At 65.1% G+C, this 52,691-nt stretch carries 60 protein-coding genes (1 of these 60 running past the window's edge); 25 read left to right on the top strand and 35 right to left on the bottom strand.

Annotated features, from left to right (window positions below):
• Nucleotides 1–501: 501 nt before the first annotated feature.
• A complete protein-coding gene (locus ACT17R_RS15325) occupies nucleotides 502–1,689 on the bottom strand; it encodes a DNA cytosine methyltransferase (RefSeq protein WP_444809760.1) in 1,188 nt (395 codons plus the stop codon).
• Between the two features lie 290 nt (nucleotides 1,690–1,979).
• Here ACT17R_RS15325 and ACT17R_RS15330 point away from each other — a divergent pair, with 290 nt between their 5' ends.
• Genes ACT17R_RS15330 through ACT17R_RS15350 form a run of 5 tightly spaced genes read left to right on the top strand, consistent with a single transcriptional unit; the run spans nucleotide 1,980 to nucleotide 6,874 of the window.
• Nucleotides 1,980–3,215, top strand: coding sequence for a hypothetical protein (locus tag ACT17R_RS15330; protein ID WP_444809761.1), 1,236 nt, complete (start codon nucleotides 1,980–1,982; stop codon nucleotides 3,213–3,215).
• A 3-nt stretch (nucleotides 3,216–3,218) separates the two neighbouring features.
• Nucleotides 3,219–4,622: a DEAD/DEAH box helicase gene (locus ACT17R_RS15335; RefSeq protein WP_444809762.1), complete on the top strand. Its 1,404-nt coding sequence runs from the start codon at nucleotides 3,219–3,221 to the stop codon at nucleotides 4,620–4,622.
• A gap of 4 nt (nucleotides 4,623–4,626) precedes the next feature.
• Nucleotides 4,627–5,076 (top strand): very short patch repair endonuclease, encoded by a 450-nt coding sequence (locus ACT17R_RS15340; RefSeq protein WP_444809763.1) that lies wholly within the window; start codon nucleotides 4,627–4,629, stop codon nucleotides 5,074–5,076.
• A complete protein-coding gene (locus ACT17R_RS15345; RefSeq protein WP_444809764.1) occupies nucleotides 5,070–6,218 on the top strand; it encodes a ComEC/Rec2 family competence protein in 1,149 nt (382 codons plus the stop codon). Before ACT17R_RS15340 ends, ACT17R_RS15345 begins: the two co-directional genes overlap by 7 nt.
• Nucleotides 6,215–6,874: a hypothetical protein gene (locus tag ACT17R_RS15350; protein ID WP_444809765.1), complete on the top strand. Its 660-nt coding sequence runs from the start codon at nucleotides 6,215–6,217 to the stop codon at nucleotides 6,872–6,874. The genes ACT17R_RS15345 and ACT17R_RS15350 overlap by 4 nt, the downstream gene beginning before the upstream one ends.
• Nucleotides 6,875–6,901: 27 nt before the next feature.
• Here the strand turns inward: ACT17R_RS15350 and ACT17R_RS15355 are convergent, their stop codons facing one another.
• Both ACT17R_RS15355 and ACT17R_RS15360 read right to left on the bottom strand, forming a co-directional pair.
• Nucleotides 6,902–7,855 carry an HNH endonuclease gene (locus tag ACT17R_RS15355; protein WP_444809766.1) on the bottom strand — a complete coding sequence of 318 codons (954 nt, stop codon included), beginning with the start codon at nucleotides 7,853–7,855 and terminating at the stop codon, nucleotides 6,902–6,904.
• A gap of 78 nt (nucleotides 7,856–7,933) precedes the next feature.
• A complete protein-coding gene (locus ACT17R_RS15360) occupies nucleotides 7,934–8,083 on the bottom strand; it encodes a hypothetical protein (RefSeq protein ID WP_444809828.1) in 150 nt (49 codons plus the stop codon).
• Here ACT17R_RS15360 and ACT17R_RS15365 point away from each other — a divergent pair.
• Nucleotides 8,051–8,293 carry an IS1096 element passenger TnpR family protein gene (locus ACT17R_RS15365; RefSeq protein WP_444809826.1) on the top strand — a complete coding sequence of 81 codons (243 nt, stop codon included), beginning with the start codon at nucleotides 8,051–8,053 and terminating at the stop codon, nucleotides 8,291–8,293. The genes ACT17R_RS15360 and ACT17R_RS15365 overlap by 33 nt on opposite strands.
• Here ACT17R_RS15365 and ACT17R_RS15370 read toward each other — a convergent pair.
• The 5 genes from ACT17R_RS15370 to ACT17R_RS15390 all read right to left on the bottom strand — a co-directional run bounded on the left by ACT17R_RS15370 (nucleotide 8,239) and on the right by ACT17R_RS15390 (nucleotide 13,302).
• Nucleotides 8,239–8,910, bottom strand: a complete 672-nt coding sequence (locus ACT17R_RS15370; protein WP_444809767.1) for a hypothetical protein — start codon at nucleotides 8,908–8,910, stop codon at nucleotides 8,239–8,241. The two genes, ACT17R_RS15365 and ACT17R_RS15370, sit on opposite strands and share 55 nt — an antisense overlap.
• Before the next feature lie 175 nt (nucleotides 8,911–9,085).
• Entirely contained in the window at nucleotides 9,086–10,474 is a 1,389-nt protein-coding gene (locus tag ACT17R_RS15375; protein ID WP_444809768.1) for an RNA-binding domain-containing protein, read from the bottom strand.
• Entirely contained in the window at nucleotides 10,471–11,085 is a 615-nt protein-coding gene (locus tag ACT17R_RS15380; protein ID WP_444809769.1) for a DUF4062 domain-containing protein, read from the bottom strand. The genes ACT17R_RS15375 and ACT17R_RS15380 overlap by 4 nt, the downstream gene beginning before the upstream one ends.
• Before the next feature lie 460 nt (nucleotides 11,086–11,545).
• Complete coding sequence (locus tag ACT17R_RS15385; RefSeq protein WP_444809770.1) at nucleotides 11,546–12,382, bottom strand: NYN domain-containing protein; 837 nt, start codon at nucleotides 12,380–12,382, stop codon at nucleotides 11,546–11,548.
• The gene (locus ACT17R_RS15390) at nucleotides 12,379–13,302 is read right to left on the bottom strand and encodes a HEPN domain-containing protein (RefSeq protein WP_444809771.1); all 924 of its coding nucleotides are present in this window, start codon (nucleotides 13,300–13,302) and stop codon (nucleotides 12,379–12,381) included. Before ACT17R_RS15390 ends, ACT17R_RS15385 begins: the two co-directional genes overlap by 4 nt.
• Nucleotides 13,303–13,321: 19 nt before the next feature.
• Between ACT17R_RS15390 and ACT17R_RS15395 the strand changes: the two genes are divergently transcribed.
• Complete coding sequence (locus tag ACT17R_RS15395; RefSeq protein WP_202988400.1) at nucleotides 13,322–13,492, top strand: hypothetical protein; 171 nt, start codon at nucleotides 13,322–13,324, stop codon at nucleotides 13,490–13,492.
• Nucleotides 13,493–13,567: 75 nt separating this feature from the next.
• Here ACT17R_RS15395 and ACT17R_RS15400 read toward each other — a convergent pair whose 3' ends face one another.
• The gene (locus tag ACT17R_RS15400; RefSeq protein WP_444809772.1) at nucleotides 13,568–14,446 is read right to left on the bottom strand and encodes a sterol desaturase family protein; all 879 of its coding nucleotides are present in this window, start codon (nucleotides 14,444–14,446) and stop codon (nucleotides 13,568–13,570) included.
• 70 nt (nucleotides 14,447–14,516) lie between these two features.
• Here ACT17R_RS15400 and ACT17R_RS15405 point away from each other — a divergent pair, with 70 nt between their 5' ends.
• From ACT17R_RS15405 to phhA, 5 genes are read left to right on the top strand one after another with little or no spacing between them, the layout of a single operon-like run.
• Nucleotides 14,517–15,167, top strand: a complete 651-nt coding sequence (locus ACT17R_RS15405) for a Crp/Fnr family transcriptional regulator (RefSeq protein ID WP_082819832.1) — start codon at nucleotides 14,517–14,519, stop codon at nucleotides 15,165–15,167.
• A 7-nt stretch (nucleotides 15,168–15,174) separates the two neighbouring features.
• On the top strand, nucleotides 15,175–15,951 hold the full coding sequence (gene modA, locus ACT17R_RS15410; protein WP_444809827.1) for a molybdate ABC transporter substrate-binding protein: 777 nt from the start codon (nucleotides 15,175–15,177) through the stop codon (nucleotides 15,949–15,951).
• Nucleotides 15,951–16,646 (top strand): molybdate ABC transporter permease subunit, encoded by a 696-nt coding sequence (modB, locus tag ACT17R_RS15415; RefSeq protein WP_217373097.1) that lies wholly within the window; start codon nucleotides 15,951–15,953, stop codon nucleotides 16,644–16,646. The genes modA and modB overlap by 1 nt, the downstream gene beginning before the upstream one ends.
• The gene (locus tag ACT17R_RS15420; protein WP_444809773.1) at nucleotides 16,636–17,256 is read left to right on the top strand and encodes a molybdenum ABC transporter ATP-binding protein; all 621 of its coding nucleotides are present in this window, start codon (nucleotides 16,636–16,638) and stop codon (nucleotides 17,254–17,256) included. The genes modB and ACT17R_RS15420 overlap by 11 nt, the downstream gene beginning before the upstream one ends.
• A 38-nt stretch (nucleotides 17,257–17,294) precedes the next feature.
• On the top strand, nucleotides 17,295–18,164 hold the full coding sequence (gene phhA / locus ACT17R_RS15425; protein WP_217373099.1) for a phenylalanine 4-monooxygenase: 870 nt from the start codon (nucleotides 17,295–17,297) through the stop codon (nucleotides 18,162–18,164).
• Nucleotides 18,165–18,167: 3 nt separating this feature from the next.
• On the opposite strand, the gene ACT17R_RS15430 is transcribed toward phhA, so the two are convergent.
• The 5 genes from ACT17R_RS15430 to ACT17R_RS15450 form a co-directional block, all read right to left on the bottom strand.
• Nucleotides 18,168–19,139, bottom strand: a complete 972-nt coding sequence (locus ACT17R_RS15430) for a 50S ribosomal protein L11 methyltransferase (protein ID WP_444809774.1) — start codon at nucleotides 19,137–19,139, stop codon at nucleotides 18,168–18,170.
• The gene (bla, locus tag ACT17R_RS15435) at nucleotides 19,136–20,050 is read right to left on the bottom strand and encodes a subclass B3 metallo-beta-lactamase (protein ID WP_444809775.1); all 915 of its coding nucleotides are present in this window, start codon (nucleotides 20,048–20,050) and stop codon (nucleotides 19,136–19,138) included. Before bla ends, ACT17R_RS15430 begins: the two co-directional genes overlap by 4 nt.
• Nucleotides 20,040–20,747 carry an SDR family NAD(P)-dependent oxidoreductase gene (locus ACT17R_RS15440; RefSeq protein ID WP_062901055.1) on the bottom strand — a complete coding sequence of 236 codons (708 nt, stop codon included), beginning with the start codon at nucleotides 20,745–20,747 and terminating at the stop codon, nucleotides 20,040–20,042. The genes bla and ACT17R_RS15440 overlap by 11 nt, the downstream gene beginning before the upstream one ends.
• A gap of 51 nt (nucleotides 20,748–20,798) precedes the next feature.
• On the bottom strand, nucleotides 20,799–22,151 hold the full coding sequence (locus tag ACT17R_RS15445) for a methyl-accepting chemotaxis protein (RefSeq protein ID WP_062901054.1): 1,353 nt from the start codon (nucleotides 22,149–22,151) through the stop codon (nucleotides 20,799–20,801).
• Between the two features lie 128 nt (nucleotides 22,152–22,279).
• The gene (locus ACT17R_RS15450) at nucleotides 22,280–22,753 is read right to left on the bottom strand and encodes an Lrp/AsnC family transcriptional regulator (protein ID WP_003042965.1); all 474 of its coding nucleotides are present in this window, start codon (nucleotides 22,751–22,753) and stop codon (nucleotides 22,280–22,282) included.
• A gap of 158 nt (nucleotides 22,754–22,911) precedes the next feature.
• On the opposite strand from ACT17R_RS15450, the gene ald reads away from it, so the two are divergent.
• From ald to sdhA, 5 genes are all read left to right on the top strand, one after another.
• Entirely contained in the window at nucleotides 22,912–24,027 is a 1,116-nt protein-coding gene (gene ald / locus ACT17R_RS15455; RefSeq protein ID WP_062901053.1) for an alanine dehydrogenase, read from the top strand.
• 27 nt (nucleotides 24,028–24,054) lie between these two features.
• On the top strand, nucleotides 24,055–24,285 hold the full coding sequence (locus ACT17R_RS15460; RefSeq protein WP_186401180.1) for a hypothetical protein: 231 nt from the start codon (nucleotides 24,055–24,057) through the stop codon (nucleotides 24,283–24,285).
• Between the two features lie 146 nt (nucleotides 24,286–24,431).
• Entirely contained in the window at nucleotides 24,432–24,875 is a 444-nt protein-coding gene (sdhC, locus tag ACT17R_RS15465; protein WP_444809776.1) for a succinate dehydrogenase, cytochrome b556 subunit, read from the top strand.
• The gene (sdhD, locus tag ACT17R_RS15470; protein WP_003042951.1) at nucleotides 24,868–25,272 is read left to right on the top strand and encodes a succinate dehydrogenase, hydrophobic membrane anchor protein; all 405 of its coding nucleotides are present in this window, start codon (nucleotides 24,868–24,870) and stop codon (nucleotides 25,270–25,272) included. The genes sdhC and sdhD overlap by 8 nt, the downstream gene beginning before the upstream one ends.
• Before the next feature lies 1 nt (nucleotide 25,273).
• Entirely contained in the window at nucleotides 25,274–27,076 is a 1,803-nt protein-coding gene (gene sdhA / locus ACT17R_RS15475) for a succinate dehydrogenase flavoprotein subunit (protein WP_058811170.1), read from the top strand.
• A gap of 50 nt (nucleotides 27,077–27,126) precedes the next feature.
• Here the strand turns inward: sdhA and ACT17R_RS15480 are convergent, their stop codons facing one another.
• From ACT17R_RS15480 to leuC, 5 genes are all read right to left on the bottom strand, one after another.
• A complete protein-coding gene (locus tag ACT17R_RS15480; RefSeq protein ID WP_234181134.1) occupies nucleotides 27,127–27,420 on the bottom strand; it encodes a hypothetical protein in 294 nt (97 codons plus the stop codon).
• Nucleotides 27,421–27,505: 85 nt separating this feature from the next.
• Nucleotides 27,506–27,715, bottom strand: coding sequence for a DUF167 domain-containing protein (locus ACT17R_RS15485; protein WP_326490205.1), 210 nt, complete (start codon nucleotides 27,713–27,715; stop codon nucleotides 27,506–27,508).
• A gap of 68 nt (nucleotides 27,716–27,783) precedes the next feature.
• Nucleotides 27,784–28,779, bottom strand: a complete 996-nt coding sequence (locus tag ACT17R_RS15490) for an NADPH:quinone oxidoreductase family protein (protein ID WP_062903020.1) — start codon at nucleotides 28,777–28,779, stop codon at nucleotides 27,784–27,786.
• A gap of 27 nt (nucleotides 28,780–28,806) precedes the next feature.
• Entirely contained in the window at nucleotides 28,807–29,403 is a 597-nt protein-coding gene (gene leuD, locus ACT17R_RS15495; RefSeq protein WP_003042939.1) for a 3-isopropylmalate dehydratase small subunit, read from the bottom strand.
• Complete coding sequence (leuC, locus tag ACT17R_RS15500) at nucleotides 29,400–30,830, bottom strand: 3-isopropylmalate dehydratase large subunit (protein ID WP_444809777.1); 1,431 nt, start codon at nucleotides 30,828–30,830, stop codon at nucleotides 29,400–29,402. Before leuC ends, leuD begins: the two co-directional genes overlap by 4 nt.
• Nucleotides 30,831–30,965: 135 nt before the next feature.
• Between leuC and ACT17R_RS15505 the strand changes: the two genes are divergently transcribed.
• Nucleotides 30,966–31,484: a sterol desaturase family protein gene (locus tag ACT17R_RS15505; RefSeq protein WP_062901048.1), complete on the top strand. Its 519-nt coding sequence runs from the start codon at nucleotides 30,966–30,968 to the stop codon at nucleotides 31,482–31,484.
• Nucleotides 31,485–31,604: 120 nt separating this feature from the next.
• On the opposite strand, the gene ACT17R_RS15510 is transcribed toward ACT17R_RS15505, so the two are convergent.
• Genes ACT17R_RS15510 through ACT17R_RS15530 form a run of 5 tightly spaced genes read right to left on the bottom strand, consistent with a single transcriptional unit; the run spans nucleotide 31,605 to nucleotide 35,839 of the window.
• Nucleotides 31,605–32,285, bottom strand: coding sequence for a glutathione S-transferase family protein (locus ACT17R_RS15510; protein WP_444809778.1), 681 nt, complete (start codon nucleotides 32,283–32,285; stop codon nucleotides 31,605–31,607).
• A gap of 13 nt (nucleotides 32,286–32,298) precedes the next feature.
• A complete protein-coding gene (locus tag ACT17R_RS15515; protein ID WP_263588210.1) occupies nucleotides 32,299–33,579 on the bottom strand; it encodes a serine hydrolase domain-containing protein in 1,281 nt (426 codons plus the stop codon).
• 10 nt (nucleotides 33,580–33,589) lie between these two features.
• On the bottom strand, nucleotides 33,590–34,231 hold the full coding sequence (locus ACT17R_RS15520; RefSeq protein WP_003042921.1) for a CoA transferase subunit B: 642 nt from the start codon (nucleotides 34,229–34,231) through the stop codon (nucleotides 33,590–33,592).
• Nucleotide 34,232: 1 nt separating this feature from the next.
• Nucleotides 34,233–35,132: an HAD family acid phosphatase gene (locus ACT17R_RS15525; protein WP_444809779.1), complete on the bottom strand. Its 900-nt coding sequence runs from the start codon at nucleotides 35,130–35,132 to the stop codon at nucleotides 34,233–34,235.
• On the bottom strand, nucleotides 35,129–35,839 hold the full coding sequence (locus ACT17R_RS15530) for a CoA transferase subunit A (RefSeq protein WP_444809780.1): 711 nt from the start codon (nucleotides 35,837–35,839) through the stop codon (nucleotides 35,129–35,131). The genes ACT17R_RS15525 and ACT17R_RS15530 overlap by 4 nt, the downstream gene beginning before the upstream one ends.
• Nucleotides 35,840–35,952: 113 nt before the next feature.
• Here ACT17R_RS15530 and ACT17R_RS15535 point away from each other — a divergent pair, with 113 nt between their 5' ends.
• Together ACT17R_RS15535 and ACT17R_RS15540 are read left to right on the top strand one after the other, a co-directional pair.
• Nucleotides 35,953–36,846 (top strand): LysR family transcriptional regulator, encoded by an 894-nt coding sequence (locus ACT17R_RS15535; protein ID WP_062901043.1) that lies wholly within the window; start codon nucleotides 35,953–35,955, stop codon nucleotides 36,844–36,846.
• Nucleotides 36,847–36,944: 98 nt separating this feature from the next.
• Nucleotides 36,945–37,754 (top strand): universal stress protein, encoded by an 810-nt coding sequence (locus ACT17R_RS15540; RefSeq protein ID WP_444809781.1) that lies wholly within the window; start codon nucleotides 36,945–36,947, stop codon nucleotides 37,752–37,754.
• A 110-nt stretch (nucleotides 37,755–37,864) separates the two neighbouring features.
• Here the strand turns inward: ACT17R_RS15540 and ACT17R_RS15545 are convergent, their stop codons facing one another.
• A complete protein-coding gene (locus ACT17R_RS15545; protein WP_260833886.1) occupies nucleotides 37,865–38,515 on the bottom strand; it encodes an HAD-IA family hydrolase in 651 nt (216 codons plus the stop codon).
• A 118-nt stretch (nucleotides 38,516–38,633) separates the two neighbouring features.
• Between ACT17R_RS15545 and ACT17R_RS15550 the strand changes: the two genes are divergently transcribed.
• A complete protein-coding gene (locus tag ACT17R_RS15550) occupies nucleotides 38,634–39,380 on the top strand; it encodes an SDR family oxidoreductase (protein ID WP_444809782.1) in 747 nt (248 codons plus the stop codon).
• Nucleotides 39,381–39,415: 35 nt separating this feature from the next.
• Here ACT17R_RS15550 and ACT17R_RS15555 read toward each other — a convergent pair whose 3' ends face one another.
• From ACT17R_RS15555 to ACT17R_RS15565, 3 genes are read right to left on the bottom strand one after another with little or no spacing between them, the layout of a single operon-like run.
• Nucleotides 39,416–40,522, bottom strand: coding sequence for a DUF2855 family protein (locus tag ACT17R_RS15555; RefSeq protein ID WP_444809783.1), 1,107 nt, complete (start codon nucleotides 40,520–40,522; stop codon nucleotides 39,416–39,418).
• Between the two features lie 14 nt (nucleotides 40,523–40,536).
• A complete protein-coding gene (locus ACT17R_RS15560) occupies nucleotides 40,537–41,238 on the bottom strand; it encodes a VIT1/CCC1 transporter family protein (protein ID WP_062901039.1) in 702 nt (233 codons plus the stop codon).
• A 28-nt stretch (nucleotides 41,239–41,266) separates the two neighbouring features.
• Nucleotides 41,267–42,187 carry an SMP-30/gluconolactonase/LRE family protein gene (locus ACT17R_RS15565; RefSeq protein ID WP_287940728.1) on the bottom strand — a complete coding sequence of 307 codons (921 nt, stop codon included), beginning with the start codon at nucleotides 42,185–42,187 and terminating at the stop codon, nucleotides 41,267–41,269.
• A 46-nt stretch (nucleotides 42,188–42,233) separates the two neighbouring features.
• On the opposite strand from ACT17R_RS15565, the gene ACT17R_RS15570 reads away from it, so the two are divergent.
• The gene (locus ACT17R_RS15570; protein ID WP_062903018.1) at nucleotides 42,234–42,833 is read left to right on the top strand and encodes a TIGR02466 family protein; all 600 of its coding nucleotides are present in this window, start codon (nucleotides 42,234–42,236) and stop codon (nucleotides 42,831–42,833) included.
• Between the two features lie 76 nt (nucleotides 42,834–42,909).
• Nucleotides 42,910–44,343 (top strand): NAD-dependent succinate-semialdehyde dehydrogenase, encoded by a 1,434-nt coding sequence (locus tag ACT17R_RS15575; RefSeq protein WP_058811182.1) that lies wholly within the window; start codon nucleotides 42,910–42,912, stop codon nucleotides 44,341–44,343.
• Between the two features lie 112 nt (nucleotides 44,344–44,455).
• Here the strand turns inward: ACT17R_RS15575 and ACT17R_RS15580 are convergent, their stop codons facing one another.
• Nucleotides 44,456–45,223: an SDR family oxidoreductase gene (locus tag ACT17R_RS15580; RefSeq protein WP_234181117.1), complete on the bottom strand. Its 768-nt coding sequence runs from the start codon at nucleotides 45,221–45,223 to the stop codon at nucleotides 44,456–44,458.
• Nucleotides 45,220–45,591 carry a dihydroneopterin aldolase gene (locus tag ACT17R_RS15585; RefSeq protein WP_062901036.1) on the bottom strand — a complete coding sequence of 124 codons (372 nt, stop codon included), beginning with the start codon at nucleotides 45,589–45,591 and terminating at the stop codon, nucleotides 45,220–45,222. The genes ACT17R_RS15580 and ACT17R_RS15585 overlap by 4 nt, the downstream gene beginning before the upstream one ends.
• Before the next feature lie 108 nt (nucleotides 45,592–45,699).
• On the opposite strand from ACT17R_RS15585, the gene ACT17R_RS15590 reads away from it, so the two are divergent.
• On the top strand, nucleotides 45,700–46,185 hold the full coding sequence (locus ACT17R_RS15590; protein ID WP_444809784.1) for a GNAT family N-acetyltransferase: 486 nt from the start codon (nucleotides 45,700–45,702) through the stop codon (nucleotides 46,183–46,185).
• 29 nt (nucleotides 46,186–46,214) lie between these two features.
• Here ACT17R_RS15590 and ACT17R_RS15595 read toward each other — a convergent pair whose 3' ends face one another.
• The 5 genes from ACT17R_RS15595 to proB form a co-directional block, all read right to left on the bottom strand.
• Entirely contained in the window at nucleotides 46,215–47,357 is a 1,143-nt protein-coding gene (locus tag ACT17R_RS15595) for an MBL fold metallo-hydrolase (RefSeq protein ID WP_444809785.1), read from the bottom strand.
• A gap of 3 nt (nucleotides 47,358–47,360) precedes the next feature.
• Nucleotides 47,361–47,993, bottom strand: coding sequence for a DUF1013 domain-containing protein (locus ACT17R_RS15600; protein ID WP_040589884.1), 633 nt, complete (start codon nucleotides 47,991–47,993; stop codon nucleotides 47,361–47,363).
• A gap of 187 nt (nucleotides 47,994–48,180) precedes the next feature.
• Nucleotides 48,181–50,169, bottom strand: coding sequence for a signal peptide peptidase SppA (gene sppA / locus ACT17R_RS15605; RefSeq protein WP_263588216.1), 1,989 nt, complete (start codon nucleotides 50,167–50,169; stop codon nucleotides 48,181–48,183).
• 78 nt (nucleotides 50,170–50,247) lie between these two features.
• On the bottom strand, nucleotides 50,248–51,147 hold the full coding sequence (locus ACT17R_RS15610; RefSeq protein WP_186401164.1) for an NAD-dependent epimerase/dehydratase family protein: 900 nt from the start codon (nucleotides 51,145–51,147) through the stop codon (nucleotides 50,248–50,250).
• A 29-nt stretch (nucleotides 51,148–51,176) separates the two neighbouring features.
• The gene (proB, locus tag ACT17R_RS15615; protein WP_444809786.1) at nucleotides 51,177–52,280 is read right to left on the bottom strand and encodes a glutamate 5-kinase; all 1,104 of its coding nucleotides are present in this window, start codon (nucleotides 52,278–52,280) and stop codon (nucleotides 51,177–51,179) included.
• Nucleotides 52,281–52,428: 148 nt separating this feature from the next.
• Here proB and ACT17R_RS15620 point away from each other — a divergent pair, with 148 nt between their 5' ends.
• Nucleotides 52,429–52,691 carry the 5' portion of a helix-turn-helix transcriptional regulator gene (locus ACT17R_RS15620; RefSeq protein ID WP_444809787.1) on the top strand. The gene runs 1 nt beyond the window's last position, so only the first 263 of its 264 coding nucleotides appear in the window; it begins with the start codon at nucleotides 52,429–52,431; only part of the stop codon is in view: it crosses the right edge, with 2 bases visible at nucleotides 52,690–52,691.

Below are 52,691 nucleotides of genomic sequence, written 5' to 3' on the forward strand. Positions count from 1 at the left end.
CATAGCTCGGCCCATGATCACCGCGGTTCGGGCACCGAAGACTTTCTGACGCCTCCCGGCGTCTGAAACTCTCAACGTTTGGAGACGGTCAGGTTTCGGGACGGCAAAGTCTATAGCGGTCGTTCATTCACTTCCTGATTCCGCTTCAATTCGGCACCTTCTCCAAATGGCGCGGTTTGTCAGGGTTGCGCATCACTTAAATGGCTTTGGTCCGATTCGGGCCATTGCGCTGGACTCTTACGGCAATCCCTTGCGGTATCGTCCGATCGGAATGTCTTGCGGTCGATCCGCGAAGCAAGGGTTCCATTTGGGTGACAGAACGACGCGGAGAATCGAGCGAGGCGGTCTTCCTGTGAAGAACCTCCGGCTGCCGAAGTCAGCACCCTTGCACATGTCCGTCGGACAAATTCATCGAAACCGCGTGAACCAGTCGACCGTAGCGGCCAATGAACCGCCAAACTTGATAGGCCAAGGCTGTATTTGGGTATACTGGTTCGTTGGTTATGCTGCGAGCTTCGTAGACTCATTGTTTACCGGATCTTCAGACTCCAGGGCCGCGCTCTTCACCAAATGTTTGGCGACTGCCCCGGCTATGGCCAACGCCACCGGCACGGGAACCGCGTTCCCAACCTGCTCATAATGTTTACCCAGACAGTTGCCGGCGAACTGAAATGCATCAGGGAAACCTTGCAACCGGGCGGCTTCGCGCACCGAAATAGTCCTGTGCTCAGTGGGGTGCACATAAGCGCCCCAATGGGGGTCACACTTCGTCAGCAGGGTGGAAGCCAGGCCATCTCGGGACAGGCGGCCGTAACGCTTGGTATGATCGGACAACTTCGCCCGCTGCATTCCTGCAGGGAGCAGATCCCGCGGGATATCCCGCCAGTTTCCGCCTTCCGGGACATGAACGATACGTTTCAGATTCACCTCGGTCAGCGTGTGGCAGACATGATTGAATACCGTCCGCGTTCCGCTCCGCGCCATGCGCTGAAATTCTGAGAAGGGCCTCGAACCGCCTCGCGGCGCTGCACGTTCACCGCCGCCATTGGATATGTGGGGCAAGTCGCCGATCGCTTTGTGCACCGTCACCAAATGCTTAAGGCCCTTGCGCTGCCCCGCCTTGATCTTGCGCGGGTCAGCCGACCGGTGGGTCGGCTGGGGAAGCAGCTGAGCCGGTGCACCGATCCGGCTGGCAACGATGAAAACCCTACGGCGCACTTGCGGTGTGCCGAATTCCTCGGCCGAAAGGATTTCGACATCGCTTGCATAGCCAAGCGACTTGAGTTCGGATTGGATCGTTTCGATCACGCTGCCGTCGCCGATCGTCAGAATGCCCGGCACATTTTCCATGATGAGCGTTTTGGGACGAAGTCCTCGCACAATGCGGAGATAGTGCTCGAACAGCCGTGCGCGTGTGCCGATCTCTGATCGCTGATGGTTGTTGTAGCTGAAGGATTGGCAGGGCGGACCGCCGATTAGGCAATCCAGCTCCCCCTCTTTCAGGCCGCACTCCCGCAACACCGTTTCGGCGGTAAGCAGAGAGACGGGGCCTTCGAAAAAGACCGACTCGGGAAAGTTCAGCCGGAAGGTTGCACCGGCGTCCTTGTCAATGTCATTTGCGCCGACAACGGCCCATCCGGCATTGCGGAAACCGACCGCCAGGCCGCCTGCGCCGGCAAACAGATCCACGCACGTTGGAGCAGCGCCACGCCGCGCTTTCGAAGCGAGGTGGACCTTTAGTTGTTCTGAATCCTGTACTTTTTTCGATACCACGCGGCCCCCGGGAGCTTGTTAATCCGCCCGGCCCGGCGGCGCAGGGCGTGGAACAAACTTAGAACGTTTGAACCCAAAATAATAGCGTCTTGTGCGCGGTCGTCGAGTAAAATCGTCCGCAGGCTTGACACGCAGTCTCCGCGTTGCAATTAATGAGAACGAACTTGCTGCAATTTGCTGTAGCAAGTAATCATTCGGAGGCCGGCATGAGCGATGCACCTGGGAATTTGAAACCGCGTCCGCGCAAATATGTCGAGAAGATCGGCGGGCGGGATTGGGAGCTGGAGGAGGCTGAGCTCGACGTCTATGATGGTGTCACGCTGTGGTCTGACAATCCGCGGCTCCAGACCCTGCTGCCAGCCAGCGGCGTCAAATCCGAAGCGCAGCTTGAGGCCGCACTTCAGAATTCGCGTGGCTACGATACGCTGCTCAAGTCGATCGACGATATCGGCCAGATGGAGCCCATCTATGTCCAGCGCTTCGACGACACCGCAAAGGCGTTGGTGCTGGAGGGCGCGACACGCCTCACCATTTTCCGCCAGCTCGACCGCAAGCACACCAAAGGGCTGAAAGAAGGCAAGTTCCGCCGCATCAAGGTCAAGCTGCTGCCGCCGGAATTCAGCGAGCGGGAACGTACCATTCTGCTCGCCCGCATCCATGTCCGCGGCACGGGCGTTAGGGACTGGGGACGCTATGTTGAAGCCAAGTTCATCCACGATGCCGTAGTCGGCAACGGCCAGGAAGCGGCGATGATGAACGTCACCGAGATGGCCCAGCACATGGAAAAATCGGTGTCCTGGGTCCAGCGGCTTCGCGACGCCTATGCTTTTGCCCATGCCTATGTCGATCATGTCGATGAAGCCGATGGGCAGGGTGAAAAGATCGCAGCCGAAAAGTTTAGTGTGCTCGAGGAGGCCAGCAAAGCACGCGTGATCGGCTCCATGCTGCGCGACTATGATAATCCCAATTTCGACGCCTTGCGCGCCGATGTCTTCGACATGGTGCGCAACGAAGCCTTCAAGGAATACCGCGACGCCCGCTTCCTGAAGGAATTCTATGATGACCCGGAGAAATGGGAACAGCTCAAGTCCGGCGAGAAACATGTCGCAAGCCGGCTCGCGCTCGAGATCAAGTCGAACTCGAGCAGCGTCAAGGCGAAGATCGCCGCCCTCGGGCAGCAGGTCAGCCGGTCGCTCGACCGGGATGAAGGCGACCTCTGCGAGGAGGAGGTGGCCCTCCTCTATCAGGCCGCGGCTCAGATCGAGCACCACATCCTGCCCGACGTGCGCCCGTTCCGCGTTGCTCTGCGCAAATTCACGGCCTCGCTGAGCGAGGCCAGCATGGCCGATATGAAGGCCCTCGACCCGGGCGAAGTCGCCGAATTCCGCGAGGCGCTGGAGTATTTCGACCAGCTGTACGCGAAGCATGGCAAGGCCGCCTAAGCCATGGCCGTCGAGCTCATGGAACATCAGCGCGAGGGCGTCGCCTTCCTGACCGGGGGCCGCCAAGGCCTGCTCGCGTTCGAACAGGGCCTCGGCAAGACGTTGGTGGCGATCGACGCTTTCCGTCAGCTCCGGGAGGAAGGCGAAGCCAACCGGATGCTGGTCATCTGCCCCAATTCGCTCAAGCGCAACTGGGTGGCGGAGATCGCCAAGTTCGCGCCGGGCGTTACCGTCGAGATCGCCGAGGGCACGCCCAAGGAGCGGCGCCGGACATTCGCCAATTCCACCGCTGCCGTCGTCGTGACCAGCTATGAGACGGCGAGGGTCGAGGTTACGGCGGTGCTCTCATTGGTGGACCGCAGCCGGACCGTTCTCGTGCTCGATGAGTCCCACGCAGCAAAGAACTGGCAGTCACTGACATCGACGTCGATGCGCCATTTCTCGCCGCGGTGCGAGTACCGCTGGCTGCTCTCCGGAACACCTGTGACGAACACGCCGGCCGATCTGCACACGCAGATCGAAATCATAGCGCCTGGCGAACATGCTTTGGGGTCACTTGAGTCCTTTCTTGCCCGCGTCGAAGAAGATCCTTCGGCGGCGTTCGCAAAGCCGGTTCTGGACCGGCTTGTGCTCCGGCGGACGAAGGAGGAATGTCTCGATCTCCCGGACAAGACGTTCACCGATGTCGTGGTCGAGCTGCCAAGCTGGCAGCGCCGCCTGTATAACGAAATGCGCACCCAGATGGTCTGTGCCATTGAGGGCATGTCCGGCGATCAGTACCGGGCGTTCGCTTCGACGGCGCTCGCGCAGCTCACGCGGCTGAGCCAGCTCGCGAGCAACCCGGCCCTGCTGTTCCCAGATACCGCGCAGACGCCGGCCAAGTTCGAGGTTCTCGACGGCCTGGTGAGCGACATCCTGTCGGTGCCCGGGCGCAAGATCATCATCTGGTCGACCTATGTGCGCAATATCGAAGCGCTGATTGCCCGCTTCGCGCATTATGGGGCTGTCGCGATCTACGGCGGAATCGAGACCGGAGAGCGGCAGGAGGTCGCGGCAAGGTTTCAGGGTGACCCCGATACGCGCGTCCTCATCGCCAACCCGGCCGCCGCCGGGACGGGGTTCACGCTCACGGCGGCAAGCTTCACGATCTATGAATCGATGTCGTGGCGATATGATCACTACGCACAAAGCCAGGACCGGAACCACCGCATCGGGCAGGAACAGGCTGTCAGCTATCTCCGGCTGATAGCGTCCGACACGATCGACGAAGCGGTAGCGGGCGCGCTTGAGCGGAAGTCCGGTATGGCCCGCAGCCTGCTGTCCGATCCACAGGCACAGCACTTGCTCAGCCAGCTCAGCCCTCAGCAGATGTGCAGCCTCATCGCCAGCAACGAGCTGCCGGAGTAGTCCGATGGCGGACCGGCTCTCTCCCGCGCAGCGCAGCGCCAATATGCGCCGGATCAAGGGCCGGGATACCACGCCGGAGTTGCTGGTGCGGCGTCTGGCGCATGCCATGGGCTACCGTTACCGCCTGCACCGCAAGGATTTGCCGGGCAAACCCGATCTTGTGTTCGGACCGCGGCGCAAAGTCATCTTCGTTCACGGATGTTTTTGGCATCAGCACGCAACCTGCAGGGCCGGACGGATTCCGGCATCGAATACCGGCTATTGGGCCCCGAAACTGCGCCGCAACACTGAGCGGGACGCGATAGCCAAGGCGGCGCTTGAAGCCCGCGGTTGGGAGGTCATGACGATATGGGATTGCGAGACCGGCGATGAACCCGCGCTGCGCGTCAGATTGTCAGAATTTCTGAATGCCGCAACCCGGCGCCTCTCCAGTGAGGAACCCGCGACATGCTAGATGATATTCTCGTCGCCTTGGAAACGGCCCCGCTGAACTGCGAGGTTGAATTCTTGCCGGTAGGCACTGGTGCGAAGGCTGGGGACGCCATTGTCGTCCGCTACGGCAATGATACCAGCTACAAGCTGATGCTCGTCGATGGAGGCCACGCCGAAACAGGAGCCAAAATTGTCGACCATTTGCGCACGTATTTCGGTCCCTACCCGGTCCTGGAGCATGTCGTGCTTACGCACTCGGACGGCGACCACGCCTCCGGCATCCGCAAGGTCCTTGAGGACGTTCCTGTCCGGCATCTCTGGATGCACATCCCTTGGCTCCTTGCTGAAAATTCCCGCGATCTTTTCGCTGACAAGCGTTGGACTTCGGCAGGGTTGGAGCGGGCCGTGCGCGCCGAATACGGCATTATCTCGGAGATCTTCGACCTTGCTTTAGAGAAAGGGTGCCAGATCCATCTGCCCTTCGAAGGTCAAGATATTGGCCCCTTCCGCGTGATGTCGCCGACCGCCTTGGCCTACCGGTTTCTGCTTCCGCAGTTCGAGAAAACACCCGAGCCAGACGTTATGGCCATCAAGGATGCGCATTGGTGGCTCGGAAAAGAATCGTCGCTCCGCAAATTCCTCGAGGCGGCCAAAGCGGCAGTCCATGGCTGGATCGCCGAGAGTTGGTATGACGAACGGCTGCGGGATGGCGGTGTCACCAGCGCCAGCAACGAAACGAGTGCAGTTCTTTATGGCACATTCGGCAGCAAGCGGGTGCTTCTGACCGGCGACGCTGGGCTCAAGGCACTGACATGGTCGGCCGACTATGCTGACCGCACCGGCCTGCCGCTCCAGCAGTTTACCTTCGTGCAAATTCCTCACCATGGAAGCCGCCGGAATGTGGGGCCTACGATATTAAACCGCCTTCTCGGACCCATCGTGCCCGAGGGCACGCCCGCACGATTCTCGGCCTTTGTATCTGCACCTCCAGATGACGCATCGCATCCGCGGAGAATTGTGCTCAACGCCTTCAAGCGGCGCGGCGGTTCCATCGTCGCTACACAGGGGCGCTCGAAAATCCACTATGGCGGTTTCGCGCGCCGCTCCGGATACGGCAGTGCTGACGAGCTCCCATTTTACACGGTCGTTGAGGAATACACATGACCGAAAACGGTTCTAAACCGCTGAAGGACCAGTATCGCGCGCAGCTATGGCTCGTGATTGCGCTCAATGTGATTGTCTTTCATGCAGTTCTCCGCGCCGGGCCGATCACTGCCCTAGGTTGGGGAGGAATTGCTCCGAGCGCCATTAGCCTCGCACCGGCGGGCCTCGCTCTCGCCCTGACGTCGGTAGCTAATGGGTTGCTTGATCCTATTACGAAGGCGCGATTAGTGTTCTTGCGCTGGCATGATCCGCTTCCGGGCAGCAGGGCATTCAGCAAATGGGCCGCCACTGACCCCCGGATCGACCCCGCGCGGCTGAAAAGGCGGCTCGGCAAGGCCTTTCCTTCGGGAGCAAGCGCCGAGAACCGCGCGTGGTACAAGCTCTACAAGGAGGTTGAGGACGACCCGGCGATTCTGCACTCCCATCGCGATTTCCTGTTCACCCGCGACTATACCGCGCTGGCAGCACTCTTCTTCGCCGGTTTCACTGCCGCCGCGATCATCCGTTTGTCAGACCCGGGCTTGGTCATCGGCTATGGCCTCTGCCTTGCGCTGCAATATCTCACCGTCCGCCGGGCTGCCGCAGTCTACGGTGTGCGCTTCGTGACAACGGTTCTCGCCCGCGCCGCCGACCGCGAGCCATCTAAAACCCGGTGATGCGGTCCTCCAGATCGGCGCCTCAAGTCAGCCGATAAAGACACTGGTCCGGTGATGGTGGAAATAGGCCTTGCTCTCTTCCCGGAGCGGTTTTGGCGGAGGCCTTTGGCTGTTGTGCAGCCCAAGCTTGATGGCATCGCCATCGCTCAGCTTTGCTGAAAATAGTGTGCGGCCGTCCTCCTCGAAGCCGATCAAGCCCCGGTCGAACAGAAAATCTGCGTGTGGCGCGAGCATCAGGCCATTGAAGCCATCGAGCCGCTCACTGGCGGTCCCGCAGGCGCGCCACGGCTTGATGTGGCTGGCGATCAGCAAATTGGGCTTATCGACACCGGTGATGCGGCACACGGGTTCGACATCAAGTACCCGCCGCCGGAAAAGGCCTTGGCCACGGCGCGCCCGGGTCAACTGCTCGCGCATTGTTGCGTCGATGCCGGCATCGTCCTTGATCCGCTCCTCGACCAGGTCGTCGAGCTGCCGGGTAAAGTCCGATACTGTGTTTGCCGGCCGCAGCGTCAAGAAGTTGGCCAAACGCATATGCGCCGCCTCCAGCACGACGTCGAACACCGCCGCGTCAACTTCTGCCAGATAGGCCTTCTGATTGCCGTCGCCGGTTGCGGCCCGGATCGGTGAGTGCATTGACGGCAGCAGCGGCGCGAGCCGCGCGAGCAATGCCTTTGGGCGTACCGCGAGGGCTGCCTCGAGCCATTGCACCGGCAGCAGCCATCCCGCAGAATTCCAGTAGGCGCCGATCGTCCCGAACTCGGCAGGTTTCGGTGCATTGATGGCGAAATCGGCGATTATGCCAATCCTCCCCACCTGGCCGTTGGCATAGGAAAGAACGAGATCGCCGGGCGCTGCATGGCGCAGATTGTCGTAGAATTGGCTGCGCGCGCCGTTCGCCTCAGTCACTGGCGACCAAAGATAGCCGCCGGCGATCTCTTGCCGCATCGTTTGCTTATGATTGACCCACCAGAACCGCATCCGCGCGCCGCCTCTCCGGAGCCATCATGGCGGTAACGCCGGATTTGGCAAGCATTCTGCTCGGCGCTGGCGCATACGTTACTTGCGGCGCCAAGAATTCACCGTCATCCATGACGATATGTTTGAATCAGATGACCTTATCGTATGGAAGTACGGATAGCCGATATCGAGCCCGCCGTCAGCCGCACCCTTGAATTGCCTTTCAGCCTGACGCTGGCGCAGCTTCATGCGTTGCTTCAGGCCGCGTTCGGATGGACGGGCAATCATCTGCACCGCTTCGAGATTGGCGGGCCCGACTATGGTCCGATCGATCCCGAAGAAGATGACAGCAGCCGGCGGACCTTTGATTCAGACGCGGTCTGCCTGCACGATTTCGCGCTGCGTTACGGCCGCCCGGCGGCCGCAGCCCTTGGGGCCGTATGTGCTTGGGCCAGATAATGCCGATAGGCGAACGTGATCAGATCGCGGACGAGCTCGATCAACCCGCTCGTTGGAATTCCATCGAATGGATCTCCATGGGCCAGTGCATTGCGGCGTTCATCGAGGGTCGGTTTTGACGTGCCGGTGAGCTGGCCGATGGCTGTGCCGCCACAGGCGGCAATCATTGGAATTTGATCGTCGGTCAGTCCGTCCCCGGCCACCATGTGCCTGAGCAACGCTTTGAATGAACGCTGCGGCGGGGGCGCCATCATCGCCTCCGGCGAGGAGGGGTCGATCCGTTTTCTGGAAATCGGCTTCACCGCGCTGCCGTATCGGTCGTTCAGCGCGAGTTCCAAGGCGGTCAACGCGACCAGCTCGCCTGCTTTAATCAGATCGGCGTCGATCCACCCGAGCAGATAGAGCTTCTGGGCGCGCTCATATTTCAGCCGCACAACATCGGGGACGAGCGGATCGAGCGAAAGACCTTCCACAAATACGCGCCACTCGCCTGGGTCATTGAATTCGATAAAACCAGCTGGCTTTCCCGGCGAGGGCCAATGGAGTACAAGAGGGTCCGACCGCGCAGATAGCGCAATCTGTGAAAGGCTCATGGCGCTGATCGCCAGCTGTAGCATGATTGATTTGATGGACTTGCAGCATGTCCGCAAATGTCCGCAAACCGGTTTCTGGGCGATTTCTGGCTTCGCATGATTGACGAATTCTACTTATAATAAAAGAGGTTAGCAGAACATAAGAGCTTTCGCGAACTTCCCCTTGCCGCCGCTAAGCGATGTCCGCAAATGTCCGCAATCACGGCAGGCGATAGACAATGGACCGCGTCTGCCCCTCGCGCCGCAGCCATCCAAGCCCTTCGAGCTCCTCCAGATCGCGCCGGGCCTGACGCGCCGATACCGCTGCCGCATAGCGCTCCTGATACTCTCTGGGTGAGATCGCCTCGCCCGGCTGGAGGTCGAGCAGCAGCTGATTCTGGCGCTCATTGAGTTCGACGCTCTTGCCGCTGGCGGTCGGCGTGGCGGCAAACAAAGTCAGGGTCACACCGGTCGGGCTGTCGCGCCATTGCGGCGGCGGAGCACCAATCCGCTTGCTCGCCTTGACGATCTTCTCAGTTCCACGGCCAATCCGTTCCATGAGATCGCGCAGGTGGAAAACTTGTGCGATATCTGGGTTGATAAGGATTGAGGGATGTTCGCGGCGGAGGGCGCCCGGCGTCAGGCCATTGGGCAGCCGGCCGCTGTTCCAGATTTCGATCCGGTTGCCATAAACAGACACCCGCAAACCGCCCGAATAGGCAGAATAGTCGCGATGCACGAACGCATTGACGATGCCTTCGCGGACCGCTGTCAGATCGTAGGCTGGCTGGTCAAGCCGCCGCGCTTCGCCTGCAACGAAAACCGACCGCATGGGACTGGCAGCCGAAATTGCTTCGATCAGCTGATTGCAGACCCGCACAAGGGGACCATCGAAGGTCCTGTTGTCCTGATAGACGTCATCCGCCTTGTCGCCGGCAAACCGCACATACTGCACGCGGCACTGGGGATGCCGTCGGCTCGGAGCCCGGCTGAACAGCACGTCGCCGCCCTGCGTAAATCCGCTGCCGCTGTAAACGGCCAGATCCATCAATACCGCGAGGTCATCCCGCCGATCCGAAAAGTCGAAGCGCTGCAGCTCCTCCGCCTCCCGCACGGTTGTACGCACCTCATCGGTGTCGAGATCATCCATCGTCATCGATGGCGACAGCCGCCGTTCCCACCGCTCCGGGGTATCCGCCTGGTTGCGGAGCATGGCTTTGAGCGTGGTGATATCGGCTGGCTTGGTGGCAGCACCGCGCCGGAGCCATACGCCGCCTTCAACAACATAAGGCCGATCCTTACCTTGCGGCACATCGACGATGACAAGCTCGCGGTCATCGACTGCAGCCGCCGTCGCAGTGAAAAGAGCACTGGGAGAAATCAGCTTCTTCAGGTCAAATTCCAGCTTCCGGGCGACCGCCTCAGCATCGCCGGATATACCGACCGCCTTGCCTTTCTCATCGACCCCGCAATAGATGGTGCCCCCTTCGCCGTTCATGAAGGCGCAGACTGTCCGGGCAATCAGCCCAGGCGAGCGCAAATCCCGGACGAACTCAACCGTCGCGTCCTCGCCGCCGGATAACCGCCTTTTCACCGTATCGACCGTCACGACGCCGCCGCCTTTCTCGCGTGCCACTCGGCCACGAACCGTACATTGTCTTCATAGCGGCCGAACTGCTCTTCGACATAGAGCAGCGCATCGGGGGGAGTCTTGTAAGGCTGCACCCAATTGTCCCGTCTCTCCTCCAGCGGAATGCCTTCCAGTGTTGCAGCTTCATACATGTCGATGAGCCGTAAATCATCGACGACGACCGCGCCCTTGCGCAGTTCAAGAGCAGCCCGATCGTCAGCGGTCTTATATCCAAGATCCATCAGCAGGCGCCGCGCTACTACAACATTGTCATGGGCAAGCATGAATCGGGGCTTCTCCAATTCGATCGCCCGAAGCAGCTCGCGATGGGTGATCGCAAGCTGCCCGGCGGACATTCCCGATCCATAGTTCTGCGTAATCAACCCGAAAAACAGATCGCACCTTTCAACCGCCATCAAGCATGAATCAAACGCGCTAACGCCAGGAATGACCGGTACGGTGCCCTTGTACGACATCCACACCTTGTAGCCGAATGCCTCCAGCGCAGCGTAAATCTGGTCAAGCATCGGTTCTTTACCGTAAACGCTCGACGAGACCATCACGCTCAATTTCGCCTTGGCGTCCTGCATTCAGCGCCTTCTCTCCGTAGCTGTGCGACTCACATTCGTCATTTCTTGTCGCGTGCGAGCGCCTTCGGCGCAAGTATAGAGCCGGCGACAGGAACTCTTCTGCCGGCGCCTCTGCCAATTCGTCTTTTGCGAAGATATCACAGAGCTACGCTCTTGAACCGCTTCTGGCCGAGCGCCGTGGCGATCCTTGCTGACGAACGCTCGGCAGCGCGCTTGGCGGGCTTCATCTGAACTTGTGCGTGTATCACCGTTGAGCTGGGGTCTGTTATGCCCAGACGCATCCGAAAGTCCGCTATTCCATTTGTAAGGCTGTAGCCCGCCGTTCCGGACAGTCCGACATTGCGGCCACTCGGCAATGGTCGATTCGATGTCCGCTTCTAGGGAATTGGCGAGAAAGGGCGAAGGACTGAGTTCGGGCGCTAAGCGGACGTGTCACCGAGCAGCAACCAGATTGAGACGATCAAGATGCCGGCTTGGCTGCGCGGTCCTTGTTACGCTTGTCGGCAACGAAGCTGTGGCCGCCTTCGCCCTTGACGATCTCGAATAGGCCGGTGGCCTCAAACAACGCCGGAAAATTCTTGGCCCCGTAGTTTCTTGGATCGATCGGCGCCTGCCGCTTGACCGCGCTCCCGGCCGCCGACATCGATGCCCATCCGTCGTCACGGGCTGACGCCTCAACGGCACCGCGCAGGATCGTCACCAGCTTGGTGTCCTGCGCGAGTTTCCTGTTGGTGGCCCTTGCGGGCGGCGTAGCAGCCTTTGCCGAATCCTTGGCCTTTGGCGGCTTCGGTTCGGGTGCCTCGGACGGTGCCGCAGGTGTATCGACGCCATCGAGATTATCGAGATAGAGGAATGTCGTGCAGGCATTGACGAACGGACTGGGCGTTTTCCGTTCACCGAAGCCGTAGACTTCATGACCATTGGCGCGAAGCTGCATTACGAGCGGCGTGAAGTCGGCATCGCTCGAAGCGAGGCAAAAGGCGTCGAGCTTTTGAGTGTAGAGAAGCTCCATCGCATCGATCACCAGCGCGATGTCGGTGGCATTTTTCCCCGTCGAATAGTTGAACTGCTGGATCGGACGGATCGCGAAATCGTGGAGCTTGTCTTTCCAGCCCTTCAGACTATCGCTTGCCCAGTTGCCGTACGCGCGGCGGATGTTCGCCGTCCCATATTTGGAAAGTTCGGCCAGCATCGCTGCGATCTTGGCGTGTGAGACATTGTCGGCATCGATCAGCAACGCGATCTTGCGGTCCGCAATCGCCCGCGCGCGATCATTGCTTTCGGACGTCTCCGTCATGTGGGTACACCCTCTTCCAAAGCTGCGATTCGTTCTGAGCAAACCGCGTGAACTGCGCGACCGAGTTCCTCGACGCAGCCGCCGAGCCATGTCAGCTCCTCTTCGGTGATGCGGTAATGCTTCGAATAGCGGGCCTTCACATAGGCCTCCTTCAGCTTTTCGAAGCGAGACCGATCCGATTTTAGTTCGCGTGGCCAAGCGTCGACGAGGCGCATATCAATGCGCTCGGCCTGGGTGCGCAGGAAGGCAAGATTGTGGACGTGCGGCGTGTAGAAGGTGCAAACCAAGAGGACGCAGTGGTAAAGGCGTTCCGCCGCTTGGTGCATCAGAAATGCGGCCAGCTTCGTTTTCCCATTGGCGATGGCATCGTTCGCGCTGCCGTGAAAATCAGAAGCGGTAGGAAACCATTCGTCGAAATACTCCCGCGCCATCGCCAGCGCCTGCTCGGGTGTCTTGGGCTTGGGGGTGTGGAGCGGCTTGTCATTATATTCGTAGAGCGCGATCCCGTCGCGCGCGACGTCCATGAAGAAATAGCGGCCGTGGGCCAGCCCGTCGTTCACCTCCTGCAGGGTGTGAACGATGAAGTTGACGGGGGTCTTGAGCGTCTTGTCGATCGCGAGCTCGCGAATGAGCCGGTCTTCGAGCTTGCCCCAGAAATCGACCTTCTCGGTTAACCGCTTGTCGTTGACGATGATGAGAAGGTCGAAGTCCGAGCGATAGCCTTTTGCCGTATGAGGCTCATCGACCCAGCCGCCGCGCGCATAGCTGCCGTAAAGAATGATCTTGTCGATCCGCCCCTTCTTCTTCCAGCTCATCGTGCCGAGCGCCAATGCATCCTCGAACTCTTCGAAGATGATCGCCTTCACGCGCTCCAGCTCGCGCTGCTTGTTGGCTGGAAGATGGTCGAGGTCGGTTTTCATCGCTGGCGGCACCCTGTCGGTGCTGCGGCTGCTTGGCAAGGTCGAAGCGGCGCTAACGCCGACAGAATTGCCGCCACCTGCGGTTCTTTCTGTGGACCGACTGGGCAATGACCCGCAAGCTGCGGATCATCGCGTCCTCGACCTCAGTAATGCTGACGCCATGGCGCTCGGCAAGCTGGCGGAACGCTGAACCCACGACCGGCAAACGGCCCGGCATCCCCCACAGGTGCCGGGCCGCGCGCTGGCGGGACGTGCTGCGACCCGTTCAGCCCGCCGCGACCGCATGCGGTTCGCTGGTCCCCGGCACGGCGCCGGGGATGACCGCATGCATATCCTTGTTCTCGGGTAAGATCGGCCACAAAAGCTGCTGGCCCAGCGTGGCCGGCGGCAGATTTTCGACGCCATAGCTTTGCGGATAGCTGCGCGTGATCTTGGCGGTGCCGAACAGCACGTCCCAGAAAAACAGAAGATTGCCGAAATTGCCCTTGTAGTTGACCGCCGGGTCGTCGGCGTGGCGGCCGTGATGCGCATGATGCGTCGCGGGGGTGCTGATCGTGCGTTCGACGACCCACATCACCGGCGCGAGCGCCCGGATGCGATAGAGCGGCGCATCCCAGGCGACGTCGCTGTGCGCGCCGATGATCACCGCCATCTTCACGATGAGATAGAAGGCGTAGAACCAGCCGAGCCCGAGGTAGACGAGCACCCCGGCAAACCAGATGCTCGGCATCATCGCATAATAGATGATGTTGTTCCGGTAGACGAGCCGGACGCTCATATAGCGGGCATTATGGTGCGCGCGGTGCAGGTTGTAGAGCCAAGCGGTGCTGTGCGACGCGCGGTGCCACCAATATTGCATCATGTCTTCAAAGACGAGGAACAGTGCGAGCGCGGCGTACCAGGGGGCGTGCGCCAGCGCGCCTTCATATTGCGGAAACCAGGCGTGGCCGAGCGCGCTGACGATCAGCAGGATTGCGGGCTGGGTCGCGATCAGCAGCGTGAAGGTGCTGACGATTTCGATGATGCCGTCGTGGCGCGACTGTTCGGACTTGGCGAACAGGCGCGTGCGGATCAGCTCGAGCAGGCAGAAGCCGACATAGATTGCAACGACGATCAGGCTCGACTGGGCCGAGGTAAGCTGCATCCCGATTCTCCCGCTATGGCATCGTGCCACTTGTCTTTCACCGCGCGGTGGCACAGAAACCGACTCGACAATGCAAAGAAGTTATCAATTGGCTCTTGCCGAGCGAACGCGCCTGTCGGGCACCGAACGCGACCGGCTGCTCGCGATGACGTCGCCGCGATCCTTTGCGGATGGTCAGTTCGTTCAGCATCAGGGCGATCCTGGCGATGCCTTCTGGGCCGTGATCGAGGGGCATGTACTCGTCGGACGTTATGCGGAGGATGGCGCGTTCACCGCCTTTGCCGTGCTGGGGCCGGGCGATATCTTCGGCGAGCTGGCCTTCTTCACCGGGCTCGAACGCCAGGTCGACGCGATTGCCAGCGGTCCGGCGCGGCTGGTTGCCATCGACCGCCCGGTGCTTCGCGCGCTGATGACCGCCGACATCGGCTGGGCCGAGCTGCTGCTGCGCAGCCTGGGCCGCCAGCTTGCGGTGTCGCTCGACATCATCGATGCCGAACGGCGGCTGCCCGTCGCCGAACGGCTGGCGCGGCTGCTCGCGGCGATGGCCGCCGACGCCGCCGACGGGATGACGGTGCGCGCGACGCAGCAACAGCTCGCCGATCTGCTCGGCGTGTCGCGCGTCACGCTCGGCGCCGCGCTGCGCGATCTGTCGGCGCGCGGGACGATCGAGCGCGGCTATCGCCATGTTCGCGTCCTGCCGCCGCTTTCGCGCCCCGCCTAGCATGGCTATGGTCGCCGCCATGGCGATCCTCCGGCGCCTGCTCCTCCTCCTTGTCCTGACCACCTTGGCGCCCATGGCGGCAGCGGCCGAGCGCGGGCCGCTGATTCTTGCGGCGGCCAGCCTTCAGGAATCGCTGACCGACGCCGCCGACGCCTGGGCGGCGCAGGGGCATGCGCGCCCCGTCCTGTCCTTCGCAGGATCGTCGGCGCTCGCGCGGCAGATCATGGCGGGGGCGCCCGCCGACCTGTTCATCTCCGCCGACGAGCCCTGGATGGACGCGGTCGCCAAGGCGGGACTGCTGCGTCCCGGCACGCGCGCCAATCTGGTCGGCAACCGGCTCGTGCTGATCGCCCCCAAGGCGAGCAGGCTGCACCTTGCCCCCGCGCGCGGCTTCGCACTGGCGCGCGCGCTCGGCGGCGGGCGGCTGGCGGTTGCCGATCCGAACGCGGTGCCCGCGGGCAAATATGCCAAGGCCGCGCTGACCGCGCTCGGCGTGTGGGGCGATGTGGCGAAAAAGCTCGCCCCGGCCGAGAATGTCCGCGCCGCACTGGCGCTCGTCGAACGCGGCGCCGCGCCGCTCGGCATCGTCTACGCCACCGATGCGCAGGCGTCGCACGCGGTGCGCGTCGTTGGCACCTTTCCGGCCGCCAGCCATCCGCCGATCCGTTATCCGCTGGCGCTGCTCAAGACGTCGCGCAGCGGCGAGGCCGCAGCGTTCCGCGCGTTCCTGTTGTCGCGGCAGGCGCGCGCGATCTTTGCGCGCCACGGCTTCACGGCGCCCTGATGCTGTCGGCCGAGGAGTGGGGGATTGTTGCGCTGTCGCTCAAGGTCGGCGGGGTCGCAGTGCTCGCGACGCTGCCGCTTGCCTTCGCGCTCGCCTGGGTGCTCGCGCGCTATCGCTTTCCGGGGCGGCTGCTGCTCGACGCGCTGGTCCATCTCCCGCTCGTCCTGCCGCCAGTCGTCACCGGCTGGCTGCTGCTTGTCGCCTTCGGCCCGCTCGGCCCGATCGGCAGCCGGCTGCAGGAGTGGCTCGGCGTCACGCTGATGTTCCGTTGGACCGGCGCCGCGCTGGCCGCCGCGATCATGGCGCTCCCGCTGATGGTACGCGCGATGCGCCTGTCGATCGAGGGGATCGACCGGCGGCTCGAAGGCGCGGCGCGGACGCTGGGGGCGGGGCGCTGGCACGCCTTCCGGACGGTCAGCCTGCCGCTCGCTCTGCCCGGCGTGCTGGCGGCGCTCGTGCTCGGCTTCGCCCGCTCGATCGGCGAGTTCGGCGCGACGATCACTTTCGTTTCCAATATTCCCGGCGAAACGCAGACGCTGCCGCTCGCCATCTATTCGGCGCTGCAGGTGCCGGGGGCGGAGGCGATGGTAACCCGGCTCGCTCTGCTGTCGGTCGCGCTGTCGCTCGGTGCGCTGATCCTGTCCGAGTGGCTGGTGCGGCGCACCCATGCCGAAAGGGCGCGGCATGGCGATTGATATCGACGTCGAAAGGCGCTTCGGCGCGAGCGTCATCGGGGCGCAGTTCACGGCCGAAGCCGGACTGACCGCGCTGTTCGGGCCTTCGGGGGTCGGCAAGACCAGCCTGCTCAACATGGTCGCCGGGCTGCTGCGCCCCGATCGCGGGCATATCCGTATCGGCGGACGGACATTGTTCGACGGCGCCACCGACCTGCCGCCCGAGGCGCGGCGCGTCGGCTATGTCTTCCAGGACGGGCGTCTCTTTCCGCATCGGCGCGTGAAGGCCAATCTCCTCTATGGCTGGCGTCTCACCGATCCGGCTAATCGCTGGATGACGCTGGATGAGGCCGCCGATTTCCTGGGCATCGGCCATTTGCTCGGTCGCTGGCCGCAAAGCCTGTCGGGCGGCGAGGCGCAGCGGGTCGCGATCGGCCGGGCCTTGCTCGCGGCGCCGCAAATCCTGTTGATGGACGAACCGCTGTCGTCGCTCGACGCGGCGCGGCGCGACGACATCATGACGGTGATCGAACGGATACGCGACGAGCTGAAAGTGCCGATCCTCTATGTCAGCCACGATCGGGCCGAGGTCGACCGGCTGGCAACGCAAATCGTCGAGGTCGGCAAATAAAGTTTCACTTGAAACCATATTGATGGTAGATTGCACGCATGGAAAGCCAGTTTACGCACGTCCACGACACGCCGCCGCCGGGCGCCGCGGCGGATTGGACGATTTCGCAGGATTGGGACGCCTTTTCCGCCGACGAGCATGCGATGTGGGACCGGCTGTTCGCGCGCCAGTCCGAGATGCTGCCGGGACGCGCCGCCGACGCCTTTCTGCGCGGGATCGACGTGCTTAAGCTCGAAAAGCCGGGCATCCCCGATTATCGCGAACTCAATGCGCGGCTGATGGCGGCGACGGGGTGGCAGGTCGTGGCGGTGCCGGGGCTTGTCCCCGATGACGTGTTTTTCGACCATCTGGCGAACCGGCGCTTCCCGGCGGGCAATTTCATCCGCACACCGCAGCAGCTCGACTATCTGCAGGAACCCGACGTCTTTCACGACGTGTTCGGCCATGTCCCGATGCTCGCCGACCCGATATTCGCCGATTATATGGTCGCTTATGGCGAAGGCGGCCTCAGGAGCCTGCAGTTCGACGCGCTGAAGCAGCTCGCGCGGCTCTATTGGTACACGGTCGAATTCGGGCTGATCCGCGAGAGCGGCGACCTGCGCATCTATGGCGCGGGGATCGTCTCGTCCTACGCCGAAAGCGTCTTCGCACTCGATTCGGACAGCCCCAACCGCATCGGTTTCGACCTCGCGCGCGTGATGCGCACCGATTACCGGATCGACGATTTCCAGCAGAATTATTTCGTGATCGATAGTCTGGACCAGCTTCTGGAGACGACGGTCAACACCGACTTTGCTCCGCTCTATGCCGCGAACGCCGCGCTGCCGCCGATCCCGATCGCCGACATCCTGCCGGACGATAGCGTCATCACCCGCGGCACGCAGGACTATGCGGCGGCGAAAGCCTGATTTTCACCAGCTCCCGAAGCTCGCGTCCGAGGGGCTGGCGCGGTGCAGGGCGCGTTCCTTGCGGCGGTAGCCGTAGCGCCGCCGCTTGGTGAGCAGCAGACAGGGCCATTCCGCGCTGCCCCCGCGCGCGGACAGGCGAAAGCCGTGCGCGCGATAGGCGGCGACTACGGGATCCAACTGGCGCGCGATCAGGCCGGCAAGAATGGCGCGGCCGCCGGGTGCGGTCGCAGCGGCAATGTCGGGAGCAAGCGTGATGAGCGGCCCGGCGAGAATATTGGCGATGACGAGGTCATAGGGCGCCCGGTGCCTTATGGCCGGATGGTCGGTCCCCGGCGCGACCGCCAGCGCGAGCCGGCCGCCGCCGCGGCCCAGCGGCACATCGTTGATCGCGGCATTGTCACGCGTGACGAATATGCTCGCCGGGTCGATGTCCGACGCGATGACGCGCGCGCGCGGCCATAGCGCCATGGCGGCGAAGGCGAGCAGGCCCGTGCCCGTCCCGATGTCGGCGATATTGCGCGGTGCGGCGCCCACGCGGTCGAGGCGGTCGAGCATCGCGAGGCAGCCCGCAGTGGTGTCGTGCCCGCCGGTGCCGAAGGCCTGGCTCGCATCGATCAGAAAGGATGTCGTGCCCGGCGGGACGCGGTCGGCATAGCTGCTGGTGTGGACGAAAAAGCGTCCGGCGCGCACCGGCTCGAGCCCCTGCTGCGACAGCGTGACCCAATCTTCTTCGGGCAATTCGGCGACGGTCGGCGCGACGCCCTTCGCGCTCGGGGCGAGCGATTGGATCAGCCGCAGCAGATCATCGCCCGGCGCGTCGTCCATATAGGCGTCGAGCTGCCACGTTCCGGCATCTTCGTCGATCTCGCGCGTCACGACGACCGGCGCTTCGGGGGCAGCATCCAGCGCAGGGATTTCACCCGACAGCGCTTCGGCCTCCGCACGCGTGCAGGGCAGCGAGACGATCCAGCTCATCGCGTCGCCGCCTCTTTCGCCAGCCGATCGTCGAGCCGCTTGCCTGCTGCCGCGGCATAAGCGGCGCAGCCATCGGCGCCGGCCAGCGGAGCCTCGCCCGCCAACCGCGCAAACAAATTGCTCGCGCCGGGATGCGGGGTGACCAGATAGTCGCACGGCAGCGTCGGCACCCTGGCAAAGGTCGCGCGCAGCATCGCGACATAGTCGGGATGGTCGCTGAAGCGGTAGCCGTCGGCCGAAATGGCGGTCAGGCTGTCGACATAGGCGATGGTGCGGCAGGCGGACCCTTCGCACGATTGCCACGTCCAGCTCGTGCTGCCCGGCGTGTGGCCGGGAGTTGCGTGGGCGGTGATCCGGATGTCGGCAAAGGCGAGCGGCTGTCCGTCGCGCAGGCGCTGTGCGACCGGCACGCCGGTGAAGCTATCGAGGGCGCCGCGCTGCGGATCGCGCGGGTCGGGGGTTCCGCTTTCGAGCTGCGGCGCGGCGTCGGCAAGCGCGATCACCGGCGCGCCGGTCGCGGCATGCAGCGCCGCGAGACCGCCGACATGATCGAAATGCTCATGGCTGGTCAGGATCGCGCGGATGCGTTTGGGATCGAAGCCCAGCGCACGGATATTGGCAAGGATCGCAGGCGCCGCTTCGGCGGTTGCGGCATCGATCAGGATCGGTCCGGCCGGTGCGTCGATGAGCAGCGCGGTGATGCCGCAGGTGCCGACATAATAAGTGTTGCCGAACAGCTTGGCCGGCGGCGCGGGATCGCTCCAGCCGTCGCGATCGGCGCAGGCGGCGGCGAGCGCCTTGCCCGTCGGGGCAGGAGGCGCCGCGGCCGGAGCGCTCGCCTGCGGCGCGCATCCGGCAAGCATCGGGGCAGCAAGCATCAGGGCGGCCAGGGCAAGACTTTTAGCGGACATAGCTGGCTCCATTGGCATCGAGTATCGCGCCGGTCATCGACGGCGGCGCCTCGAGCGCGCACCAGCGCGCCATTTCGGCGATTTCCTCGGGGCTTGCCACGCGGCCCAGCGGGATGTCGGCGAGCAATGTGTCGCCGCCCCGGCTGGCGAGATAGTCCTCGGCCATGCCGGTCATCGTGAAGCCCGGGCAAATGGCGAAGGCGAGGATGCCTTCATGAGCATAGCCGCGCGCAATCGTCTTGGTCATCGCGACCATGCCCGCCTTCGATGCTGCATAATGCCAATGCGCGGGACTGTCGCCGCGATAGGCCGCGCGGCTGGCGATGTTGACGATCCGGCCATGGCTCGTGTCGCCTGCGGCCCGGCGCGCCTGCCAGTGCTGCACCGCGCGGCGGCACAGCTGCGCGGCGGCGGTCAGGTTGATCTGGAGGGTGCGGTTCCAGCTTTCGAGCCAGTCGGCATCGCTGCTGTCGATCGGATTCGCTTCGAAAACGCCGGCATTATTGACGAGCACGTCGATCCGGCCGTCGAGCCGGTCGAGGCTTTTGGCCCATAGTTGGTCCGCAATCGCAGGGTCGCCAAGGTCGCCGTCGGCGCTCGACAGCGCGGCGACCTTCGCCGCGTCGGTCGCAAGCGCGTCGGCGATGGCCGCACCAATGCCGCGGCTCGCGCCGGTAATCAGGATGTGGGTTTTCATCCCCCCGCCTTAGGCGAGCGGCGGGCCGCTTGCCAAGCAGGGCGCGACGGATCAGGCGACGCGGCGGCTGAATTCGCTCGCGGCGGTTTCCAGTGCCTGCAGCCGCTCGCCCATCTTGGAAAATTCCTGGCTGAGCACGCTGATTTCGCTGGCGACGGTGCCCGAATCGTTGCGGATGCTGGCGATGGTCGACGACATGCTGTCGGCCGCGAGCGCGGTTTCGTCGACGGCGGCGGTGATCGAGGTGACCGTCTGCGCCTGCGCGTCCATCGCATCGCGAATTCGCTGCGCCGACTGCTGCACCTCGATGATCGTCTGCTGGATCGACTGGTTCGCCGCGACCGACCCGCGCGTTGCCTGCTGGATCGCGGTGATCTTGCCCGCAATATCGTCGGTCGCGCGCGCGGTTTCGTTGGCGAGGCTCTTCACTTCCTGCGCGACGACGGCAAAGCCGCGGCCCGATTCGCCCGCGCGCGCCGCCTCGATCGTCGCGTTGAGCGCGAGGAGGTTGGTCTGGCCCGCAATTTCGCGGATCAGGCCCAGAATGGATTCGATCGATTCGGCGTGACGCGACAGCGCGTCGGACATGGCCACCGCTTCGCCCGCCTGTTCGGAGGCGCGCGTCGCGACGCTGGCCGATGCTTCGACCTCGGTGCGGGCATCCTCGATCGCGCGGATCAGCCCGGCGGCGGTCGATGCGGCTTCGCGCATCGCCATCGCCGATTGCTCGGACGCCGCAGCGACTTCGCTCGTCTTGGCGATCATGCCGCGCGCGGCATGATCGGCCGATGTGGCCTGTTTGGCGAGCTGCTGGCGCACCCCGTCGCTGTCCTGGACCAGCGAGGCGATCGAGCGGTCGAAATCGCTCGCCAGCGCCTGTCGCTCCTGCGAGATCGCTGCGCGGTCGAGCTTTTCGGCATAGGCGAGCATGATGTCCATTTCGAGCAGCGCGAGACGGTTGATCGCCGCGGTCAGGCGCGTCTGGCGCGCCGTGTCGCCGGCGCACGCCTCGATCACATAATGGATGGCCAGCTTGTGGCTTTCGCCGATGCACGACAGCACGGTCGCGATCGGCAGGCCGACGCGCAGCGCCATATGGGTGTTCTGGCACGCGATGGTCGCGGCCTCCTGCCCCCCGGCGTCGGCATATTTGGTCTGCATGTGCCGCGCGCTGCCGCGAATATAGGATTCAAGCAGTTCACCCTCGATCTTGCGGGTGACGATGGGCAGCGCGTTGAAGGCATCCCAATAGGCGGTCGCCAGCTGCGTCTCCAGCCCCGACAGGATCATGTGCACTTCGGCCCCGTCGGCGGCGAGCCGGCCGTCGAGGTCATAGGTCGGGAAGCGATCGGCCATCAGAACGGGCTCGATTTGCTGCTTATGAATCGGATTTTCCTTCACCATGATCCTGTTCCCTTGCCGACCCCGGGACGCGCAGGTCTGTCGCCCGCCATCATCCCAAACTGCGTCTGCCGGATATGGAAGGAAATTGGTAAATTCACCGTTAACCAGCGCGCCCAGTCTCGCTCGGTTCAGCGGCGCTCGGTGGGTTGGACGGGATAGCCTTCGAAGCCCTTGATCGTGCGCAGGGCAAAGGCGCTGTGCATCGCGGCGACACCCGGAAGACGCGACAGGCAGTGGCGGTGCAGCCGGTCGAAATCGGCGACATTGCGCGCGGCGACGCGAAGCCGATAGTCGGACGCGCCTGACAGCAATTGGCACTCGAGGATTTCGTCGAAGCTTTTGACCGCGCTTTCGAAAGCGGTGAGCGCCTCTTCGCTCTGCGAGGTCAGGCTGATGTCGACGAACACGTCGAGACCGAGGCCGATCGTGTCGGGGGCGATGCGCGCGGCATAGCCGGTGATGATCCCCGCCGCCTCCATCGCGCGGATGCGGCGATGGCAGGCGGAGGCCGAAAGTCCGACCCGTTCGCCCAGTTCGGCGACGGGTTTTGGCCCCTCGCGCTGCAACAGGTTGAGCAGCTTTGCATCGATTCGATCGATCATGTCGCGTGTCTATCCAGAATGACGCAAAAATATTGCGTGTTTATCGTCATGCGAACGATAGTTTGCAAGCAAATCCCGCCGATACGCTGTTATGTTTGCCCGAAGGCTTCGGATAGGCGAAAATGCGCGCGTCCGTTCCGGCAAATCGGAGAGACAGCATGATCATCGGCACCCCCAAGGAAATCAAGAATCACGAATATCGCGTCGGCCTGACGCCCGAGAGCGCCCGCGAACTGGTGGCACATGGTCACCGCGTCCTCGTCCAGACCGGCGCGGGCGAGGGCATCGGCGCTCACGACCGCTTCTATGTCGAGGCGGGCGCCGAGATCGTCGACAGCGCCGAAGAAATTTTCGCGAGCTGCGAAATGGTCGTGAAGGTCAAGGAGCCGCAGGCGGTCGAGCGCGCGATGCTGCGCGAAGGCCAGATTCTCTATACCTATCTCCACCTTGCGCCCGATCCCGAGCAGACGCGCGATCTGATGAAATCGGGCGCGGTGTGCATCGCCTATGAAACCGTGACCAGCCCCCATGGCGGCCTGCCGCTCCTGAAGCCCATGAGCCAGGTCGCGGGGCGCATGTCGATCCAGGCCGGCGCGACCGCGCTTGAAAAGGCGCACGGCGGCCGCGGCGTGCTGCTCGGCGGCGTGCCGGGCGTGGCGCCGGGCAAAATCTGCGTGATCGGCGGCGGCGTCGTCGGCTTCAACGCGGCGCAGATGGCGGCGGGGCTGGGCGCCGACGTCACGATCCTCGATCGCGATCCCGAAGTGCTCGAACGCGTCGGCACCTTTTTCGAAGCGCGCGCGAAGACCCGCTTTTCGAACCGCGCGAACCTTGCCGAATGCGTCGCCGAGGCCGATCTGGTCATCGGCGCGGTGCTGATCCCCGGCGCCGAAGCGCCGAAGCTCGTCACGCGCGACATGCTGAAGACAATGCGCCCCGGATCGGTCCTCGTCGACGTCGCGATCGACCAGGGCGGCTGTTTCGAGACGAGCCATGCGACGACGCACGCCGATCCGACCTATGTCGTCGACGGCATCGTCCATTATGCGGTCGCCAACATGCCCGGCGCCGTCGCGCGCACGAGCACCTATGCGCTCAACAATGTCACCCTGCCGCACGCGCTGCGCATCGCCGACCTCGGCTGGAAAGAAGCGCTGCGCCGCGATATGCATCTTTCGCAGGGCCTGAACGTATGGAATGGTAAGGTGACGTTCGAAGCCGTAGCCGAAGCGGTGGGAACGGACTATGTGCCTGTCGAGCAGGCACTCGCCTGACGCCAGACCATAGGATCAAGAGAGACGATGACCGACCAAGTGCCGCCTCCCCCGCAAGACGAAGAAGAAAATGAAGTGCTGCGCGCCGCGCGCGAGCAGCAGGCCCAGAAGGAAGCCGCCGAGGCGACCGAGGCGGCCGACCGGGAGGCGGCGAAAGGCGGCCGCAAGATCGGCTGGAAGACGGCGGCGGGGATCGGCGTCGGTTCGGCCGCAGTGCTTGCGGCGCTGCTCTACGCGAACCGCGACAAGATCAAATAAGGCGCGTCGGCCCCGGACGATCCTTCGATCCCGGGGCCGGCTGCCTGCGAATTCTTGCCTCCATCGCCCCCTAAGCAATTGCATATCGTGCGCGCGGCGCTAAACCGGCGCCCATCGACCGACTAGAGTCACGGAATGGGGCTGATATGGCTGGCAAAGAACCGAGCGGGCGTCCGCTCTCGCCGCACCTCCAGGTGTATAAATGGGGGCCGCACATGGCGGTCTCGATCTTTCACCGCGTCAGCGGTGACGGGCTGGCCATCGTCGGTGCGCTGATGTTCCTCGGCTGGCTCGGCGCGATCGCGGCGGGCCCCGAGGCCTATGCGGCCTTCGTCGCCTGCGTCTGGCACGACCCTGCGGGCGGCGGCGTGCATCAGGTCACCAATATTCTGGGCAAGATCGTGCTCGTCGGTCTGACCTGGGCCTTTTTCCAGCATCTGTTTTCGGGGCTGCGCCACTTCATCCTCGATACCGGCGCGGGTTATGAACTCAAGGCCAACAAGCTCTGGTCGACCGTCGTGATCGTGGGCGCGATCCTCGCGACCGCCGCGACCTGGCTCTATATCGCCAAGGAGGCGCTCAATGGGTAACGGAACGCCTCTCGGCCGGGTTCGCGGACTTGGCGCTTCGCACCACGGTACCGGCCACTGGCTGCAGCAGCGGCTGACCGCGCTCGGCAATGTGCTGCTCGTCACCTGGTTCGTCGTCTCGCTGCTCCGCTTGCCGCTCGGCGACCATGCCGCGCTGATGCAGTGGGCGTCGAAGCCGATGGTCGCCTTTGCGCTGATCCTGCTCGTGGTCAGCGTCTTCTGGCACCTGCGCCTCGGGCTGCAGGTGCTGATCGAGGATTATGTCCACGGCGAAGCGACGCGCCTGCTGTCGATCGTCCTGTTGAATTTCTATGCGTTCGGCGGCGCGGCCTATGGCATTTTCGCGATCGTGCGCATCGCGCTAGCGCCCGCCGCGCTCGGCCCGGGGGGCATGTGATATGACCGAAGCCTACAAGATCATCGACCACACCTATGACACCGTCGTCGTCGGCGCCGGCGGTTCGGGCCTGCGCGCCACGATGGGCAGCGCCGAGGCCGGCCTGCGTACCGCCTGCATCACCAAGGTGTTCCCGACGCGCAGCCATACCGTTGCGGCGCAGGGCGGCATTGCCGCCAGCCTCGGCAACAACAGCCCCGACCATTGGCAGTGGCATATGTACGACACCGTCAAGGGCTCCGACTGGCTGGGCGACCAGGACGCGATCGAATATATGGTGCGCGAGGCGCCCGCCGCGGTCTACGAACTCGAACATGCCGGCGTGCCCTTTTCGCGCAACGCCAATGGCACCATCTATCAGCGCCCGTTCGGCGGCCATATGCAGAATATGGGTGAAGGCCCGCCGGTGCAGCGCACCTGCGCCGCCGCCGACCGCACCGGTCACGCGATGCTCCACGCGCTCTATCAGCAGAGCCTGAAGTATGACGCGGACTTCTTCATCGAATATTTCGCGCTCGACCTGATCATGGAAGACGGCGTGTGCCGCGGCGTGATCGCGCTGTGCATGGAAGACGGCAGCATCCACCGCTTCCGCAGCCAGGCGGTCGTGCTCGCGACCGGCGGCTATGGCCGCTGCTATTTCACCGCCACCTCGGCGCATACCTGCACCGGCGACGGCGGCGGGATGGTGCTGCGCGCGGGCCTGCCGCTCCAGGACATGGAATTCGTCCAGTTCCACCCGACCGGCATTTACGGTGCGGGCGTCCTCATCACCGAGGGCGCGCGCGGCGAGGGCGGCTATCTCACCAACTCCGAGGGCGAGCGCTTCATGGAACGCTATGCCCCCTCGGCGAAGGATCTGGCGTCGCGCGACGTCGTGTCGCGTTCGATGGCGCTCGAAATCCGCGAAGGCCGCGGCGTCGGTCCGCACAAGGACCATATCTTCCTGCACCTCGATCATATCGATCCCGCGGTGCTGGCGGAGCGTCTGCCGGGCATCACCGAAAGCGGCAAGATTTTCGCGGGCGTCGACCTGACGCGCCAGCCGCTGCCGGTCGTGCCGACGGTCCATTACAATATGGGCGGCATTCCCTGTAACTATCATGGCGAAGTCGTGACGCTGAAGGACGGCAACCCCGATGCGGTCGTCCCCGGCCTGTTCGCGGTCGGCGAGGCGGCGTGCGTGTCGGTCCATGGCGCGAACCGCCTTGGCTCGAACAGCCTGATCGACCTGGTCGTTTTCGGACGCGCGACGGGGCACCGGCTCAAGGAAATCGTCGCGCCCGGCGCCGCGCAGCCTGCGCTGCCCAAGGACAGCGCCGACCTCGCGCTTGGCCGCCTTGACCATTTCCGCAATGCGAGCGGCGGTTCGCCGACCGCCGAAATCCGCACGGAGATGCAGCGCGCGATGTCGCAGCACGCGGCGGTTTTCCGCACCGACGAGCTGATGGCCGAGGGCAAGGACAAGCTTGCCAAGACCTATGAGCGCATGAACGACGTCCATGTCGCCGACCGCAGCCTGATCTGGAACACCGATCTCGTCGAAACGCTCGAGCTCGACAATCTGATCGCGCAGGCGACGGTGACGATGCATTCGGCGTTCAACCGCAAGGAAAGCCGCGGCGCCCACGCGCACGAGGATTTCCCGAACCGCGACGATGCGAACTGGATGAAGCACACGATCAGCTGGTTCGACGGCTGGGGCGGCAAGGACGGCAAGGTGACGCTCGATTACCGCCCGGTCCACGAATATACGCTGACCGACGATGCCGAATATATCAAGCCGAAGGCGCGCGTTTACTGAGGACGCGTTTGTGACCGGGCGCCTTCGGGTGCCCGGATCGGCCGCTCGGCCTATTTGCCCAAAATATTGTCGATCGGATTGAGGTCGGAAAAGGGCCTGTCGACCTGCAGGCCCATCAGCCACAATTTGTAGCAGGCAACCGCGAAGAACATCAGCGCGATCGTCCACACGATGATCGTCTTGATGATGCGCCAGCGCTTTTCTTCATAGGCGGCGCGCGCGCGCGCCTTGTGATCGATGCCGAGTTCGCCCTCGAACTCGGCAATCAACTGCGCACGGCGAGTCCGCGAAATATTCGCAAGGCTCATCGCCTGCCCATCACTGGCCGAACGGGGGTCCGCCATCGTTGATCCCTGAATCCCAATAGTCCTGCATTGAACGATAGGGGGGAGCCCCTGATAAATGGTTAAGCGGGGCCTTGCTTTGCGATCAGTCGAGCGCGACCGCGACCAGTTTTATCCGCGCCGTTGCGCCGCGCAGCAGCGTCAGATCGCGGCGTGGCCGGCCGAGCGCGGCCGCGAGCAGGCGCAGCACCGCCTCGTTGGCGGCGCCGTCGGCGGGCGGGGCGGTGACGCGCAGCAAAACGGTGCCGGCATCGATCCGTACCTCGTCGCGCCCCGCGCCGGGCGTCACGCGCACCTCGATCCGGCCGGTCGGCCGCGCCAGTGCGTCGAGCGCCTCGGTCAGCGCGGGATCGGGGCGATATTTCAGATCGTCACGACCAGCTTGCCGACGGCGCTGCGGTCACCCAGCTTGGCGATCGCCTTGCCGCCATCGGCCAGCGCGAAGCGTTCGGTGACGCGCGGGCTGATCTTGCCCTGTTCCCAAAGCTGGAACAGGCGTGCGATATTGGCGCGGTTGCGCTGCGGCTCGCGGGCGGCGAAGGCTCCCCAGAAGACACCGGCGACGTCACAGCTCTTGAGCAGGGTCAGGTTGAGCGGCAGGCGCGGAATGCCCGCGGGGAAGCCGACAACGAGGTAGCGTCCTTCCCATGCGATCGAGCGCAGCGCCGGTTCGCAATAATCGCCGCCGACCGCATCGTAGATCACATTGGCGCCGTCGCCGCCGACCGCCGCCTTGAACGTGTTGGCGAGCGCCTTCGAGGCCTCCTTGTCGAACGGCTGATAGCCATAGACGACGACTTCGTCGGCGCCGGCCTGACGTGCGATGTCGGCCTTTGCCTCGCTCGATACGCCGGCGACGACGCGCGCGCCGAATGCCTTGCCCAGTTCGACCGCGGCAATGCCGACTCCGCCCGAGGCGCCAAGGACGAGCAGCGTATCGCCTTCCTCGATATGGCCGCGATCGACCAGCGCATGAATGCTGGTGCCATAGGTCATCAGGAGCGCCGCGCCTTCGGCAAAGTCGCGCCCTTCGGGCAGCGGATAGCTATTGGCGGCATTGACCAGCGCCGCCTCGGCCATGCCGCCGTTGCCGCACGCCGCAATCACCCGGTCGCCGACCTTGAAATCGGTCACGCCTTCGCCGACCTCGGCCACGATGCCCGCGACCTCGCCGCCCGGGGCGAAGGGGCGCTGCGGCTTGAACTGATATTTATCCTCGATGATGAGCACGTCGGGGAAGTTGACCGCGCAGGCCTTCACATCGACGACCATCTGCCCTTTGCCGGGGGTGGGGCGCGCAACCTCGCCCAGTTCGAGCGTTTCGGGGCCGCCGGTCGCGGTCGACAGAAGAGCCTTCATCATCGTCTCCTTTTCCTGTTTCGTTGGTTATTCGGTGAGCGCGGGCTGCAGCCAGGGCCGCTCGGCCGCTAGTTTTGCCTCATAAGCGTCGATCGCCCCGCCGCTCTTTTCGGTGAGCGAGATCTCGTCGAGACCGCCGAGCAGGCACATCTTGCGGAACGGGTCGATTTCGAAGGTGAAGCGATCCTGAAAGGGCGTCGTCACCGTCTGCGTGTCGAGGTCGACGTGAATCGGATCGGTTGCCGCGACCTCGATCAACCGGTCGACCGCCGCCTGCGGCAGCACCACGGGCAAGATGCCGTTCTTGACCGCATTGCCCGAGAAGATGTCGGAATAGCTGGGCGCGATGACGACGCGGATGCCAAGGTCGCCGAGCGCCCAGGCGGCATGTTCGCGGCTCGACCCGCAGCCGAAATTGTCGCCCGCGATCAGGATCGGAGCGCCCTTGTTCTCGGGACGGTCGAACAGATTGTCGGGATCGGCGCGCAGGCTTTCGAACGCGCCGCGGCCCATGCCTTCGCGGCTCGTGGTCTTGAGCCAGTGCGCGGGAATGATGACGTCGGTATCGACATTCTTGAGCCCGAGCGGAATCGCGCGGCCTTCGACCTTTTCCAGCGGGGTCATGCCATCAACTCCCGCACGTCGGTGAGCTTGCCGGTCACCGCCGCCGCCGCTGCCATGGCGGGGCTCACAAGATGCGTGCGGCTGCCCGGACCCTGGCGGCCAACGAAATTGCGGTTGCTCGTCGATGCGCAGCGTTCGCCTGCGGGCACTTTGTCGGGGTTCATCGCAAGGCACGCCGAACAGCCCGGCTCGCGCCACTCGAGCCCTGCGTCGATGAAGATGCGGTCGAGCCCTTCGGCTTCGGCCTGCGCCTTTACCAGGCCCGATCCCGGAACGACGATCGCCCAGCGGACACTGTCGGCCTTTTTGCGGCCCTTGATGACCGCAGCGGCAGCGCGCATGTCCTCGATCCGGCTGTTGGTGCAACTGCCGATGAAGATGTTCTCGATCGCGACATCCTGCATCCGCGTGCCGGGTTCGAGGCCCATATAGGCAAGCGATTTGGCGGCGGCGGCCTGTTTCGACGGGTCGGCAAAGCTCGCAGGATCGGGAACGAAGCCGGTGATCGGCACCACGTCCTCGGGGCTGGTTCCCCAGGTAACGCTCGGTGCAATGTCGGCAGCGTCAATGACGACGGTCTTGTCATAGCTGGCGCCTGGATCGGTCGCGAGGCTGCGCCAATAGGGGACCGCAGCCTCCCAGTCGGCCCCCTTCGGCGCGTAGGGGCGGCCCTTCAGATAAGCGAAGGTGACATCGTCGGGTGCGATCAGGCCAGCGCGGGCGCCGCCCTCGATTGCCATGTTACTCACAGTCAGACGGCCCTCGATGCTGAGGCCGCGAATCGCGCTGCCGGTATATTCGATGACGTGGCCGGTGCCGCCAGCAGCGCCGATCACGCCGGTGATGTGAAGGATGATGTCCTTCGCGCTGACGCCGGGCCCGACATCACCCTCGACGCGCACTTCCATCGTCTTTGCGGGCTGAAGCAGCAATGTCTGCGTCGCCAGCACATGCTCGACCTCGCTCGTTCCGATGCCGAAGGCGAGCGCGCCGATGCCGCCGTGACAGGCGGTGTGGCTGTCGCCGCAGACGATCGTCGTGCCGGGCAGCGAGAAGCCCTGTTCGGGGCCGACGACATGGACGATACCCTGCTCGGGCGCCACCGCGTCGATGTAGCGGATGCCATATTCGGGTGCGTTCTTTTCGAGCGCCGCCAATTGCGCCGCGCTTTCGGGGTCGGCGATCGGCAGCCGGTTGCCCGCCGCATCGCGCCGCGCCGTCGTCGGCAGATTATGATCGGGAACCGCCAGCGTCAGGTCGGGACGGCGCACCGTACGGCCGCTCGCGCGAAGCCCGGCGAAGGCTTGCGGACTGGTGACTTCATGGACGAGGTGGCGGTCGATGAAGATCAGGCAGGTACCGTCGGGGCGCTGTTCGACGACATGCGCGTCCCAGATTTTCTCATAAAGCGTGCGGGGCCGAGTCATGCGGGTTCACTTACGCTGCCCACACAACTTTGCAAGCGAGTGGCGATCAAAAACGCAATTTTCGGTCGCCGATACCCATAGCGGGGAATGAGGAGATGATGGCGCGGCTGCCTTAACCGGCCTATACTCTCCCCCATGTCGACGCTCGCCATCATCGCCCTTGTCCTTGCCACCGTCATCGCGATGGAGGGCGTCGCCTGGGCAAGCCACAAATATATCATGCACGGCTTCGGCTGGGGTTGGCACCGCGACCATCACGAACCGCACGGGCGTCGGCTGGAGAAGAACGACCTGTTCGCCATCGTCGGGGCCGCGATGAGCATTTCGATGTTCGCGATCGGCAGCCCGATGATCTTCGGTGCGGCGGCGTGGGAACCAGGAACGTGGATCGGCCTCGGTATCCTTTGCTATGGCATCATCTACACGCTGGTGCATGACGGGCTGGTCCATCAGCGCTATTTCCGCTGGGTACCGCGGCGCGGCTATGCCAAGCGGCTGGTGCAGGCGCACAAGCTGCACCATGCGACGATCGGCAAGGAAGGCGGGGTCAGCTTCGGCTTCGTCTTCGCGCGCGACCCGGCCAGGCTGAAGGCCGAATTGAAGGCGCAGCGTGAAGCAGGCGTCGCCGTGGTGCGCGAGGCGCTGGCGGACTGAACCTCGTCATTGCGCGGAGCGAAGCGACCAAGCAACTTCCGGCTGGCGGCGTTAAATTCCGATCGCTGGAGATTGCTTCCCCCGGCTTTCGCCGGGGTCGCAATGACGAAGGAGGAGGGCTCAGGCCGTCCGGTAATCCGCCGTAATTACCCCGGCTGCTGCCAGCTCGGCTTCGTGGCTTTCTTCGCGCCACTCTTCGGCGAGCGCCTGCCGCTCCCATTCGCGCATGGTGGGGTGCGCCAGCATATGGTCGACCCACGCCTGTCCCGCGCCGACGTCGAGGCCGTAAGTGCGGATACGAAAGGCGACCGGTGCGAAAAAGGCGTCGGCGGCCGAGAAGTCGGCGCCGGCGAGCCATGGGCCGCCGAACTTCGTCAAACCTTCCTCGAACAGCTCGCGGATGCGCGCGACATTGGCGGTGAGGGCGTCCGACATCGGCTTGGGCGTCACGCGGACGCCGACGTTCATCGTGCAATCGTTGCGAAGCGCGGCAAAGCCGCTGTGCATTTCCGCCACCGCGCATTGCGCCCAGGCGCGTGCGTCGGGATCGTCGGGCCAGACGCCATTGTGCCGGTCGGCGAGATAAAGCGTAATGCCGAGCGAGTCGTAGACGGTGCGCCCCTCGTGGAGCAGCGCCGGAACCTGACCAGTCGGCGAAAAGCTGCGGAAGGCGTCGTAATTGACGGGTTTGGCGAAAGGCTCGACGCGATCCTCGAAGCCGATGCCGAGCCCTTTCATCAGCATCCACGGGCGCAGCGACCAGCTCGAATAATTGCGGTTGGCGGTGATCAGCACATACATGCGTGGTGGCTCCTCACCCATTGCTGTCGTCGGCGCTGGGGGCGGTCGCGACGGGCGCGCGCTTGACCTTGGGGAGTTCGCTGAGGTCGAGCCAGGCCGCATCGGCGCGCTTGTGGTAGCTGTCGAGTGCGGCAAATGGGATGCGGAAGGGGAAGCCCCAGTCGCTGTTCCACAGCGCGACGACGCCGGTGCGCGTCGCGGGTTCGAAGATCATCGTGGCGCGATAACCCGACACGGCGCCCGAATGGCCCTGGAGGTGGAGCCCAGCATAGGTGAAGTTACGCCAGCCGAGGCCATAAGAGGCATCGCCGATCGCCTGCCGCAACGCGCCGCCATAGAGCCGCGCTGTGCCGACGCGCGGCTGGTGGGCGATTTGCAGCACATCCTTCGGCAGAACGTCGGGGCGATTACCCATCATCGCCTGCATCCAGGTCGCGAAATCGACGATATCGCTTTCGACGCCGGCGGCGGCGGGGACGCGCCAATAGGCTTCCTTGACCGGCTGGACGTGGCGCCCGCGGTGCGGCCGTGCCCAATCCTTCGCGCCCGTCAGCCGCTCTGCGCCATAGCCGGCGCTGACCATTCCGAGCGGCAGGAAAAAGCGGTCCTCGACGGCATCGCCGAAGGATTTGTGCGCCGCGGCGCCCAGAATCTCGCTCGCCGTGTCGAAGGCGACATTCTGATAGGTGTGGCAGGTGCCGGGCTCGCATTGCAGCGGCGCGCCGGCGAGGCTGGTGCGCAGGAGCGCCGGGCTCTGCCCTTCCTCCAGCTTTTCGTCATAGGCATTTTTGGTGAGGCCGGTGCGCTGGGCGAGCAGTTCGGCCAGCGTCACATGCGATTCGGCGCCGCCGGGGAGGCGTAGAGAACTGCGCCAGCTTGCGACCGGCCGATCGAGGTTCACCGCGCCATCCTTGCTCAGCGCCGCGGCCAGCGCGCCGGTCGCGGTCTTGGACACCGACGCCCAGCGGAACAGCGTATGCGGCGTCACCGGCGCGCCGCTATCGGCGTCGGCGACGCCGTAGGTGCGTACGAAGCTCAGCTTGCCGTCCTCGACAACCGCCACCGCCAGCCCTGCCATTTCGGGGCGGGCGGCGAGATCAGTCAGTTGCCGGTCGAGCGCGCGATAGTCGATCCGTCCGCGCCATTTGTCGGGCGTGTCGGGCAGATTTTCAGGAGCGGCGAAGGGAATCGGCACGCTTGCCAGTGGCTGGCTGTCGCCCAGCGCCTGAACCCCGAACCAGCCGGCGAAAACGAGCGCGCCGGCCGCAATCAATATCATCAAAGCACGCAGCATGGACTCTCGATCAGACGGCGACCTCATATTTGGCCGTCGTCTTAGCTGCGACTTCGTCCGCCGTCACCCCCGGTGCGAGCTCGATCAGCCGGAACGGGCTGTCATGGTCGTCGCGCTTGAACACTGCGAGGTCGGTGATGATCATGTCGACGACATTCTTGCCGGTCAGCGGCAGGGTGCAGGCGGGGATGAATTTGGGGCTGCCGTCCTTGGCATTATGTTCCATGACGACGATGATCTTCTTGACGCCGGCGACCAGATCCATCGCGCCGCCCATGCCCTTGATCATCTTGCCGGGGATCATCCAGTTGGCGATGTCGCCATTTTCGGCGACTTCCATCGCGCCCAGCACAGTGAGGTCGATATGCCCGCCGCGGATCATCGCGAAGCTTTCCGCCGAGCTGAAATAGACCGACTGCGGCAGTTCGCTGATCGTCTGCTTCCCCGCATTGATGAGGTCGGCGTCTTCCTCGCCCTCGATCGGGAAAGGGCCGATGCCAAGCATGCCGTTTTCCGACTGCAGCGTAACGTCCATCCCGTCGGGAATGTGGTTGGCGACCAGCGTCGGGATGCCGATGCCCAGATTGACGTAGAAGCCGTCCTGTAATTCCTTCGCGGCGCGCGCCGCCATATCATCACGCGTCCAGGCCATGTCAGTTCGGCTCCCATTGCTTGTCGGAGGGGAAGATGTCGGCAAAGCCGCCGCGGATCGACGGGCCATAGACGGGGTTGGAGAAGAGGAACCAGCCATGGCCCCACAGCCCCGCGACCGGTCCGCTCGTCGCCATCGTCCTGCGGTCGGCGACCGACAGACCGCGCGCGTTGAACGCCTGCGCGAAATCGCCAAGCTGGTCGCCGCCCATCGCGATCACGCACCAGCGCGAGGCGATCAGCGCCCGGCGTCCGTCCTTGCTCGCGCCGTCGGGCGTGTCGCCCATCAGGAACAGCGTCTCACCACGCTTGAAATCGCCGAGGCCCGCGGCGCGCAGCGTATCCTCGCTGCCCTTGGGATTGGCGGCGCTGCGGTTGGTGTTGACGATGATCGTCACCCCCGCACCGCGCATGATCGCCAGCGCGTCGATGACGCCGGGCATCGCCACCGCCTTGCCGGCGCCGGTCTTTTCCCACTGGTCCCAGACGGCAGGATCGAAATCCTTCCCCTGCTCGGCAAAGTAGCGCATCGCGCCCACGTTCCAGATCAGCGTCTCGTCGGCGTCGAACACCGCCGCGAGCGGCTTGTCCCCGCAATCGTCGAACTTCGGCGCGACAGGCGTCGATCCTTCGGCGAGCACGACCTGGCGGCGCGGCGCCGCCGAAATCGCGGCCATGCGGACATAATCGGCCATGGTGCGATAGACCTGTGCCGAGGCGATCGCGCCCTCCGCCGAGCCATAGAGCCATTGCTGTCCCGCCGGCGGCGAGGTCGGCGTCGGCTTTTCACCGACCTGCGAGGCGATCACCTCCGCGCTGGGCGCCGCGGGCGCCGTCGTTGTCGCGGTCTGGGCGCAGCCGGCGAGCAGCAGGCCGGCCGAAAGGGCAAGCGCGCGCATCATGCGGCTTCCCGCGGGCGTACGGTGCGGAATTCGATCTTCTTGTCATAGGGCGCGCCGACGATCAGGCGCTTCACATAGATGCCGGGCAAATGGATGCAATCGGGATCGAGGCTGCCGACGGGGACGATCTCCTCGATCTCGGCGACGCAGATCTTGGCCGCGGTCGCCATCGGCTGGTTGAAGTTGCGCGCGGTCTTGCGGAAGATCAGATTGCCGCTTTCGTCGGCCTTCCAGCCTTTGACGATCGCGAGGTCGGCAAAAATGCCGCGTTCGAGGATATAATCCTGCCCGTCGAAATTCTTGACCTCCTTACCCTCGGCCACCGCGGTGCCGACGCCGGTCTTGGTATAGAAGCCGGGGATGCCCGCGCCGCCCGCGCGGCAGCGTTCGGCGAGTGTGCCCTGCGGACAGAATTCGACTTCGAGCTCGCCGGCCAGATACTGCCGCTCGAACTCCTTGTTCTCGCCGACATAAGAGGAGATCATCTTCTTGACCTGCCGCGTACGCAGCAGTTTGCCGAGCCCTTCGCCGTCGATGCCGGCATTGTTGCTGGCGATGGTGAGATCCTTTGTCCCGGCGTCGCGGATCGCGTCGATCAGCCGTTCGGGAATGCCGCACAGGCCGAAGCCGCCCGCGCAGATTTGCATGCCGTCGAAGAGCAGCCCTTCGAGCGCGGATGCTGCATCGGGATATTGCTTGTTCGCCATGACGGGACTCCCTTCCTCTGATCGGCTCGCGGATCGGCCCACTGATCGGCGGCGACCTTGGCGCAAATAAATCATCAATTCTAATTGTTCTATTTTTCGATTATCCATAACCGATGTCGATCAATCGCATCTCCATCTATCATCTCGAAACCTTGCTGTGGATCGACCGGCTCGGCACCTTCTCGGCGGCTGCCGAACGGCTCAACACGACGCAGCCCGCGGTGTCGGCGCGGATGCGCGAGCTGGAGCAGCGCCTGGGTTCGACGCTGTTCCGCCGCGACGGGCGCACCATGTCGCTGACCCCGGCGGGACGTAAACTCGTCAATGACTGCACCCCGCTGCTGCGCGACATGCAGCTCGCGCTGCTCGGCAGCGGCGGCTTCAATGAGGCGAGCGGCGTAGTGCGGATCGGCGCGGGCGAGATCGCGGCCGCAAGCTGCCTGCCGCCCTTCGTTGCGGCGCTGAAAGCCGACATGCCCAATGTAGCGCTCGAGATCGAGATCGACCTGACCGCGAATCTGATCCAGCAACTGCTGACCGGCCGCACCGACCTTGCCTTCGCGGCCGGGCCGATCGCGCATCCGGCGCTTCGGACCAGCCCGATCGGTGAGGTTGCGCTGCTCTGGCTCGCCAATCCCGCGGTCGCGGCGCTGTTCGAGCGCGGAACGGGCGAACAGCAGGTTCCCGTCTGGTCGCTCGCCAGCCCTTCGCCGATCCATGGCCGGATGCGTGAGGCGATCGCGGCATCGCGGATCGCGCAGAAATCGCTGAACCTGTGCAACAACGCCCGGATGATGATCGACATCGCACGCGCCGGCGGCGGTGTCGGCATCTTTCCCGAACCGATGGTGCGCGCCGAGGTTGCCGCAGGCACGCTCGTCGAACTGGCGGGGCTGCCCGCGCTCGCGCCGGTCGAATTCCGCGTCGCGATGCGCGTGTCCGATACCGAACCGGTGCTGACGCGCATCTTCGATCAGGCCGCGGGCCTCAGCCTGACCGCGGGATAGCGCGGCACGCGAAGATTCGTCGCTTTTGACCCCGGTCAATGAACGATAGGTTCGCGCGGCGCATTATTCTGATGTTCACTGGATAAAGGAGGCCCCCAATGCGCTCAATTCTGGTTCACGCCGACAGCGATGCCGCGTCCGAAGGACGTTTGCAGGTCGCGCTTGATTGCGCCCGCCGTTTCGAAGGCCATGTCAGCCTGCTCATCGCGACGCCGCTGCGCGAATTCGTCAGCTTCGATCCGTTCGGCGGCACCTATTTCGCCGCCGAGGCGCTGGCGAAGGCGCAGGCCGACGATCTGGCGCTCGAAAGCCGGCTTGCCGACCGGCTGGCGAAGGAAGATGTGCCGTGGGACATCGAAATGGCCGACGGTGAAATCGTCAGCGCCTTGTCGGGCGCCGCGACGCTCGCCGATCTGGCGATCGTCAGCCTGCCCAAGGCGAAGGGGGATTTCCGCAGCGGCCCGCCGATGCTCGCGGGCGATCTTGCGCTGACCGCGTCGGTTCCGGTTCTGGCGCTGCCGCAGGACAGCAAGGGGCTCGATTTCGACAAGCCGGCGCTGATCGCGTGGAACGGCAGCCCCGAAGCCGCCCATGCGGTGCGCGCCGCGGTTCCTTTCCTGAAGAACCGCCCGGTCGTGATCGTCACGATAGGCGGCGACGAGGGCGATTTCGCGGCCGAAGATGCGGCGCGCTATCTGTCGCGTCACGGCATCCACGCCGAACTGCGCGCGATCGAGCGCGGTGCCGAAACCCCCGAGGAACGGATCGAAAAGGAAGCCGGCGCGCTTGATGCAGGTCTGATCGTGATGGGCGCCTTCGGTCGCAGCCGGCTGCGCGAGACGATCTTCGGCGGCGCCACGCAATATCTGGTGACGGGCGGCCGCTATCCGCTGCTGCTCGCGCACTAGGCCGGAAAGACAGGCCTGGACGACGGCGAACGACCGAAGCCTGCCACATCCACCCGCGTCATCCCGGATCAAGTCCGGGATGACGCGGGCCAACGTCCCCTTCTGGACCCTCAGGGTAGCGGCACGCCCAGTGCGGCGGACAGGTCGGCTAGCGCCTGTTCGCCGCTCGTCACCTTGATCGCGTGCATGCCAAGCCCCGCGGCGGGTTTGCAGTTGATGCCAAGGTCGTCGAGGTAGATGCAGGCGGCGGGTTCGACGCCCAGCGCCGCGCACATCATCTGATAGATGCGCGGGTCGGGCTTGCGCACGCCGACCTTCGACGATTCGATGACATGGTCGAAGCGCGCCATGATCGCCGCGACCTCGGCCGCCATTGCTTCGCTGCGCGCCATGCCGGCGCCTTTGCCTGACGGCACATTGTTGGTGATGCAGCCGATCGTGAAACCGCCGGCCTTCAACGTGTCGAGCGCCGCAACCATTTGCGGGCGCACCGCGCCGGCGAGGACCGCCAGAACCGCTTCACCTTCGAGGTCGTGGCCCAGCGCGCGCGCTTCTTCGGCGAACAATGTGTCGAAGGTCGCGGCGTCGATCTCGGCGCGCTCGAACAGCGCCCAGGCATTGGTGTCGGGGTTGCGCGCATTCACCCCGCGCACGAAATCGCGCGGTAGCCCGCGTTCGGCTTCCAGCCGGTTGAAGGCTTCGAAGGGCGAGGCGGTGATGACGCCGCCGAAGTCGAAGATCACATGCGTATATTGAGCCATGCCGACGGCCATGCCGCGCGCTATCGTCCAAGATCAAGCGAATTTGACCGCATCTTTCGGGACGCCACGCCCCTGCCGCTACGGCAAGGGGCGGCGCTGTTCATTCACCGGAGGATTTATGCTGCTCGAAGGAAAGACCGTCATCATCACCGGCGCCAGTTCGGGAATCGGGCGCGCCGCCGCGCGGCTGTTTGCGCGTCACGGCGCGCGGCTCGTGCTCGGCGGACGCGACCGGGCGCGGCTTGATGCCGTGGTCGCCGAAATTGCCGCCGATAACGGAACGGCGCGCGCGGTCGCGGGCGACGTTGCCGATGCGGCGACGCACGAGGCGCTGGTTGCCGCCTGCGCGCCGTGGGGCGGGCTCGACATAGCCTTCAACAACGCGGGTACGGTCGGCGCGCTCGCCCCGCTCGCCGATCAGGCGCCGGGCAATTGGGACGCGGTGATCGCGGCCAATCTGACCGCCGCCTTTCTGGGCGCCCGCGCGCAGATTCCGTCGATGCTGGCGCGCGGCAAGGGCGCCCTGATCTTTACCTCAAGCTTTGTCGGCAACAGCGTCGGCCTGCCGGGCATGGCCTGTTACGGCGCTGCCAAGGCGGGGCTGCTCGGGCTCGTGCGCGGGATCACCGCCGATTATGGCGCGGCGGGCATTCGCGCCAATGCGCTGATCCCGGGCGGGACCGATACGGCGATGGCGGGCGATGCCGAGTCGAAGGCATGGGCCGCCAGCCTGCACGCAATGAAGCGCATCGCCGAGCCCGAAGAGATCGCGCAGGCGGCGCTGTTTCTGGCGAGCGATATGGCGAGCTTCGTTTCGGGATCGGCGCTGTGGGCCGAAGGCGGCAACGCCGCGGTCAAGCTCTGACCGAGAGGGGGACGCAGGGGGGGGGGGGCGCTGCGTCAGGGGATGACCAATATCCCCGCCGCGGGATCGGCGCGTCCCGACAGCATTTCGCGATAGGCATCGAGCGCCGCGGCGCTACCTTCGCGCCGGTCGATGCGCGCGATGCGCGGCGCAACCGCCATGAAGCCCAGCCATGCCTCGGCGATCCGCTGCCCGAAGCCCGCGGCGCCCCAGTCGCCGACGCGCTTCTGGCCGCGGCCGGGGGCGAAGAAGCCCTGCCGTTCGGGGCCGGCCAAGGCCGCAGCGTCGGCCTCGGCGTCCCAGTGCGATTTGCCGACGATGATCGATACCTTCAGCGCATCGCCGAAATGTCCGTGCACCGCGCGGGTGACCGCGCCATTGCCCGCCATGTCGACAAAGGCCGACGGCACCGCAGCGTCGAGCATAGCGATATCGTCATAGGCGATCACACGGTCGTAGATGCCCTGCGCGGCCAGCGCCGCGACATTGGCCTTGCTCGTCAGTCCGATGCTGACGGGGCGGGGCCCCGCACGCTGGGCGAGCGCGAAGCCGAGGCCGATCGCGGTCTTGCTCGACGCGCTGGCGATCAGGATCTGGTCGGCGCCATAATCGCCTTCATCCTCGAACTGGTCGGCGATCAGCCAGCCGGTGAGGAAGAGCGGACGGAAGATCGGCCAATAATCATGATGATCGGCGCGATAGTCGGGCAAAGCCTCGATCCGCTGATATTGATTGTAAATGGGGGGCAGGGTGGTGCGCCGCGGCGTGATGTCGGTGAAGCCGCTGGCGCCGATCTTGCCCGCGCTGAGCACCGCATGACTTGCCATCGGATAATAGCCGTAAAAGCGATCGCCGGGCGCGATGCCCTCGGCGGCGCTCTCGATCACGGTGGCGAACCCCCAGACAGGCAGGCGGGCGGGCGCATCACGCTCGGCGAAAAAGTCCCAATAACCCTGGTCGTTGCCGAACAGTCCCGCAGGCTTGCCGAAGACGGCGTAGGTTATGTTGTTCGCCGTCATCGCATAGCTGTCGACGCGCACACGAACCTCGCCGGCGCGCAGCGGCGCATGATCTGCCCGTGCAAGTGCCGCCTTCGAAATCGTGTCGCGATCGATGTCGATGGTCCAGGCCGTGTCGTTCATGCTTCTCTCTCCCGTCAGCCCAGCGGCGCCTCGAACAGCGATCCGATCGCGATGGTCAGCGCCATGGCGAAGGCGCCCCAGAAGGTAACGCGCAGCACGGGGCGCAGCATCGGCGCATTGCCCGCCCACGCGCCGAGCGCGCCGAGGATTGCGAGGAAAACGAGCGACGCGCCGGACACCGTCCATGGCAGCGACGATCCCGTGTCGAGGAAAACCACCAGCAGAGGCAACGCCGCGCCCGCAGTGAAGCTGGCGGCCGATGCGACGGCGGCCTGCACCGGACGCGCCTTCATATGGTGGGTCAGCCCCAGTTCGTCGCGCAAATGGCTGTCGAGCGCATTATGCGCGGTAAGCTGCGCGGCGACCTGTTCGGCGAGCGGACGGTCGAGCCCGCGCTCCTGATAGATTTGGGTCAGCTCCTCCAGCTCGAATTCAGGGTCGGTGGCGAGTTCGTGCCGTTCCTTTGCAATGTCGGCCTTTTCGGCGTCGCCCTGCGAACTGACCGAGACATATTCGCCCGCCGCCATCGACATCGCGCCGGCGACCAGCCCGGCGGTGCCGGTGAGGAGGATGGAGGGTTGCGCCGCGCCCGCCGCCGCGACCCCCGCGATCAGGCTCGCGGTCGAGACGATGCCGTCGTTGGCGCCCAGAATCGCGGCGCGCAGCCATCCGATCCGCGCGACGGCGTGGGTTTCGCGGTGAGTATCGCGGCGCATATCTTCCCCTTTTCCGACCGGCGACCGATCAATATTGCAGCGTCAGTCCCGGCCGGTTCCAGCGCGTCTTTACCAGCCGCCCGGTGCCCGACAAGGTGATATAGGCATCCTGCATGTCGGCGCCGCCAAAGGCGATGTTGGTGGTGAAAATATCGTCGGTCGCGACGAACTCCACCAACTCTCCCGACGGCGACACGACGCTGATCCCGCATTCGCCGATGGTCGCGACGCAGATATTGCCGCTCGCCTCCATTGCCAGGCTGTCGAAGAATTTATAGCCGGCGGGGCGATAGAGCGGGATGCCGGGGCCGCCGGGACCGGCGTCGGGGGCGACCTTGCCGGGCGCGGTGATGTTGAACTTCATCAGGCGGCAGGTGTAGGTCTCCGCGGCGTAGAGCGCCTTGCCGTCGGGTGAGAGGCCGACGCCGTTCGGATTGTTCGACGGAAAGATCACTTCCTCGATAAAACTGCCGTCGGCCTTGGCATAGAAGATGCCGACGATGTCGTGGCAGCGCTTTTCATAATCGACCTTGCCATGATCGGTGAACCAGAAGCCCCCGTGGCTGTCGAACATGATGTCGTTGGGGCCGCGCAGCACGACGCCGTTGTCGCCCGATTTGTAGAGGATTTCGACCGCGCCCGTTTCGATATCGATGCGTTCGATGCGGCCGCCCGAATAATCCTTCGCGATGCCGTGCGGCGCCAGATAGCCGTTCGATTCGGTATATTCGAAGCCGCCGTTGTTGCAGCAGTAAAGCTTGCCGTCGGGACCGATCGCCAGGCCGTTGGGACCGCCGCCGGGCGCCGCGACCACCGCCTTGCGGCCGCCGGGCCAGCAGCGCGTGATACGGCCGGCCTCGATCTCGGTCACGATGACGCTGCCGTCGTCCATCACCACCGGCGCCTCGGGAAAGCGCAATCCGTCGGCGATCAGTTCAAACTCGGCCATTCTCGTCTCCCTTGCTCTCATGCCCTTGCTGTGCTTTGCGCGCATCATGCCCGTTCGCACGCTCTTCGCCACAAATTTTTACGAGGCCGACATTGCCGCGCCCGACCTATTGCAAGAGCTGGAGGAAAGCTGCCGGCTGTTCGCGCGCGAGGATGGCGCGGGCAAGGCGTGGAGCCGCGCGCACGGCTATCGCGGCTACACCAGCTACGCCAGCCTTGACGACCTGCCCGACCGCGACCCCGCCTTTCACGACCTCAAGCGCCTGCTCGACAAGCATGTGAAGGCCTTTGCCAAGGCGTGTCACTTTGATCTCGCCAAGCCGCTCAAGCTCGACAGCCTGTGGGTCAATGTCCTCAAACCCGGCGGCACGCACAGCGGGCATATCCACCCGCACAGCATCGTATCGGGCACCTTCTATGTCGCCGTTCCGTCCGGATCGGGCGCGCTGAAGCTCGAAGATCCGCGACTCGCGATGCTGATGGCGGCGCCGGGGCGGAGCGAGGATGCGCCCGAGAGCCTGCAGCCCTTCATCTATGCCGCGCCCGCGGCGGGGCGCATTTTTCTGTGGGAAAGCTGGCTGCGGCACGAAGTGATGCCGAACGCCGGCAAGGACGAACGGATCAGCATCAGCTTTAACTATCGCTGATCGCTCCTATATGGGCGCCATCTGATGACCCTCCATTTCCCGTTCGATGCGAACGGATCAGACAGGAAATTGCCCAATGACCGCGACCTACGACGCCGACCTCCAGCTTTTCATCGACGGTGCCTGGCGGAGCGGCGAAGGGCGCGAGGCGCGGCCGGTCTATAACCCCGCGACCGCGGCGACGATCGCCGAGCTGCCGGTGGCGACCGCGGCCGACCTCGACGAAGCGCTTGCCGCCGCCGCGCGCGGCTGGCCGGTCTGGCGCGCCAAGACCCCTGACGAGCGCGCCGCGCTGATGCGCAAGGCTGCCGGACTGATCCGCGAACGCGCCGACCATATCGCGACCTTGCTCACGCTCGAACAGGGCAAGCCGATCGCCGAAGCGCGCGGCGAAGTGCTTTCGGCCTCGTCGTTGCTCGAATATTTTGCCGAACAGGGCAAGCGGATCGAGGGCCGCGTCGTGCAGCGTCCGGCGGGTCAGCGCGCGATGGTGCTGAAACAGCCCGTCGGTCCGGTCGCGGCGTTCAGCCCGTGGAATTTTCCTGTCAATCTGATGATCAAGAAGGTCGCGCCAGCGCTCGCTGCGGGCTGTGTCGTGATCGCTAAGGCGCCCGAGGAAACGCCGGGCTGCACCAGCGCGATCATGCGCTGCCTTGCCGATGCGGGCATCCCCGGAGATGTGGTCCAGCTCGTCTATGGCAATCCCGACATGATCAGCCGCCACCTGCTCGGCAGCGAGGTGATCCGCAAGGTCAGCTTCACCGGATCGACCGCGGTCGGCAAGCATCTGATGAAGCTCGCCGCCGACCGGGTGCAGCGCATCACAATGGAGCTCGGCGGACACGCCCCGGTGCTGGTGTTCGACGATTGCGACCTTGAAACGACGCTCGACCGCGTCGTGACGCAGAAGTTCCGCAACGCCGGCCAGGTCTGCGTCTCGCCGACGCGCTTCTATGTGCAGGACGGCATCTACGACGCCTTCGTGAAGGGCTTTGCCGAACGCACCGCGCGCGTGAAGATCGGCAGCGGGCTCGACGCCGGCACCCAGATGGGACCGCTCGCCAACGCGCGCCGCGCCCCCGCGCTGGAGGCGATGATTGCCGATGCGACCGCAAAGGGCGCGCGGGTGATCGCGGGCGGCGCTGCGACGGGCGAGGGCTATTTCTTCCAGCCGACGGCGCTGGCCGACGTTCCGCTCGACGCCGATGCGATGAACAACGAACCTTTTGGCCCGATGGCGCTGATCCGGCCGTTCGCGACCGAAGAAGACGCGCTCGAACAGGCGAACCGGCTGCCCTATGGCCTTGCCGCCTTCGCCTTCACCGAAAACGGCCGCCGCATCAACCGCGTCGCCGACGGCATCGAAAGCGGCATGGTCGGGATCAACAGCTTCGTCATCTCGGCCAATGACATGCCCTTCGGCGGGATCAAGGAGTCGGGCTTCGGCAGCGAGAGCGGACCCGAGGGTCTCGACGGTTATCTGGTCGCCAAGGCGGTGCATATTTACTGAGCGGCCAAAAGCTTCGCGTGTGCTCCCGCGCAGGCGGGAGCCCAGAGCGTCCTGAAGCGAAGCTCGCCTAATCTGGCTATGGGTCCCCGCCTTCGCGGGGACAGGCGGGGCGTCAATCGCGCTCCAGCGCCACGAAATCGCGGCCCAGCGGCGCCAGATGCGCGCCGCCATCGACGAAGATCGTCTGCCCCGTCACCGCCTCGGCGCGGGCAAGCCAGGCGACGGCGTCGGCAATATCGTCCGGGGTCGGCAGCGCGCCGAGCGGCATGCGCGCCGCAAGCCGCGTCATCTGTCCCGCACTGTAATCGTCGGTGGGGAGGGTCAGCCCCGGTGCAACTGCATTGACGCGCGCGCGCGCGCCGAAGGCGACCGCCAGCGTTGCCGTCGCCTGCCACAGCGCCTGCTTCGACAGGCTGTAGGCAAGCTGGTCGGGCACCGGGTTGGCGATGCGCTGGTCCAGGATGTTCACGATCGCGGGACGCCTGCCGCCTTCGTTCGCGGCGACCAGCGCGCGCGCGAGCATCACCGGCGCGTGATGGTTGATCTGCATCGTTTCGGCCAGCGCGGCGCCAGTGAGCGTGTCCCATTCGCCCTCGGGAAACAGCGAGGCGTTGTTGACGAGCAGCACGGGCGCACGGCCGAACTTTGCGGTCACCGCGGGCACCAGCGCATCGACGGCGGCCGGATCGGCGAGATCGGCGGCGAAGCGGTGACATTCGGCGCCCGTCTCGGCCAGCGCCTCGGCCAGCACGGCGTCGGCCTCGCCGGGGCTGCGCTTGTGGATTGCGAGCGCATAACCCTCGCGCGCAAGCCGCGCCGCGATCGCCGCGCCGATCCGGTGCAGACCACCGGTGACGAGCGCGATCGGCGCCGCCGTCATTTGCGCGTCCGGCGCATCGTGATGCCGATCTCTTCGCCGTCCTCGGCGATCGCGAGCTTGACGATCTTCACCTCGACCTCTTCGACCTTTTCGTCCTGCAGGAACAGCGTGTCGATGATATGGTCGGCGACGCTTTCGATCAGCACGAAATGGACGTCCTTGGGCAGTCCCTCGGTCGCCGCGAATTTCAGGTTCATATAGTTTTTGGAGGCGCTGAGCGGGGTTGCCGGGTCATAATGATCGGCCATCACCAAGCGCGCGCGCACCGAAATGCGCAGCGGCTGCGGAAGGTGGGTTTCCTCGGAGTAAATGCCGGTCAGCACATCGACGGTCAGCCCGTCCACTTCCAGCCACAATGTGTCGGTCACAAGAAATTCCTGTCGTACGGGCGCGACATTCGGCTTTCCATTGCCGGTCGGCGACCCTAAAGCGCCGCCGCATTAGCGAAAGGGTGCGCGTTGGTCGAGTTACTTCCATTGTCCGAAATCGAACCGCAGGCGGTCGAGGCGCTCCTCGACGCCGCTTTCGGATCGGACCGCTTTGGACGAACCGCCTATCGCATCCGCCTGGGCATGGATGCAGTTCCCTGCCTCAGCTTCGCCGCCGTCGAGGATGGCGCGCTCGTCGGCACGATTCAGTGCTGGCCGGTCGCGCACCGCGATGTGCAGGGAAGGGCGACGCCGTTGGTGATGGTCGGCCCGGTGGCGGTGCGCCCCGACGTCCAGCGCGGCGGCCACGGCCGGGCGCTTATGGACCATATGCTCGAAGCCGCGCGGACGATGGCCGACGGCGCCCTAATGATGATCGGCGATCCCGAATATTACGGCCGCTTCTTCGGCTTCACCGCGGACGCGACGCGGGCGTGGGACTTGCCCGGCCCCTATGAAAAGCACCGCCTGCTCGCGCTCGCCGTCAACGGTCGCGAGGTGCCCGTCGCTGCGGGGATGATCGGCCCGCGCTGAAGGATCGCGACGCCTCTGTTTGCGGGCGCTTAGGCGACCCCGTGATACCACCACACGCCGCCGCGATCCTCCTTGCGCACGCGGCCTTCGACCTCGAGCCGCTTGAGATGCGCCAGCGCTTCGCCGGTCGCCAGATTCTGGTTGTGGGCGCCGATCGGGCGGTTGAACAGTAGCGGGAAGGTGTCGACCGCGCGCATCGGGGTTTCGGCGACCGCTTCGGCAACCTTGTAGAGCCGCATGCGGTGTTCGTCGCGCAGCGCCATCAGGCGGACGTGCAGCCCGCGAAAGGGCTCGCCATGCGCAGGACAGGTCACGACGTCGGCGGGAACGGTCGCGAGCAGCTTGTCGATCGAGGCGAGCCATTCGCCCAGCGGATCGGCATCGGGTTCGGTGATGTTGACCGACACGTTCGAGCTGATCCGCGGCAGCACCTGATCGCCCGAGATCAGCACGCCTTCGCGCTCGTTCCACAGGCACGCATGTTCGGGGCTGTGGCCCGACCCGGTGACGACGCGCCACATGTGTTTGCCGAAATCGATCCGGTCGCCGTCGGCGATGCGGACATAGCTGCGCGGCAGCGCGAAGATCATGCGCTGAAACATGTTCCAGCCGCCCGCACGCTGGCGCTCGATCGCCTCGTCGTCCCAACCCGCGGCGCGCGACTGGGCCAGCACCTCGTCGGGGGCGACGTCGGAGGAATCGGCGACGATGGCGCGCGCGGTGAGCATTTCGCCGCGCGTCATCCACAGCTTCACCTGCTGCTTCTTCGCGATCCAGCCGGCAAGCCCGATATGGTCGGGGTGCAGATGGGTACCGAACACGCGCGTGATGCGCGTGTCCGCGAGCGGCCCGGCATAGAGTGCTTTCCAGGCGTCCGAACAGATGGTCAGGCAAATGCCCGTATCGACCACCGCCACCCCGTCGGAGCCGTCGGGCGCAGCGTCGTCGAGCAGCCAGCTGTTGATGTGGCCGAGCGAACCCGGCATCGGGATGCGCGCCCAGCTAATGCCATCGGCGATGCGGATCGTTTCTCCGATCCCCGGTGCGGCGTCGCCCCAGGGATAGGTCAGGCCGGCGTGGCTCGTCGCGGTGAAGCTGTCGTCCTGGGTCAGCGACGCGTCCGGCGAACCGCTGGCCGCCGGAATATCATCCTCATCGCCGCCGACCGCCATGCGTCAGGCTTCGTCGTCCGAATGATCCTCTGCCGCGCGTGCTTCGGCGGCGGCGCTGCGCTCGGCGCGCAGTTCCTCGAGCAGCGCCTCGCGGTCGCCTTCGAAGCGGCTGTCTTCGGGGGCTTTGATCCCCGCCTTTTTCGCCGCCTTCGCGACGATCGCGTCGAGTTCGCGCTGCGAGCAGAGACCGAGCGTCACCGGATCCTTGGGCACGATGTTCGCGCTGTTCCAGTGGCTGCGATCGCGGATCGCGCCGATGGTGTTGCGCGTCGTGCCGATCAGCTTGCCGATCGCGCCATCCGACACTTCGGGATGGTTCTTCAGGATCCAGGCGATGCCGTCGGGCTTGTCCTGACGCTTGCTGACCGGCGTGTAGCGCGGGCCGCGGGTGCGGCGGATGGTATCCTGCGCCTGCTTCGTCATCTTGAGCTTGTAGTTCGGGTCGTTCTGGCCCTTTTCAATCTCTTCCATCGACAGTTCGTGGGCGCGAACCGGATCGCGACCGGTATATTTGGTCGCGGCGGTCTCGTCGGCGATCGCCTGCACTTCCAGGATGTGGATGCCGCAATAATCGGCGATCTGCGCAAAGGTCAGGCCGGTGTTGTCGACCAGCCAGGCGGCGGTCGCATGCGGCATCAGCGGGGTGGCATCGGCATTGGCCATGACTGCTTCTCCAAAAGCGGAAATAATAAGGGCCGCCCCTCGCGGGGCGGCCGGACATTGGCCGCGGCTTTATACGCCTTTGCCGATGGCGGCAAGCCCCGGCGATTCGGCGGCGTTTACAGCAATATTGTTTCGATCCGCCCGGCGATGTGCCGCTTCGCTATTTCCAGAGGAACGCCAGCATCCCGATCAGGCCTTTCGCCTCTGCCGAGCCGGCCGGAACGGGCGGCAGATAGGCGCGGCAGTCGAGACAGGCGGCCTGTACCGATCCGCTGCTCGTCAGCATCTGCACATCCTGCACCAGCCGGCGCTCGGCGAGGGTGCGGTTCATTGCCGCAATACCGAACCAGCCACGCGGCGCGAGCGCGGTTTCATCCTGCTCGGCGCCGGTCCAGGCGGCGAGCATCTTCGACCACTCGCTCGGCTCTTCCTCGAAATATTTGGCGTGGAAGGCGCCATCGACCTTGGCAAGCTTCGCCGCGGCCGCGAGCGCGTCGGGCAGGCCGCCGAACTGGTCGACCAGCCCGATCTGGCGCGCGGTGCCGCCAGCCCAGACGCGGCCCTCGGCGATCGCTTCGATCTTTTCGACGGGCTGCTTGCGGCTTTTTGCGACGAGGCCGGTGAAGCGGGCATAGACGTCCTCGACCCCCGCCTGCGCGAGCTGGTTGAACTCCTCGTTGACGCCGCCGAGGATGTCGGGCTGGCCCGACAGCGGCGTCGTGCGGATGCCGTCGGTGGTGACGCCGATCTTGGCGAGCGTCTTGTCGAAGCTCGGCAGGATGCCGAACACGCCGATCGAGCCGGTGATCGTCTCGGGCTCGGCGAAGATGCGGTCGGCGGGGGTTGAAACCCAATAGCCGCCCGAGGCCGCAACATTCGCCATCGAGACGACGATCGGCAGCTTTTTCGCCTTGGCGACGAGCAGCGCCTGGCGGATCTGTTCGGACGCCAGCACCGATCCGCCGGGCGAATCGACGCGCAGCACGATCGCCTTGACCCCGTCGTCCGACGCGGCGTCGAGAATATGTTCAGCGATCGTATCGCCGCCAGCGCTGCCGGGGCGCGCCTTGCCGTCGACGATGGTGCCCACGACGGGAACGACCGCGATCGCGGCGCCCTTGGCTTCGGGCGGGTTCGCGGCGACCCAGTTTTTGAGCGGGATCGCATTATAAGCCCAGGGCTGGCTATCGTCGGGCGCGCCGGCGATTTCGGCGACGCGCTCGCCAAAGGCGAGCCGGCCGCCGATTTTGTCGACCAGGCCGGCGTCGAGCGACGCCTTGCTGAGATCATTGTTCGCAGCCTTCACCACCGCGGCTGGCGTGGCCAGCACCGCGTCGAGCTTTGCCTGCGGCCGCGCCTTCTTCACTTCGGCGAGCCAGGTGTCCCACAGCACCGAGGCGTAGGCCAGATTGGCCTCTTTCGCCTCGGGCGACTGGTCGCTACGCAGATAAGGTTCGACCGCGCTCTTGAAAGTGCCGACGCGATAGATGTTCGCAGTGATGCCGAGCCGGTCCATCAGCCCCTTGTAATAGAGGCGCGATCCGCCGGGACCGGCGACGGCGACGCCACCGATGCTGTCGGTCCATATTTCGCTCGCGTGCGCGGCGAGCTGATAGCTGTCGGTCGTATAGGCGGTGGCGAAGGCGAGCACGGGCTTCTTGGCCGCCCGCACCTTGTCGACCGCGGCGCCGACTTCGGCAAGCGATACCTGTCCGCCGCCGACGAAGCGATCGAGGTCGAGAACGACGGCGCTGACGCGGTCGTCTTTCGCCGCGGTTTCGATAGCGCGGACGACGTCTCGGGTGCGATATTCCTTCATCCGATCGCCGCCCGACACGGCGGCAAAAGGATCGACCTCGGCCGGTTGTTCGCTCAGTACGCCGTCGAGTTCGACGACGAGCGCGCCCTTGCTGACGGGCAGCGACGCATTGGGACGGCCGGAGAGCAGCGCGAACAGCCCGACGAAAAAGAGCAGGAGGAACAGGAGCGCGAGCCCGTCCTTGATCGCGACGAGCAGGTTCCAAACCTTGCGCGGAAAGCTGGTGCCACCGCGCGGCCGGTCGTCGCCCGGCAGCGGGCGGCGAACCGGAATGGCCCAGGGGCCGGCGGAATCGGGGGTCTGGGGCGGCGTGGCGCTGGTGTCGGTCATGCCCCCGTGCCTAATCCGCCCGCCCGGCCTTGGCAATCCAAGCTTCGACGGGCGTCCGACGAAGCCCCACGGGCGACGTCAGAGCCAGCCCTGTTCGCGGTACCAGCGCACCGTTCGGGCCAGTGCCTCATCGGTGGCGAGCGCGGGCTGCCACAGCGCTGTTGGCGGCTGTGTCCCGGCGGCTGCGACCCAGTCGGGATGCGCGATATAGGCGGCGCGGTCGGGAGTCAGCTTGGCGCGATCGCGGCGGACGAGGCGGTCGAGATGCCCGCCCGCCTTGAGCACCGCCGCCGGCACCGACAGCGCCGGCACGTTCGGCCGCCCGATCGCGCGGCCGATAGCCTTGGCAAATTCGCGGTGCGTCCAGCCCCCGTCCTGACCGTCGTCGGGTTCGTAGATGCGGCCGAGGGTCTCGTCATTATCGGCCGTTACCGCCAGCAGGAGGCGCGCAAGTTCGTCGACATAGATCGCCGACATCCGCCCTGGCGGGGGGAGCAGCGCGATGCCGCGGCCCACCATGCGGAACAGGTCGAGCATGTCGGTGTCGCCGGGGCCGAAGACGGCGGGCGGGCGAATGATGGTCCAGTCGAGCGCGCTTTCCATCACCACGGCTTCGGCGCGTTCCTTCGACCAGCCATAGTTGGACAGCGCCGGCTCGCGCGCGGCGAGCGACGAGACATGGACGAAGCGCGCCACCCCCGCATCGCGGGCGGCCGCAACCACATTGGCGGTCGCTATGGCATTGCCCGCCTCGAACGCGGAGCGCGTCGGCACGTTGACGACGCCGGCGATGTGCAGCACCGCATCTGCGCCCGCGATTATTGCGGCCAGGCTGTCGGGCCGGTCGAGCGCGCCGTCGATCCAGTTCACGCCATCGCGCGGTTCTTGCGGCCGCCGCGTCAGCGCGCGCACCTGCCATCCGGCAGCGACCGCCTGCTGCAACGTCGCGCCGCCAACGAACCCGGTCGCGCCGGTCATGGCCAGAACGCGCGGTTGGTCCGGCGCCGTCACAACAGGACCAGATGGTCGCGGTGGACGATTGCCGCACGCGGCGCATAGCCGAGCGCGGCCTCCTGCGCATCGCGGCCGAGGCCGAGGATCATTTGTGCATCGGCCGCGGTATATTCCGACAATCCGCGCGCGATCGTGCGCCCGTCGGGACCGGCGATGTCGAGGATATCGCCGCGTGCAAAGTCACCCGATGCATCGGTCACGCCGGCGGCGAGCAGGCTGGCGCCGCCGGCAAGCGCGCGCACCGCCCCGGCGTCGATCGTCAGCCGTCCCTTGGCGGTTAGCCCGCCCGCGAGCCATGCCTTGCGCGCGCTTGCGCCGCGTTCGGCCGCAAAGAGCGTGTGGCGCGCGTCGGCCGACAGGGGGCGCCCGATCCGCCCCGACGCGATGGCGAGGCTCGCGCCCGCCGAATTGGCGATGCGCGCCGCCGCGATCTTGGATACCATGCCGCCCGACCCCATGCCCGATGCCGATCCGGTGTCGGCCATCGCCTCGATCGTGGCGTCGATGCGGTCGACGCGCGCGATATGCGTCGCGCCGGGTTGCGCCGGGTTGCGATCATAAAGGCCGTCGATGTCGGAGAGCAGGACGACGCCGGCCGCGCCCGCCGCCTGCGCGACGCGCGCCGCGAGCCGGTCGTTGTCGCCGAAGCGGATTTCCTCGGTCGCGACGCTGTCGTTCTCGTTGATGATCGGAACCACACCCAGGGTGAGCAGCCGGTCGAGCGTCGCGGCGGCGTTGAGGTAGCGGCGGCGATGTTCGAGATCGTCGAGCGTAACGAGGATCTGCGCTGCGGTCAGCCCTTCGGCGCCCAGAACCTCGGCCCAAACCTGCGACAGTGCAATCTGACCGGTCGCTGCCGCCGCCTGCGCATCCTCAAGGCTGGCGCGGCCGCCCTTGGCAAGCCCGAGACGGCGGGCGCCGAGCGCAATCGCCCCCGACGACACCACGGCAACCTGCTGCCCGGCGCGGCACCGTGCCGCGATGTCGGCGGCGATCCCGGCCAGCCAGTCGCGCCGCACCGCGCCGCCTTCATCGACGAGCAACGCCGATCCGATCTTGACGATCAGCCGCGGGCAAGAGGCGGGCGCGAACAACATGCGCGCCCGATAGCGCGCCGATGCCTGCGCGCCAACGAAATTAGACTGAGGCGCGCCAACACGTTCCAAGCTGATCGAACGTCCACTTTGGGGTGATGGGTGGACGCCCCCCGGCGGCATCGCGCTCGGTGCCTCGCTGATCGTCACAATGGGCAGCGCGGTCGGCGAAACGCCGGTGGTCGAGATCGACCGCGTCGCGCAATGGTACGGACTGACCCCGACCGAGGCGCGCCTCGCGGTCTGGCTCGCCGGCGGCAAGTCGCTGCAGGACTATGCCGCGCTCCGCGCCGTCAGCCTCAAAGCCGCGCGCTTCACCCTGAAAGGCATCTTCCGCAAGACCGGCGCGACCAGCCAGGCGCAACTCGTCGCGATGCTCGCGCGGCTGCCAACGCTCCAGAGCGGAGAGAATTG

This window comes from Sphingopyxis sp. Q841 (assembly GCF_052384365.1).
Lineage (GTDB): Bacteria > Pseudomonadota > Alphaproteobacteria > Sphingomonadales > Sphingomonadaceae > Sphingopyxis > Sphingopyxis terrae_A.

Bases quoted from the DNA above. Each gene is read 5' to 3' on its own strand.
- ACT17R_RS15330 (WP_444809761.1), top strand. From the start codon at position 1,980: ATGAGCGATGCACCTGGGAATTTGAAACCGCGTCCGCGCAAATATGTC.
- sdhD (WP_003042951.1), top strand. From the start codon at position 24,868: ATGGGTAACGGAACGCCTCTCGGCCGGGTTCGCGGACTTGGCGCTTCG.
- ACT17R_RS15480 (WP_234181134.1), bottom strand. From the start codon at position 27,420: ATGGCGGACCCCCGTTCGGCCAGTGATGGGCAGGCGATGAGCCTTGCG.
- ACT17R_RS15505 (WP_062901048.1), top strand. From the start codon at position 30,966: ATGTCGACGCTCGCCATCATCGCCCTTGTCCTTGCCACCGTCATCGCG.
- ACT17R_RS15600 (WP_040589884.1), bottom strand. From the start codon at position 47,993: ATGCCGCATGCGACCGCCGCCTGGCTGGTCGACAACACCGGCCTGACC.
- ACT17R_RS15370 (WP_444809767.1), bottom strand. From the start codon at position 8,910: ATGCTACAGCTGGCGATCAGCGCCATGAGCCTTTCACAGATTGCGCTA.
- ACT17R_RS15570 (WP_062903018.1), top strand. From the start codon at position 42,234: ATGCCCGTTCGCACGCTCTTCGCCACAAATTTTTACGAGGCCGACATT.
- sppA (WP_263588216.1), bottom strand. From the start codon at position 50,169: ATGACCGACACCAGCGCCACGCCGCCCCAGACCCCCGATTCCGCCGGC.
- ACT17R_RS15550 (WP_444809782.1), top strand. From the start codon at position 38,634: ATGCTGCTCGAAGGAAAGACCGTCATCATCACCGGCGCCAGTTCGGGA.
- ACT17R_RS15555 (WP_444809783.1), bottom strand. From the start codon at position 40,522: ATGAACGACACGGCCTGGACCATCGACATCGATCGCGACACGATTTCG.
- ACT17R_RS15345 (WP_444809764.1), top strand. From the start codon at position 5,070: ATGCTAGATGATATTCTCGTCGCCTTGGAAACGGCCCCGCTGAACTGC.
- ACT17R_RS15355 (WP_444809766.1), bottom strand. From the start codon at position 7,855: ATGCGGTTCTGGTGGGTCAATCATAAGCAAACGATGCGGCAAGAGATC.
- ACT17R_RS15580 (WP_234181117.1), bottom strand. From the start codon at position 45,223: ATGACGGCGGCGCCGATCGCGCTCGTCACCGGTGGTCTGCACCGGATC.
- ACT17R_RS15520 (WP_003042921.1), bottom strand. From the start codon at position 34,231: ATGGCCTGGACGCGTGATGATATGGCGGCGCGCGCCGCGAAGGAATTA.
- ACT17R_RS15445 (WP_062901054.1), bottom strand. From the start codon at position 22,151: ATGGTGAAGGAAAATCCGATTCATAAGCAGCAAATCGAGCCCGTTCTG.
- ACT17R_RS15565 (WP_287940728.1), bottom strand. From the start codon at position 42,187: ATGGCCGAGTTTGAACTGATCGCCGACGGATTGCGCTTTCCCGAGGCG.
- ACT17R_RS15360 (WP_444809828.1), bottom strand. From the start codon at position 8,083: ATGAAGCTGCGCCAGCGTCAGGCTGAAAGGCAATTCAAGGGTGCGGCT.
- ald (WP_062901053.1), top strand. From the start codon at position 22,912: ATGATCATCGGCACCCCCAAGGAAATCAAGAATCACGAATATCGCGTC.
- ACT17R_RS15510 (WP_444809778.1), bottom strand. From the start codon at position 32,285: ATGTATGTGCTGATCACCGCCAACCGCAATTATTCGAGCTGGTCGCTG.
- ACT17R_RS15535 (WP_062901043.1), top strand. From the start codon at position 35,953: ATGTCGATCAATCGCATCTCCATCTATCATCTCGAAACCTTGCTGTGG.
- ACT17R_RS15595 (WP_444809785.1), bottom strand. From the start codon at position 47,357: ATGGCGGTCGGCGGCGATGAGGATGATATTCCGGCGGCCAGCGGTTCG.
- proB (WP_444809786.1), bottom strand. From the start codon at position 52,280: ATGTTGTTCGCGCCCGCCTCTTGCCCGCGGCTGATCGTCAAGATCGGA.
- ACT17R_RS15420 (WP_444809773.1), top strand. From the start codon at position 16,636: ATGGCGATTGATATCGACGTCGAAAGGCGCTTCGGCGCGAGCGTCATC.
- ACT17R_RS15380 (WP_444809769.1), bottom strand. From the start codon at position 11,085: ATGCAGGACGCCAAGGCGAAATTGAGCGTGATGGTCTCGTCGAGCGTT.
- modA (WP_444809827.1), top strand. From the start codon at position 15,175: ATGGTCGCCGCCATGGCGATCCTCCGGCGCCTGCTCCTCCTCCTTGTC.
- ACT17R_RS15540 (WP_444809781.1), top strand. From the start codon at position 36,945: ATGCGCTCAATTCTGGTTCACGCCGACAGCGATGCCGCGTCCGAAGGA.
- sdhC (WP_444809776.1), top strand. From the start codon at position 24,432: ATGGCTGGCAAAGAACCGAGCGGGCGTCCGCTCTCGCCGCACCTCCAG.
- ACT17R_RS15450 (WP_003042965.1), bottom strand. From the start codon at position 22,753: ATGATCGATCGAATCGATGCAAAGCTGCTCAACCTGTTGCAGCGCGAG.
- ACT17R_RS15575 (WP_058811182.1), top strand. From the start codon at position 42,910: ATGACCGCGACCTACGACGCCGACCTCCAGCTTTTCATCGACGGTGCC.
- ACT17R_RS15430 (WP_444809774.1), bottom strand. From the start codon at position 19,139: ATGAGCTGGATCGTCTCGCTGCCCTGCACGCGTGCGGAGGCCGAAGCG.
- ACT17R_RS15340 (WP_444809763.1), top strand. From the start codon at position 4,627: ATGGCGGACCGGCTCTCTCCCGCGCAGCGCAGCGCCAATATGCGCCGG.
- ACT17R_RS15350 (WP_444809765.1), top strand. From the start codon at position 6,215: ATGACCGAAAACGGTTCTAAACCGCTGAAGGACCAGTATCGCGCGCAG.
- sdhA (WP_058811170.1), top strand. From the start codon at position 25,274: ATGACCGAAGCCTACAAGATCATCGACCACACCTATGACACCGTCGTC.
- ACT17R_RS15460 (WP_186401180.1), top strand. From the start codon at position 24,055: ATGACCGACCAAGTGCCGCCTCCCCCGCAAGACGAAGAAGAAAATGAA.
- ACT17R_RS15490 (WP_062903020.1), bottom strand. From the start codon at position 28,779: ATGAAGGCTCTTCTGTCGACCGCGACCGGCGGCCCCGAAACGCTCGAA.
- ACT17R_RS15515 (WP_263588210.1), bottom strand. From the start codon at position 33,579: ATGCTGCGTGCTTTGATGATATTGATTGCGGCCGGCGCGCTCGTTTTC.
- ACT17R_RS15385 (WP_444809770.1), bottom strand. From the start codon at position 12,382: ATGACGGAGACGTCCGAAAGCAATGATCGCGCGCGGGCGATTGCGGAC.
- ACT17R_RS15400 (WP_444809772.1), bottom strand. From the start codon at position 14,446: ATGCAGCTTACCTCGGCCCAGTCGAGCCTGATCGTCGTTGCAATCTAT.
- ACT17R_RS15440 (WP_062901055.1), bottom strand. From the start codon at position 20,747: ATGAAAACCCACATCCTGATTACCGGCGCGAGCCGCGGCATTGGTGCG.
- modB (WP_217373097.1), top strand. From the start codon at position 15,951: ATGCTGTCGGCCGAGGAGTGGGGGATTGTTGCGCTGTCGCTCAAGGTC.
- phhA (WP_217373099.1), top strand. From the start codon at position 17,295: ATGGAAAGCCAGTTTACGCACGTCCACGACACGCCGCCGCCGGGCGCC.
- ACT17R_RS15390 (WP_444809771.1), bottom strand. From the start codon at position 13,302: ATGAAAACCGACCTCGACCATCTTCCAGCCAACAAGCAGCGCGAGCTG.
- ACT17R_RS15610 (WP_186401164.1), bottom strand. From the start codon at position 51,147: ATGACCGGCGCGACCGGGTTCGTTGGCGGCGCGACGTTGCAGCAGGCG.
- leuC (WP_444809777.1), bottom strand. From the start codon at position 30,830: ATGACTCGGCCCCGCACGCTTTATGAGAAAATCTGGGACGCGCATGTC.
- bla (WP_444809775.1), bottom strand. From the start codon at position 20,050: ATGTCCGCTAAAAGTCTTGCCCTGGCCGCCCTGATGCTTGCTGCCCCG.
- leuD (WP_003042939.1), bottom strand. From the start codon at position 29,403: ATGACCCCGCTGGAAAAGGTCGAAGGCCGCGCGATTCCGCTCGGGCTC.
- ACT17R_RS15335 (WP_444809762.1), top strand. From the start codon at position 3,219: ATGGCCGTCGAGCTCATGGAACATCAGCGCGAGGGCGTCGCCTTCCTG.
- ACT17R_RS15545 (WP_260833886.1), bottom strand. From the start codon at position 38,515: ATGGCTCAATATACGCATGTGATCTTCGACTTCGGCGGCGTCATCACC.
- ACT17R_RS15530 (WP_444809780.1), bottom strand. From the start codon at position 35,839: ATGGCGAACAAGCAATATCCCGATGCAGCATCCGCGCTCGAAGGGCTG.
- ACT17R_RS15560 (WP_062901039.1), bottom strand. From the start codon at position 41,238: ATGCGCCGCGATACTCACCGCGAAACCCACGCCGTCGCGCGGATCGGA.
- ACT17R_RS15525 (WP_444809779.1), bottom strand. From the start codon at position 35,132: ATGATGCGCGCGCTTGCCCTTTCGGCCGGCCTGCTGCTCGCCGGCTGC.
- ACT17R_RS15405 (WP_082819832.1), top strand. From the start codon at position 14,517: ATGCAAAGAAGTTATCAATTGGCTCTTGCCGAGCGAACGCGCCTGTCG.